This window comes from Streptomyces albiaxialis (genome assembly GCF_039530985.1).
In the GTDB taxonomy this organism is placed as follows: domain Bacteria; phylum Actinomycetota; class Actinomycetes; order Streptomycetales; family Streptomycetaceae; genus Streptomyces; species Streptomyces albiaxialis.
On sequence record NZ_BAAAPE010000001.1, the window covers coordinates 246,870 to 302,656 of the forward strand.

At 72.2% G+C, this 55,787-nt stretch carries 51 protein-coding genes and 2 tRNA genes (2 of these 53 cut by a window edge); 27 read left to right on the plus strand and 26 right to left on the minus strand.

The window, feature by feature from the left end:
• The 3 genes from ABD343_RS01110 to ABD343_RS01120 form a co-directional block, all read right to left on the minus strand.
• On the minus strand, positions 1-417 hold the 5' portion of the coding sequence (locus ABD343_RS01110) for an NUDIX domain-containing protein (protein WP_344522961.1). Its footprint begins 81 nt before the window's first position; the window shows 417 of its 498 coding nt (coding positions 1-417); the start codon lies at positions 415-417; its stop codon lies beyond the left edge, outside the window.
• Positions 414-839 (minus strand): NUDIX domain-containing protein, encoded by a 426-nt coding sequence (locus ABD343_RS01115; RefSeq protein WP_344522962.1) that lies wholly within the window; start codon positions 837-839, stop codon positions 414-416. Before ABD343_RS01115 ends, ABD343_RS01110 begins: the two co-directional genes overlap by 4 nt.
• A gap of 180 nt (positions 840-1,019) precedes the next feature.
• Positions 1,020-1,802, minus strand: coding sequence for a TetR/AcrR family transcriptional regulator (locus ABD343_RS01120; protein ID WP_344522963.1), 783 nt, complete (start codon positions 1,800-1,802; stop codon positions 1,020-1,022).
• Positions 1,803-1,948: 146 nt separating this feature from the next.
• Here ABD343_RS01120 and ABD343_RS01125 point away from each other — a divergent pair, with 146 nt between their 5' ends.
• The gene (locus tag ABD343_RS01125; protein ID WP_344522965.1) at positions 1,949-2,407 is read left to right on the plus strand and encodes a cupin domain-containing protein; all 459 of its coding nucleotides are present in this window, start codon (positions 1,949-1,951) and stop codon (positions 2,405-2,407) included.
• 69 nt (positions 2,408-2,476) lie between these two features.
• Here ABD343_RS01125 and ABD343_RS01130 read toward each other — a convergent pair whose 3' ends face one another.
• Positions 2,477-2,992 carry a lytic polysaccharide monooxygenase auxiliary activity family 9 protein gene (locus tag ABD343_RS01130; protein WP_344522967.1) on the minus strand — a complete coding sequence of 172 codons (516 nt, stop codon included), beginning with the start codon at positions 2,990-2,992 and terminating at the stop codon, positions 2,477-2,479.
• A 169-nt stretch (positions 2,993-3,161) separates the two neighbouring features.
• Complete coding sequence (locus ABD343_RS01135; protein ID WP_344522969.1) at positions 3,162-4,106, minus strand: helix-turn-helix domain-containing protein; 945 nt, start codon at positions 4,104-4,106, stop codon at positions 3,162-3,164.
• A gap of 255 nt (positions 4,107-4,361) precedes the next feature.
• Between ABD343_RS01135 and ABD343_RS01140 the strand changes: the two genes are divergently transcribed.
• The 3 genes from ABD343_RS01140 to rpmF all read left to right on the plus strand — a co-directional run bounded on the left by ABD343_RS01140 (position 4,362) and on the right by rpmF (position 6,163).
• Positions 4,362-5,672: an SGNH/GDSL hydrolase family protein gene (locus ABD343_RS01140; RefSeq protein ID WP_344522971.1), complete on the plus strand. Its 1,311-nt coding sequence runs from the start codon at positions 4,362-4,364 to the stop codon at positions 5,670-5,672.
• Positions 5,673-5,756: 84 nt separating this feature from the next.
• Complete coding sequence (gene rpmB / locus ABD343_RS01145) at positions 5,757-5,993, plus strand: 50S ribosomal protein L28 (RefSeq protein WP_344522973.1); 237 nt, start codon at positions 5,757-5,759, stop codon at positions 5,991-5,993.
• Positions 5,993-6,163, plus strand: a complete 171-nt coding sequence (gene rpmF / locus ABD343_RS01150) for a 50S ribosomal protein L32 (RefSeq protein WP_344522975.1) — start codon at positions 5,993-5,995, stop codon at positions 6,161-6,163. Before rpmB ends, rpmF begins: the two co-directional genes overlap by 1 nt.
• 23 nt (positions 6,164-6,186) lie before the next feature.
• Here rpmF and ABD343_RS01155 read toward each other — a convergent pair whose 3' ends face one another.
• A complete protein-coding gene (locus ABD343_RS01155; RefSeq protein WP_344522977.1) occupies positions 6,187-6,957 on the minus strand; it encodes an SDR family oxidoreductase in 771 nt (256 codons plus the stop codon).
• A gap of 132 nt (positions 6,958-7,089) precedes the next feature.
• Between ABD343_RS01155 and ABD343_RS01160 the strand changes: the two genes are divergently transcribed.
• Positions 7,090-7,977: a sigma-70 family RNA polymerase sigma factor gene (locus ABD343_RS01160; protein WP_344522979.1), complete on the plus strand. Its 888-nt coding sequence runs from the start codon at positions 7,090-7,092 to the stop codon at positions 7,975-7,977.
• 59 nt (positions 7,978-8,036) lie between these two features.
• Here the strand turns inward: ABD343_RS01160 and ABD343_RS01165 are convergent.
• The 7 genes from ABD343_RS01165 to galU form a co-directional block, all read right to left on the minus strand.
• Positions 8,037-8,110: transfer RNA gene (locus ABD343_RS01165), tRNA-Ala, on the minus strand.
• 102 nt (positions 8,111-8,212) lie between these two features.
• Positions 8,213-9,583, minus strand: coding sequence for a divisome protein SepX/GlpR (gene sepX / locus ABD343_RS01170; RefSeq protein WP_344522981.1), 1,371 nt, complete (start codon positions 9,581-9,583; stop codon positions 8,213-8,215).
• A 166-nt stretch (positions 9,584-9,749) separates the two neighbouring features.
• On the minus strand, positions 9,750-10,379 hold the full coding sequence (locus tag ABD343_RS01175; RefSeq protein ID WP_344524320.1) for a GNAT family N-acetyltransferase: 630 nt from the start codon (positions 10,377-10,379) through the stop codon (positions 9,750-9,752).
• Positions 10,376-10,909 (minus strand): MogA/MoaB family molybdenum cofactor biosynthesis protein, encoded by a 534-nt coding sequence (locus ABD343_RS01180; protein ID WP_344522983.1) that lies wholly within the window; start codon positions 10,907-10,909, stop codon positions 10,376-10,378. Before ABD343_RS01180 ends, ABD343_RS01175 begins: the two co-directional genes overlap by 4 nt.
• Positions 10,906-11,415 carry a cyclic pyranopterin monophosphate synthase MoaC gene (gene moaC, locus ABD343_RS01185; RefSeq protein ID WP_344522986.1) on the minus strand — a complete coding sequence of 170 codons (510 nt, stop codon included), beginning with the start codon at positions 11,413-11,415 and terminating at the stop codon, positions 10,906-10,908. Before moaC ends, ABD343_RS01180 begins: the two co-directional genes overlap by 4 nt.
• 84 nt (positions 11,416-11,499) lie before the next feature.
• Complete coding sequence (gene glp, locus ABD343_RS01190; protein WP_344522988.1) at positions 11,500-12,810, minus strand: molybdotransferase-like divisome protein Glp; 1,311 nt, start codon at positions 12,808-12,810, stop codon at positions 11,500-11,502.
• A 3-nt stretch (positions 12,811-12,813) separates the two neighbouring features.
• A complete protein-coding gene (gene galU / locus ABD343_RS01195; RefSeq protein ID WP_344522990.1) occupies positions 12,814-13,716 on the minus strand; it encodes a UTP--glucose-1-phosphate uridylyltransferase GalU in 903 nt (300 codons plus the stop codon).
• Between the two features lie 92 nt (positions 13,717-13,808).
• On the opposite strand from galU, the gene ABD343_RS01200 reads away from it, so the two are divergent.
• Positions 13,809-14,399 (plus strand): 5-formyltetrahydrofolate cyclo-ligase, encoded by a 591-nt coding sequence (locus tag ABD343_RS01200; RefSeq protein ID WP_344522992.1) that lies wholly within the window; start codon positions 13,809-13,811, stop codon positions 14,397-14,399.
• Positions 14,400-14,451: 52 nt separating this feature from the next.
• On the opposite strand, the gene ABD343_RS01205 is transcribed toward ABD343_RS01200, so the two are convergent.
• Positions 14,452-17,301, minus strand: a complete 2,850-nt coding sequence (locus tag ABD343_RS01205; protein ID WP_344522994.1) for a penicillin acylase family protein — start codon at positions 17,299-17,301, stop codon at positions 14,452-14,454.
• A 384-nt stretch (positions 17,302-17,685) separates the two neighbouring features.
• Here ABD343_RS01205 and ABD343_RS01210 point away from each other — a divergent pair, with 384 nt between their 5' ends.
• From ABD343_RS01210 to mscL, 5 genes are all read left to right on the plus strand, one after another.
• Entirely contained in the window at positions 17,686-19,197 is a 1,512-nt protein-coding gene (locus ABD343_RS01210) for a potassium/proton antiporter (protein ID WP_344524322.1), read from the plus strand.
• Between the two features lie 283 nt (positions 19,198-19,480).
• A complete protein-coding gene (locus ABD343_RS01215) occupies positions 19,481-20,776 on the plus strand; it encodes an MFS transporter (RefSeq protein ID WP_344522996.1) in 1,296 nt (431 codons plus the stop codon).
• 67 nt (positions 20,777-20,843) lie between these two features.
• Entirely contained in the window at positions 20,844-21,227 is a 384-nt protein-coding gene (locus ABD343_RS01220) for an FmdB family zinc ribbon protein (RefSeq protein ID WP_344522998.1), read from the plus strand.
• 48 nt (positions 21,228-21,275) lie between these two features.
• Positions 21,276-22,121, plus strand: a complete 846-nt coding sequence (locus ABD343_RS01225) for an S-methyl-5'-thioadenosine phosphorylase (RefSeq protein WP_344523000.1) — start codon at positions 21,276-21,278, stop codon at positions 22,119-22,121.
• An 829-nt stretch (positions 22,122-22,950) separates the two neighbouring features.
• The gene (gene mscL, locus ABD343_RS01230) at positions 22,951-23,490 is read left to right on the plus strand and encodes a large conductance mechanosensitive channel protein MscL (protein WP_344523001.1); all 540 of its coding nucleotides are present in this window, start codon (positions 22,951-22,953) and stop codon (positions 23,488-23,490) included.
• Positions 23,491-23,629: 139 nt separating this feature from the next.
• On the opposite strand, the gene ABD343_RS01235 is transcribed toward mscL, so the two are convergent.
• On the minus strand, positions 23,630-23,839 hold the full coding sequence (locus tag ABD343_RS01235; RefSeq protein ID WP_344523003.1) for a hypothetical protein: 210 nt from the start codon (positions 23,837-23,839) through the stop codon (positions 23,630-23,632).
• A gap of 47 nt (positions 23,840-23,886) precedes the next feature.
• Here ABD343_RS01235 and ABD343_RS01240 point away from each other — a divergent pair, with 47 nt between their 5' ends.
• From ABD343_RS01240 to ABD343_RS01255, 4 genes are all read left to right on the plus strand, one after another.
• Positions 23,887-24,960 (plus strand): P1 family peptidase, encoded by a 1,074-nt coding sequence (locus ABD343_RS01240; RefSeq protein WP_344523005.1) that lies wholly within the window; start codon positions 23,887-23,889, stop codon positions 24,958-24,960.
• Positions 24,961-25,241: 281 nt separating this feature from the next.
• Entirely contained in the window at positions 25,242-26,003 is a 762-nt protein-coding gene (locus ABD343_RS01245; RefSeq protein ID WP_344523007.1) for a DeoR/GlpR family DNA-binding transcription regulator, read from the plus strand.
• A 170-nt stretch (positions 26,004-26,173) separates the two neighbouring features.
• On the plus strand, positions 26,174-27,232 hold the full coding sequence (gene pfkB, locus ABD343_RS01250) for a 1-phosphofructokinase (protein ID WP_344523009.1): 1,059 nt from the start codon (positions 26,174-26,176) through the stop codon (positions 27,230-27,232).
• Complete coding sequence (locus ABD343_RS01255) at positions 27,232-29,466, plus strand: PTS fructose transporter subunit IIABC (protein WP_344523011.1); 2,235 nt, start codon at positions 27,232-27,234, stop codon at positions 29,464-29,466. Before pfkB ends, ABD343_RS01255 begins: the two co-directional genes overlap by 1 nt.
• A gap of 307 nt (positions 29,467-29,773) precedes the next feature.
• On the opposite strand, the gene ABD343_RS01260 is transcribed toward ABD343_RS01255, so the two are convergent.
• From ABD343_RS01260 to ABD343_RS01270, 3 genes are all read right to left on the minus strand, one after another.
• Entirely contained in the window at positions 29,774-30,790 is a 1,017-nt protein-coding gene (locus tag ABD343_RS01260) for a sigma-70 family RNA polymerase sigma factor (protein WP_344523013.1), read from the minus strand.
• A gap of 420 nt (positions 30,791-31,210) precedes the next feature.
• Complete coding sequence (locus tag ABD343_RS01265; protein ID WP_344523015.1) at positions 31,211-32,764, minus strand: MFS transporter; 1,554 nt, start codon at positions 32,762-32,764, stop codon at positions 31,211-31,213.
• Between the two features lie 325 nt (positions 32,765-33,089).
• Complete coding sequence (locus tag ABD343_RS01270; RefSeq protein WP_344523017.1) at positions 33,090-33,758, minus strand: TetR/AcrR family transcriptional regulator; 669 nt, start codon at positions 33,756-33,758, stop codon at positions 33,090-33,092.
• A 348-nt stretch (positions 33,759-34,106) separates the two neighbouring features.
• Here ABD343_RS01270 and ABD343_RS01275 point away from each other — a divergent pair, with 348 nt between their 5' ends.
• Positions 34,107-35,948, plus strand: a complete 1,842-nt coding sequence (locus ABD343_RS01275; protein WP_344523019.1) for a glycoside hydrolase family 3 protein — start codon at positions 34,107-34,109, stop codon at positions 35,946-35,948.
• Between the two features lie 21 nt (positions 35,949-35,969).
• On the opposite strand, the gene ABD343_RS01280 is transcribed toward ABD343_RS01275, so the two are convergent.
• From ABD343_RS01280 to ABD343_RS01290, 3 genes are all read right to left on the minus strand, one after another.
• On the minus strand, positions 35,970-36,680 hold the full coding sequence (locus tag ABD343_RS01280) for a protein tyrosine phosphatase family protein (protein ID WP_344523021.1): 711 nt from the start codon (positions 36,678-36,680) through the stop codon (positions 35,970-35,972).
• Between the two features lie 108 nt (positions 36,681-36,788).
• Complete coding sequence (locus tag ABD343_RS01285; RefSeq protein WP_344523023.1) at positions 36,789-37,826, minus strand: hypothetical protein; 1,038 nt, start codon at positions 37,824-37,826, stop codon at positions 36,789-36,791.
• Entirely contained in the window at positions 37,823-40,024 is a 2,202-nt protein-coding gene (locus ABD343_RS01290; protein WP_344523025.1) for a PEP/pyruvate-binding domain-containing protein, read from the minus strand. The genes ABD343_RS01285 and ABD343_RS01290 overlap by 4 nt, the downstream gene beginning before the upstream one ends.
• Before the next feature lie 306 nt (positions 40,025-40,330).
• Between ABD343_RS01290 and ABD343_RS01295 the strand changes: the two genes are divergently transcribed.
• The 8 genes from ABD343_RS01295 (at position 40,331) to ABD343_RS01330 (ending at position 47,909) form a co-directional block, all read left to right on the plus strand.
• Positions 40,331-40,813 carry a TIGR02611 family protein gene (locus tag ABD343_RS01295; protein ID WP_344523027.1) on the plus strand — a complete coding sequence of 161 codons (483 nt, stop codon included), beginning with the start codon at positions 40,331-40,333 and terminating at the stop codon, positions 40,811-40,813.
• A 275-nt stretch (positions 40,814-41,088) separates the two neighbouring features.
• A complete protein-coding gene (locus ABD343_RS01300; protein ID WP_344523029.1) occupies positions 41,089-41,823 on the plus strand; it encodes a DUF3159 domain-containing protein in 735 nt (244 codons plus the stop codon).
• Positions 41,824-41,851: 28 nt separating this feature from the next.
• Positions 41,852-43,360 (plus strand): MDR family MFS transporter, encoded by a 1,509-nt coding sequence (locus tag ABD343_RS01305; RefSeq protein ID WP_344524324.1) that lies wholly within the window; start codon positions 41,852-41,854, stop codon positions 43,358-43,360.
• Between the two features lie 38 nt (positions 43,361-43,398).
• Complete coding sequence (locus tag ABD343_RS01310) at positions 43,399-44,055, plus strand: TetR/AcrR family transcriptional regulator (protein ID WP_344523031.1); 657 nt, start codon at positions 43,399-43,401, stop codon at positions 44,053-44,055.
• Between the two features lie 63 nt (positions 44,056-44,118).
• A tRNA-Arg gene (locus ABD343_RS01315) sits at positions 44,119-44,191 on the plus strand.
• A gap of 1,048 nt (positions 44,192-45,239) precedes the next feature.
• Positions 45,240-45,611 carry a peptidase inhibitor family I36 protein gene (locus tag ABD343_RS01320; protein WP_344523033.1) on the plus strand — a complete coding sequence of 124 codons (372 nt, stop codon included), beginning with the start codon at positions 45,240-45,242 and terminating at the stop codon, positions 45,609-45,611.
• Between the two features lie 143 nt (positions 45,612-45,754).
• Positions 45,755-46,657, plus strand: coding sequence for an AraC family transcriptional regulator (locus ABD343_RS01325; protein ID WP_344523035.1), 903 nt, complete (start codon positions 45,755-45,757; stop codon positions 46,655-46,657).
• Between the two features lie 70 nt (positions 46,658-46,727).
• Complete coding sequence (locus tag ABD343_RS01330) at positions 46,728-47,909, plus strand: Bcr/CflA family efflux MFS transporter (protein ID WP_344523037.1); 1,182 nt, start codon at positions 46,728-46,730, stop codon at positions 47,907-47,909.
• Here the strand turns inward: ABD343_RS01330 and ABD343_RS01335 are convergent.
• On the minus strand, positions 47,900-48,478 hold the full coding sequence (locus ABD343_RS01335; protein ID WP_344523039.1) for a helix-turn-helix domain-containing protein: 579 nt from the start codon (positions 48,476-48,478) through the stop codon (positions 47,900-47,902). The two genes, ABD343_RS01330 and ABD343_RS01335, sit on opposite strands and share 10 nt — an antisense overlap.
• Before the next feature lie 128 nt (positions 48,479-48,606).
• Between ABD343_RS01335 and ABD343_RS01340 the strand changes: the two genes are divergently transcribed.
• Both ABD343_RS01340 and ABD343_RS01345 read left to right on the plus strand, forming a co-directional pair.
• Positions 48,607-49,404 carry an aldolase gene (locus ABD343_RS01340; protein ID WP_344523041.1) on the plus strand — a complete coding sequence of 266 codons (798 nt, stop codon included), beginning with the start codon at positions 48,607-48,609 and terminating at the stop codon, positions 49,402-49,404.
• A complete protein-coding gene (locus tag ABD343_RS01345) occupies positions 49,401-50,309 on the plus strand; it encodes a dihydrodipicolinate synthase family protein (RefSeq protein WP_344523043.1) in 909 nt (302 codons plus the stop codon). The genes ABD343_RS01340 and ABD343_RS01345 overlap by 4 nt, the downstream gene beginning before the upstream one ends.
• Positions 50,310-50,466: 157 nt before the next feature.
• Here the strand turns inward: ABD343_RS01345 and ABD343_RS01350 are convergent, their stop codons facing one another.
• Together ABD343_RS01350 and ABD343_RS01355 are read right to left on the minus strand one after the other, a co-directional pair.
• Positions 50,467-51,213, minus strand: a complete 747-nt coding sequence (locus ABD343_RS01350; protein WP_344523045.1) for a hypothetical protein — start codon at positions 51,211-51,213, stop codon at positions 50,467-50,469.
• A gap of 22 nt (positions 51,214-51,235) precedes the next feature.
• Complete coding sequence (locus tag ABD343_RS01355) at positions 51,236-52,111, minus strand: hypothetical protein (RefSeq protein ID WP_344523047.1); 876 nt, start codon at positions 52,109-52,111, stop codon at positions 51,236-51,238.
• A 142-nt stretch (positions 52,112-52,253) separates the two neighbouring features.
• Between ABD343_RS01355 and ABD343_RS01360 the strand changes: the two genes are divergently transcribed.
• Positions 52,254-53,510 carry a TolB family protein gene (locus tag ABD343_RS01360; protein ID WP_344523049.1) on the plus strand — a complete coding sequence of 419 codons (1,257 nt, stop codon included), beginning with the start codon at positions 52,254-52,256 and terminating at the stop codon, positions 53,508-53,510.
• Positions 53,511-53,516: 6 nt separating this feature from the next.
• On the opposite strand, the gene ABD343_RS01365 is transcribed toward ABD343_RS01360, so the two are convergent.
• The gene (locus ABD343_RS01365) at positions 53,517-54,182 is read right to left on the minus strand and encodes a response regulator transcription factor (RefSeq protein WP_344523051.1); all 666 of its coding nucleotides are present in this window, start codon (positions 54,180-54,182) and stop codon (positions 53,517-53,519) included.
• A gap of 39 nt (positions 54,183-54,221) precedes the next feature.
• On the minus strand, positions 54,222-55,787 hold the 3' portion of the coding sequence (locus tag ABD343_RS01370; protein WP_344523053.1) for a histidine kinase. Its footprint extends 231 nt past the window's final position; only the last 1,566 of its 1,797 coding nucleotides appear in the window; its start codon lies beyond the right edge, outside the window; its stop codon occupies positions 54,222-54,224.

Below are 55,787 nucleotides of genomic sequence, written 5' to 3' on the forward strand. Positions count from 1 at the left end.
GAACTGCCCCAGCAGCGCGCGGGCATAGGGCACGCAGTCGGCAGGCGGGCGGGCGGGGTCGGCCCACACCAGTTGGGAGTGCTTGTGCGGCTCCTTGTTGTACGGCTCGCCCTGCCAGCGTTCAGCGCGGAAGGCCACCCCGAGCCGCTGCTGTCCCTCGGGGCTGCGGTGGTCGATCACGTGGCAGAACTCCAAGTGGCGCTCCTGCACGGCGACTCCGACCTCCTCGTACGTCTCGCGCAGCGCCCCTTCGACCACGGTCTCCCCCGCCTCCAGGTGCCCCGAGGGCGGCGCGAGCAGCCCGCTCGCGTACACGCCGCCGCACCGGCGCAGCAGCAATACCCTCCCGTCGTCCCTGTGCAGCAGCACGAAGAGATCGACGACCCTGCTGTGCCGCTTCCTCTCCCCCGCGCTCATGCCGCCCGCCCCACGCTCGTGTACGGCCAGCCCTGCGTGATGGCCTCCAGCGCGGTACGGGCGTATCCGGCGAGCGGCTCGGGGAGCGCCGTACGGCTCCACCACGACCATCCGGCGCACAAATGGGGTCCCCTCAGGGCCGGTTCGCCCGTCCAGTGGTGCACACGGAAGAAGAGCTGGATGTGGGAGACGGCGTCGACGGTGTGCACGAGCTGCAGATCGGCCTCGCGCAGGGTGACGCCGAGTTCCTCGTACGCCTCCCTTACGGCACAGGCACGCACGGACTCGTCCTCCACCTGACCCGCCGGCAGATGCCAGGTGTCGGGCGCGAAGGAGACGCCGGGGCCGCGCTTGCCGAGGAGGAGATGGCCGTCGCGTTCGAATACGAGATGGGCGCCGAGGGCGGTCAGGCGTGAGGGCACAACTCCTCCAGTGTTGACGCGAGTTCGGACGGATGCTCGGTTCAACGCCCCTCGTGCGGGGGAGGTGACGGCCCGCGCGGAGCGATTTCTCGCGCACATGTACGGCAACGCGGCGCCCGCCCCGTGACGCCCGGCATCGCGGCGCGTGCCGCGCTGTGCGATTCACACCCCCGTGGTGCGTCACCCTTGCCGGGGATTGCGCGGTGCTCCGCGCGCGTTACGCGCCGCCCCGCGGGCGTGCGACAGCAGGCCGTCCACGAACGCCCTCAGCCCCTCGGGGTAGGTCTCCCGGGTGACGAGCCGGGGCCAGCGGTCGGCGAGCCCGGACAGGTGCGGCAGCCCCGACCCGGCGAGCCTGCGCCGCACGCTCTCGTCGTACGCCGAGAAGCCGGACGAGGCGGCATCGCCCTCGTTCCCCTCCCGGCCCTCGTTCCCCTCCCGGCCCTCGCGCTCTTCCCGTTCGGCCCGACGGCGCGCGGTCCCGGCCCGTACGAGGATCTCGCCCGCCGTGTAGTACCAGAGGCTCCGGTAGAGGTCGACGGCCTGCTCGGGCGTGCAGCCGCAGTCCACGGCGCCCTGCACGATCGACTCGACCATCCACAGCGCGGAGTCGCCCATGAAGTCGCCCGCCGTGAGCACCTCGACGATCCAGGGCCAGGCGGCCAGGGAGTCGTGCATGGCGGTCGCCGCGGCGACGATGCGCTCCTGGGGGTCCTCGGGCAGCTCGGGGCGCGGCACGCGGGCCGCGTAGTCGTCCAGGAGCTGCGTGAGGAGGTCGTCCCTGTCGCGCACGTGGTGGTAGAGGGTCGTCGGCGCGGCGCCCGCCTCCGCGGCGAGCCTGCGCATCGTCAGCTTCTGCCAGCCGTCGCGGTCGATCAGCCGCCAGGCCGCCTCCAGGATCTGCGCACGCGAGGTGCGCGGCGGTCGGCCCGTCCGGCCGCGGGAGGGAGTGGGTCCTGGCATCGCCCCATCATGACGCGGCCGTCCCGCCCGGGCGACTCCCGGCCCCCGCCCCCGGCCCCGCTCGACATCCCGAGCGCTGCGGTGTTACTTTTCGAACGCGTTCGGAAAGTCTCCGGACGCCGTCTCACCTCTGTGGGAGGCCACTCATGACCACGCGTTCCCCCTCCCCCGTCGAAGCCCTCGACCTCTTCGGCTCACTGCTCCAGCTCCAGGAGGGCGGCGCGGTCGACGTGACCGCGCGCCCGGGGCCGCGCGACCCCGGCCTGTGGACGGTGGGGGCGTTCCACGCCGACAGCGACCGCGCGGTGCACGCGGACGTGTGGGAGCGCCATCCGGAGGCGGACGAGGTCCTGTGCCTCCTGTCCGGGCGCATGCGCGTCTATCTGCGGGACAGCGAACGGCCGGAAGAACCCGTCGCCGTCCTGACCCCCGGCACCTGCCTGGTCGTCCCCGCGGGCCACTGGCACCGGCTCTCCGTCGAGGAACCGGGCGACCTGCTGACCATCAGCCCCCGTGCGGGCTCGGAGCACACCCGCGCAACCCTCGCCCCGGCGAGAGGGGAAGAGCCGGGGCGAGGGGATCTCTCACGTGCGGAGGTGGAGTGAACGCCGCACCGTCGCACCGCGCGGGGCGTTGAGCGAGCGCTCAAATGACCGTGGCGAACGTGCGGCCTGTCAGCCGATGTTGACGTCGATGCAGGCGTAGAACGCGTTCGCCGTGTCGGCGATGTTCCAGACGGCGAGGACCTTGTGCTTGCCGGTGAAACTGCCGAAATTGACGTTGTGCGAGAGGGTCTCGGGGGGCCGCTGGCCGTGGTCGTTGAACTCGGCGACCTTCTGGCCGTCCACGAAGTACTGCCAGGTGGTCGTCGCGTGCCTCGCGGTGATCCTCCAGTTGAACGTGGTCGTACGGCCGACGTTCGAGACCTTCCAGCCCTTGCTGTCGTCGTTCAGGTCGGAGAACCGCGCGTTCCCGCCGGCGCAGTCCTTCAGCCCCTTGGGACCCTCGACACTCTGGGGCTCCCACTTGATCTCGCCGCACTTGACGACGCCCCTCGCGCACTGCTCCTGGCGGCTCGCGGGGTTGGTGACCCAGCCGTGCGCGCTTGCCGGGGACGGGGCCAGGCCGATGACGAGGACGGGCGCGAGCCCGGCTCCGAGCAGCGCGGCCAGCTTCCTTCTCTTGTGCATGTCAGCTCCTTCAGGGGGGAGGCCGATCACACCTTGAAATTGGTCTAGACTTTAATGGCTGAATGCGCGCGGTCAAGAGGTGCGGCGGCCATCGATCCGCCGCACCCCGGATTCCGCAACGGGCCCCGGAAGCCCCACAGGCGCCCGCGAGAAGCCGTGCGGACGCCGCTCAGACCCATTCCTGATGCCGCGCGTGCCAGCCCAGTTGGATGCGGGTCGTCACTCCGGCCTGCCGCATCAGCGCCTGGATACGGCGCTGCACGGTGCGCGCCGAGAGGTCCAGCTTCCCCGCGACGGCGGCGTCGGTGTGCCCCGCGAGCAGCAGCCGCAGGATGCGCGCGTCGAGCGCGCCGATCTCGAAGTGCGGCTCCACGTAAGGACGTGCGCGTTCCCAGGTCGCCTCGAACAGCGCCCGCGCCACGTTCACCAGGCCCCCGCGCAGCACCACACAGGGGTCCACCTCGTCGCCCACGCCGCCGAGCGGCAGCATCGCCCGCTCGTCGTCGCAGATCATGAGCCGCAGCGGGATCTCCTCGACGAAGCGCACCTCGCCCCCGCCCCCGCCCTCGCCGCCCAGCGACTCCGCCAGCCTCTCCGGCGCCCCGGGTTCGTTCAGGAAGCCCCGGTCGACGACGCCCCGGGTGTGCACGCCCCGCACGGCCACGGTCCGCTCCCGTGCCTCCTCGCCGACGCCGGTGCCCCGCGGGCCACCGGTGACCAGAAGGTCGATGCTCTTCTCCGCGGCGAGCCGGACCTGGAGGAAGCGCCGCCGTATCAGCTCGCGTCCCTCCAGGACCTCCACCAGCTCGCGCTGCGCCCTCGCCAGCCCGCCTGTGCGGTACGCGTCGGCCAGTTCGGCGACGGCCGCCTCGGCGCGCCCGAGACGGGCGCGGTGCGCGGCCAGTTCGGCGCCGAGCGCGAGGGCGGGCGGCGCCGGCGCGTACCGCTCGCCGCCGTCCGTCTCCCTGCTGGCGAGCCCGCGTTCGACCAGCGCCTCCAGCACGGCCCGCGTCCCGGCGCCGCCCAGCTCCTCCGCCGTGACGAACGGCCGTGCCACCAACGCCCGGTAGACGGCCTCCTCCTGGGCGTCCAGCCCCAGCTCCTCCAGCCCCACGCGCGGACCCCTCCCCTCCGTTCCGAGCGAGGGATTGTCGCAGCCCGCCTCCCGAACCGGTAACGCCCCAGGCCAGGCTCCGGCGACACCTCGCACGTACGTACGCGCACGCGTCGGGCCGGGCCGGGCCGGGCCGCGCCGCACACATCGCGATCACCCGAGTGCCCCGTCCGCAATGACGCTCCGTCACATCCCCGGCCGCGAACATGACATCGACTCCCCCGCCACCCCGTCACCCACCCCCCGGAGGGCCACATGCCCCAGCGAAGCCGCCGCCACGGCCGTATCCGTACGACCGCGATCACCTCCGCCACTCTCGCCGCACTCGCCGCGACCACCGCCCTGACCGCGCCCACGAGCCAGGCGGCCGCGTCGGCCCCGGAGGCCCCGTCGGCCCCGGAGGCCCGCACCGTGCCCTCCGCGCCCCCGGAGGGCAAGGACTGGGTCGTCTCCCTGGGCGACTCCTTCATCTCCGGCGAGGCGGGCCGCTGGGCCGGCAACACGGACGCCAACCCCGCCAACTTCCCCCGCGTCGACGCCCTCGGCCCCAGCGCCTATCACGACGCTCCGGGACGCGGCGGCGAGCGCGTCGAGGGCTGTCACCGCGCCCGTTCCGCCGAGATCCACCTGGGTCTCGACGGCGTGGGCAGCGAGAACCTGGCCTGCTCCGGCGCCCGTACGTACTCGTTCAAGAACGGCAAGGGCCGCTCGAAACCGGGTCTGGACTTCTCCGACGCGGCCGGCACGCCCGGACAGGCCCGCCAGTTGGCCGACTTCGCCCGGAAGCACAAGGTCCGCATGGTCACCGTCTCGATCGGGGGCAACGACTTCGGCTTCGCCCCCGTGATCAAGTCCTGCGTCCTCGCCTACCTCAGCCCCCTCCCCAAGTCGTGCAGCAGGGAGCCCGCGAACATCGCCCGCTTCTCCGCGGAGAGCACCCGCGCCCGCGCCGCCGACATCGCGGGCGGCCTGCGGAACATCCGGAAGGCCATGCGCCAGGCCGGATACGAGGACGGCCAGTACGAGGTGGTCGTCCAGAACTACCCCTCGCCCATCCCGCCCGCCTCCGGGTTCCGCTATCCGTCACCCATGGGCGCACGCCAGGCCCTGGGCGGATGCGCGTTCACCGACAGGGACGCCGACTGGGCGGTGAACACCGTGATGCCCACCGTCAGCAGGGCCGTACGCAAGGGCCTCGCGGACAGCGGCCTGCCCAACGCCCACTTCCTCGACCTCAGCGGCGCCCTCGACGGGCACCGCCTGTGCGAGAAGGGCGTGGGCCTGGTCGAGCCCCTGCGCGGCACCGTCGGCACCTGGAAGGCACCGGACGCGGCCGACCGGACGGAGTGGGTCAACTGGGTACGGACGATCACCGCCGTCCTGCCCCCGTTCCAGGCCCAGGAAGGGTTGCACCCCAACTACTGGGGCCAGCTCGCCATGCGCAACTGCCTGCGGCAGACCTTCGCGGCCCTGGACGCCGCTCGCCCGGCGCCCGACAGCCTGACGTGCGTCGGCGGCGGCAAGGGCCTCACCGAGCGGGGCGAGCCCCGTATGCGCCTGACCTGACCGGGGCGGCGGTGGGACGGTACGGCCAGGGGAGGTACTCTTTATGGAAACGGTTCCCATTTCCATGACGTGAGAGGTCCTCCCTTGTCCGCCCACTGCCAGCTCACCGGACGACAGCCGGCCTTCGGCAACAACATCTCGCACTCCCACCGCCGCACCCGCCGCCGCTTCGACCCCAACATCCAGACGAAGCGCTACTGGCTGCCCAGCGAGGGCCGCCACGTGAAGCTCACCCTCAGCACCAAGGGCATCCGTACGGTCGACACGATCGGCATCGAGCAGGCCGTCGCCCGTATCCGCGCACGAGGAGGTCGCGTCTGATGGCTGTCCCGAAGCGGAAGAAGTCCCGCAGCAACACCCGCCACCGCCGCGCCCAGTGGAAGGCGGCCCCGACGCCCCTGGTGACCGTCACGATCGACGGCCGTCCGTACCGCGTCCCCCAGAACCTGGCCCCGGCCTACCGTCGCGGTCTCCTCACCCCGGAGGAGTAGGCCGTGTCCGTACCGGGCGTTCCTCAGACCTGAACGTGCTCCTGTACGGCCAGGAACTCGGCCCAGGTCCGCGTCCCGCGCGTCACCCCGTCCACCGAAAGGTTCTCCCCCGCGCGGTACGACCGTCCGGCCCTTCCCGGTATCCGTACGGGCATCAACGGCCGCCGCTTGCCGTGCGCCCTCAGGTATGTACGGAGGACATCGGCCAGTCCGTACTCCTCCGGGCCGACCAGTTCCGGCACCAGCCCGGAGGGTTCGCCGCGCGTGAGTCCGACCAGACGGGCCGCCACTTCGCCCGGATCGACCGACTGGAGCCGTAGCCCGCCCGGGACGGGGACCACGGGCAGCTTCGTCATCTTCTCCACCATGGTCAGCACCAGCGTGTGGAACTGCGCCGCACGCAACGTCGTCCAGGGCACGCCCGAGTCGGCCACGGCCCGCTCCGCGTCCCTCTGGGCCCGCAGATAGGCCAGCGGAACCCGGTCGGCGCCGACGACCGAGATATGGACGAAGTGGCGGGTCCCGGCACGTGCGGCGGCCCGCGCCAGGTTCCGCGTCGCCACGTCGTCCCCCTTGGCACCGCCCGCGAGGTGCAGCACGGTCGCCGCCCCGTCGACCGCGGCCTCCGTCCCCTCGTCCTTGAGCAGGTCACCGGTCACGTATTCGACGCCGTCCGCCCGCGCGTGCGCCTTCCTGCTGAGCACCCGCACCGTGAACCCCTCGTCCAGCAGCAGGGGCAGCACGCGCCGCCCCAACGTGCCCGTACCGCCCGTGAGCAGGATGGATGACGTCATGGCTTCTCCCAACTCGAAGGGCCGCGGCCCCGGGTGCCGTCCGTCCGTCACATCGACGGCTTCCGGCGGGTCTACCGGGGTGACACCCGATGACGGGAAGATGTGACACACGCGGACGAAGGAACGGGGCAGATGGACGACGAGCGCGCGGAACTGGTGGAGCGCTTCGAGCGGGACCGTCCCCGGCTGCGCGCGGTGGCCTACCGGATGCTCGGTTCCCTCAGCGAGGCCGAGGACGCCGTCCAGGAGACCTGGCTGCGCCTCAGCCGTACGGACGCCGACGCGATCGAGAACCTGAGCGGCTGGCTGACCACGGTCGTCGCCCGTGTGTGCCTCAACATGCTGCGCTCGCGCGACGCCCGCCGCGAAGAACCGCTCGACACCGGCGCCCCCGACCCACATCTCGCCCCCGACGAAGGGATCGACCCCGAGGAAGAGGCCGTCATGGCCGACTCCGTCGGCCTGGCGCTCCTGGTCGTCCTCGACACCCTCGCCCCGGCCGAACGGCTCGCCTTCGTCCTGCACGACATGTTCGCCGTCCCGTTCGACGACATCGCCGCGATGCTCGACCGTACGTCCGCCGCCGCGCGGCAGCTCGCGAGCCGCGCCCGCCGCCGCGTCCGGGGCGGCTCCCCGCTCCCGGCGTCCGACCTGGCCCGTCAACGCGAGGTCGTGGACGCCTTCCTGGCCGCCGCGCGCGGCGGGGACTTCGACGCGCTGGTCGCCCTCCTCGACCCCGACGTGGCGCTGCACGCCGACCGCGCCGCGGGCCCGACACCGCGGCCTCTCGCCCTGCGCGGCCGCGACGTGGTCACCAAGGGCGCCTTCGCCGCCGCGGCCCGCACCCGCGTCTCCCGCCCGGCCCTGGTCAACGGCTCCGTCGGCCTCGTCATGGCCCCTCGCGGCCGCCTCACGATCGCCCTGGCCTTCACCTTCGCCCACGGCCGCATCGCCACCATCGACGTCATCGCCGACAGGCCCCGCCTCGACACCCTCGACATCGCGGTCCTGGACGCCTGAGCCACCGACACACGCGAAGAGCCCCTGCCGGATGACTCCGACAGGGGCTCTGACGTCTGTGGACCTGAGGGGATTTGAACCCCTGACCCTCTCGTTGCGAACGAGATGCGCTACCGGACTGCGCCACAGGCCCTTGCGACGTGTGAAACCTTAGCATCACCCCGGCCCCGTGAGGAAATCCGTTCCTGTGCTGGTCACAGCAGCCGCGCGGCGGCGGCCGACGGGGCCGCCCCGGTCACTCGTTGGCGGCGCGGGGGCGGTCCTCGTCCTCGAACTGGTCGAAGAGCGGCGTCCGGTTCCGGTCCCGCGGGCGGCGGGGGCGGGAGGACGTCTCCTGGGGCGCCGGAGCGGCGTCCTGCGGGGGCGGCTCCGCCGCGCTGGAGCGGGCCGAGCTCCACGCGTCCGGCGCCTCCAGGTCCACGTCGCGGGTCCGGCGCGGCGCGACCGGCGCGCTCACGTACGTCGGGAGCGGCACGGGCACGGGCTCCCAGCCCTCGCCCTCGGGGTGCTCGCGGTCGCGGGCACGCTGCTGGTCGACCCACTCGGCGTGGTCGGTCTGCTCGACGAGCGCCCGGCGGTCGGCTGCCACCTCGGGGTCCGCGTCGCTTTCGGGTGCCGCCGGCCGGGGGCGGCGGCCGCGGCCGCCCCGCTCCGGAGCGGGCGCGCGGCGCTCACGCTCGCCCTCGCCTGCCGCCCCGCGCCGCTCGCCGCTCTCGGAGGCGGCATGCCGCTGCCCCTGCGCCCGCGCCTGAGCCTGCGCGCGAGGCTGGGCGTGGGACCGGGCCGGGGCCTGCTCGTGGCCGTGGCCGTGGCCGTGGTCCTGGGCCGGGGACCGGTGGCGCGTCCCCGTGCCGGACGGCGCCGCGGAGGCGCGCGGACGGCGCTCGTGGAGGCTGCGGGCCGCGGCCTCGGCGCGGCGGCGGTCCATGGTGAACGCGAAGCGGCGGCGCTCCTGGGAGCGCAGATGGACGATGTACGCGCTCAGCAGCACGCCCGGGACCGCGGGGACCCAGAGGAAGGCCAGGCCGAGGACAGCCGCGACGATCGCGCCGAAGGTGAAGGCGAGGAAGAGCAGCATGGTGGTGCGCCGACGGCGGGCCAGCAGCTTGGCTCTCTTGGCGCGCTTCGCGTCCCGGCTGGCCTTGCTCGCGGACGGGGACAGCGAAGGAGCCGGGGGAGGCGACGGGGACGGCGCCGGACGGTTGTCCTGTATTTCGGTGACAGCCTCCGGGCTGTGCCCGCTGACCATGGTCTTGGGGTCGGCGAAGGCCCGGACGTCGACCGCTTCCTCCGCGGTGCCGTCGTCCGGGTCGGTCCCGTACGCGTCATCGGCGTAGTCATCGTCGAAGTCGCCGTGGTCGCTCTCCGGCTCGGCCGTCGCCAGGGCGGCGTCCGTCTCCGGCGCCTCGCGCGCTTCGCGCCGTTCCGCGTCCTTCGCGTAGCGGCGCTCCATCGCGGCCTTGCCGGACAGCAGCCGGATCGCGGTGCTGAAGCGTTCCGTCGGACGGGCTTCGTTCAGCTCGTCCTGCCTACGGAGCCACATCGGCACCAGATAGGCGGCCCAGGCCCCGACGATGACTGCGTAGATGAGGCCACTGCTGCTCACCCTCACACGGTAGAGGGCATTGCATGAGCCCATCTGCCAAATACGACGGTGTGTCGCACGATCTGGCTGATCTCTCGAACTTTTTTTGTGATTGCCGCGCCGCGCAACACCAAATGTGGCCGATTAATGGCCGGACTGCGGCTGCTCCGTGCTCGATATCGAACGTTTATTTTATTTCCGTGGAGTGACCAGGGCTTGCCCTGTGCCAGCGGGTCAGCAGCCCCTCCGGCACTTCCTCCGTCGTCAGCGCGAACACCAGATGGTCGCGCCACGCGCCGTCGATATGGAGATAGCGGGGACGGGTGCCCTCCTCGCGGAATCCCAGTTTCTCCACCACGCGACGGCTGGGGGCGTTCTCCGGCCGGATGCACACCTCGATACGGTGCAGCCCGACCGTACGGAAACAGTGGTCCACGGCGAGCGCGACGGCCGTGGGCATCACGCCGCGGCCCGCGACGGCACGGTCGATCCAGTATCCGATATGGCCGGAACACATCGACCCCCAGGTGATGCCCGCCACGGTGAGCTGTCCGACCAGACGGCCCTCGTACTCGATGACAAAGGGCAGCATGCGGCCCGCGTGTGCCTCCCCGCGCAAATGGCGGACCATTTGGCGATAGGTGGGACGGCGGGGAGGGAGGTGTCCCGGCGGGGCCGGAGGGATGGTCGCTTCCCAGGGACGCAGCCAGTCCCTGTTGCGCTGATTGACCTCGCGCCAGGCTCGCTGGTCGCGCAGCCTTATGGGACGGAGGGCGGTGGCGCCGTCCGCCAGCTCAGCGGGCCACGGTGCGTTCAGCGGGGGTCTTCCCCTCTGGACTCGGGACGAGGGTCTGCGGCGGGGTGGTCCCCGCCGTGGATCTGGTCGACGGCATGGGGGAGCAGTCGGGCGAGGACGGCCAGGCCGTCCTTGACCCCTCCGGAGGATCCCGGAAGGTTCACGACCAGGGTGCGCCCGGCGACGCCCGCCGTGCCACGGGAGAGCGCCGCCGTGGGGACCTTCGCCAGCCCTTCCGCGCGGATGGCCTCGGGGATGCCGGGGATCTCGTAGTCCAGGACGCGGCGCGTCATCTCGGGCGTCCGGTCGGTCGGGGAAATACCGGTGCCCCCTGTGGTGAGGACGACGTCGTAGCCGTCGGCGACCGCGTCGCGCAGGGCCTTCTCCACGGGCTCGCCGTCCGGCACGACCGTCGGGCCGTCCGCGGCGAAACCCATGTCCGTCAGGCCCGCGACGAGAAGGGGGCCGCCCTTGTCCTCGTAGACACCGGCGGAGGCGCGGTTGGAGGCCGTGACGGCGAGTGCGCGGTGACGCCCTGGCTGCTGGCTCATGCGTTCCCCTCGTTCCCCTGGCGCTCGCGTGTCCAGTCGCCGGATTTCCCGCCCGACTTCTCCTCCACACGGACGTCCGAGATGGCCGCCGACTTGTCCACGGCCTTCACCATGTCGATGACCGTCAGAGCGGCGACCGTAACCGCCGTGAGCGCCTCCATTTCGACGCCCGTACGGTCCGTCGTCTTCACCCGGGCCGCGATGTCCACCGCGTCGTCCGCCACGGACAGATCGACGGTGACGCCCGAGACGGCCAGGGGGTGGCACAGAGGAATGAGTTCCGGCGTCTTCTTGGCGCCCATGATCCCGGCGATACGGGCGACGGAAAGGGCGTCCCCCTTGGGAACGCCCTCTCCCCGCAGCAGTTCGACAACCCGGGGCGAGACGAGCACGCGTCCGGTGGCACGCGCGGTCCGCGCGGTGACGTCCTTGGCGGAGACGTCGACCATACGGGCGGCACCCGACGCGTCGACATGGGTGAGGTGCTGCTGCTCGGCGCTGCTCATCGTTCTCCCGGTCGTCTGCTGTGCCCAGATACGGTACCGGCAGTCATGAGGGCACGGCCGTGCGGCCGTACGTCAGTCCATCGGTCAGTCAAGCGGGATGACGGTGACGTCCTCGCCCGGGGAGGCCTCGGTCGTCTTCTCGGGGATCTCGATCAGCGCGTTGGCCTGCGCGAGCGAGGCGACCAGATGGGAGCCGGGACCGCCGACAGGGGTGACCGTCCCCAGTGCCTCCTGGCCGGTCTTCTCCGGGGGCGTGTAGTCGCCGCGCAGGAACTGCCGCTTGCCGTCCGGGGAGGAGAGCGGCGCCTCGGCCTCCAGCCGCGCCCGTACGGCCCGGCGGCGCACCGGCTCCAGGCCCATCAGGGTGCGCAGGGCGGGACGGACGAACAGCTCGAAGGACACGTAGGCGCTGACCGGGTTGCCGGGGAGGGTGAGGATCGGCGTGCGGTCCGGGCCGATCAGGCCGAAGCCCTGCGGCTTGCCGGGCTGCATGGCCAGACGGCGGAACTCGACGGTGCCCTCGTCCAGGTCCCCCTGGGAGAGCGCCTCCTTCACCACGTCGTACGCCCCCACGCTGACGCCTCCGCTGGTGACAACCAGGTCGGCGCGGATGAGCTGGTCCTCGATCGTGGAGCGCAGCGTCTCGGGGTCGTCGGTGACGGATCCCACCCGGTACGGGATGGCGCCGGCCTCGCGGGCGGCGGCGGTCAGCACGTAACTGTTCGAGTCGTGGATCTGGCCGGGGCCCAACGGTTCGTCCGGCGGGACCAGTTCGCTGCCGGTGGAGAGCACCACGACGCGGGGGCGCGGGCGCACGGTGACCGTGCCGCGGCCGATGGCGGCCAGCAGGCCGATCTGGGCCGGGCCCAGGACCATCCCCGAGGTCAGGGCGACGCTGCCCGCCTTCACGTCGCTCCCCTTGGCGCGGACGTGCTCCCTGGGCGCGGCGGAACGGTGCACGCGCACCTCGCCCGAGGCGGCCTGCGGGGCCGCGCCGCGGGCCTGCATCGACTCGGCGGGCCCCCCGCCCGTGCCGCCGTCGGTCCACTCGACAGGGACGACGGCCTCGGCTCCGGGCGGGAGCGGGGCGCCGGTCATGATGCGTGCCGCCTGGCCGGAGGCGACGGTGGGAAGGTCACCGCTGCCCGCGGCGACGTCCCCGATGACGTCGAGCACCGCGGGGAACTCCTCGCTGGCACCCTCGACATCGGCGACCCGGACGGCATAGCCGTCCATGGAGCTGTTGTCGAAGGGCGGGAGTGCCGCGGGCACGGTGACGTCCTCGACGAGCACACAGCCCTGTGCCTCCAGGAGCCTCAGCTCGATGGGCTCCAGGGGACGGATGGCGCGGAGGATGTCCTCCAGGTGCTCGTCGACCGACCAGGTCTCGCTCAAGACTTACATCTCCTCGCTGACGTAACTGCGCAGCCAGGTCCGGAAGTCCGGGCCCAGGTCATCACGTTCGCACGCGAGCCTGACGATGGCACGCAGATAGTCGGCGCGGTCGCCGGTGTCATAACGACGGCCCCGGAAGACGACGCCGTGGACCGGGCCGCCGAGGGACGGGTCGGCCGCGAGCGCCTGGAGGGCGTCGGTGAGCTGGATCTCGCCGCCGCGGCCGGGCTCGGTCTTGCGCAGCACCTCGAAGACGCCCGGGTCGAGCACGTAACGGCCGATGATCGCCAGGTTGCTGGGGGCATCGGCGGCGGCGGGCTTCTCGACCAGATCGGCGACGCGGACCACGTCGTCCTCGCCGGTGGGCTGGGCGGCCGCGGCACCGTAGAGGTGGATGCTGGAGGGCTCGACCTCCATCAGCGCGATCACGCTGCCGCCGTGCTCCTGCTGGACCTCGATCATGCGGGCGAGCAGCGGGTCGCGGGGGTCGATCAGGTCGTCACCGAGGAGCACCGCGAAGGGCTGGTCGCCGACGTGCGGCTCGGCGCACAGGACGGCGTGACCGAGGCCCTTGGGGTCGCCCTGGCGGACGTAGTGCATGGTGGCGAGGGCGCTGGACTCCTCGACCTTGGCGAGCTTGGCCTCGTCCCCCTTGTCGCGGAGGACCTGCTCCAGCTCGTAGTTACGGTCGAAGTGGTCCTCCAGGGGGCGCTTGTTGCGGCCCGTGACCATCAGGACATCCGGGAGACCGGCCGTCACGGCCTCCTCGACCACATACTGGATCGCGGGCTTGTCGACGACGGGGAGCATCTCCTTGGGCGTCGCCTTGGTGGCGGGCAGGAAGCGGGTGCCCAGGCCCGCTGCGGGGATGACAGCCTTGCTGATCCGAGTAGGGGTGTTAGTCATGTCCTGAACGATAACCGTTCTCTTGATAGGGAAGATAAGCGTCCGCTGACTTTGTTGCGGTATGGGGACATTGAAAGGGTTTATGGGCAACGATGAGTGAACTTGCCGCGAAACGCGCGCTTCGGCGGGATGTCCTCGCGGCGCGCGCCCGCCTCACCACGGAGGACGTGGCGAAGGCCGCCGACGCTCTCGGCGAACACGCCCTGGAGCTGCCCGAGCTGGCGGAGGCCGCCTCGGTCGCCGCCTACGTCTCCATCGGCGCCGAGCCCGGCACGGGTCCCCTGCTGCGCGCCCTGAGCGCCCGCGGCACGCGCGTGCTGCTCCCGGTCCTGCTGCCCGACAACGACCTCGACTGGTGCGCGTACGAGGGCCACGACGCGCTCGTACGGGCGGGACGCGGCCTGTGGGAGCCGTCCGGGACCAGGGAGGGCCGGGACGCGGTGACGCGGGTGGACGCTGTTCTCCTTCCGGGGCTGGCCGTGGACGGGCGGGGGCTGCGGCTGGGGCGCGGCGGCGGTTCGTACGACCGTGCGCTGGCCCGGATAGCGCTGTCCGGGGCGAGTCCCGCTCGTGTCGTCCTGTTGTATGACGGCGAAATCGTGCCGAGGGTTCCGGACGAGGAGCACGACTGGGCGGTGGACGCCGCGATCACGCCGCACGGAGTGCGGCGGTTCGGGGGCTGACCCCCGAACCGCCGCGTCGGTCTCCTCCTGCGCTCATGCCCTAAGGCGTGCCCTAGGGCGTGAGCGCCATCTGGTCGTCGGTCGCCTTGGAGACGGCCTTCTCGTTGTACGCCCAGGGCAGCAGCTCGCCCTTGGCCCACTTGTCCGTCTGGTCGGTGTAGTTCTTGTGGTACGCGTGGCCGGACGCGCCGGTGAGGTTGATCCACCGGGACTTGTCGAAGTCCTCCAGGTTCACGACCATCCGCATCGACGGCACCCAGGTCACGTCATAGCCGCCGGCCGCGTTCCATCCGGTCGCGTTGACGGCCGCCTCGCCGCCGCCGATGTCCCAGGGGCCGCGGTTGAGCGCCCACTGGATGAAGCCGGGGCCCTCGGTACCAAGGGTCTGGTTCTTCAGCATGAGGCGGTGCAGCCGGCCCCAGCTCCAGGTGTTGATGTCCTTGCCGAGCTTGGACGTCAGCTCCCAGCGGGCGTCCCTCATGGCGTGCCGCAGCAGCTCGTCACGGTTCCTGTCGCCCTTGCGGTACGACGTGCCCTGGGTCTTCCACCACTCGCTCTTCGGCTCCTTGAGCAGGCGGCGGACGACCTCGAACCAGCGGTCCCCTCCGTCCGGCTGCGCCGAGTCGGGCGACCTCTTGCCGCACTCGCGCACCGTACGGTCGTTGCCGTCCAGGTCGTCGATCGGGCCGGACTCGTCCACCGGGCGGACGGTCAGACACTCGCCCTCGACCCGCAGCTCCTTGGGGAGCTTGTTGCCGAAGGCGAGCTTCAGCAGGTTGCGCCAGACGGCGTTGAAGTAGGCGGCGGGGGCGGAGTCGGAGTCCTGGGTGTAGTCCCAGCCCTCCAGCAGCTCCTGTGCCTCCCGTACGTACGGGTCGTCGATGTCGATCTTCAGCAGGTAGGGCACCAGCAGCTTGGCGATCTCGCTGCTGTTGTCCATCTGCATGGTCTCCATGTCGCCCATGGAGATCTTCCCGCCGTCCTCGATCTTCGACTGGATGAGGTCGTTGATGCGCTGGCTGCGCGCGCCGTAGCCCCAGTCGTCGGTCAGCATGTACGGGTACTTGTCCTTGTCGACGACCGCCTGGTTGGCGGTGACGATGTAGCCGCGCGAGGGGTTGTACTCCCAGGGGAGCGCGCGCTGCGGGATGTATCCCTTCCAGCGGTAGCGCGGGTCCCAGCCGGGCGCCGGGTAGCGTCCGTCGCCCTCGCCCCGTACGGGGATGCGGCCGGGCGCCTGGTAGCCGATGTTGCCCTCGGTGTCGGCGTAGATCAGGTTCTGCGAGGGGACGGCGAAGTCGCGGGCCGCCTTGCGGAACTCCTTGAAGTCCGAGGCCTTGTTCAGCTCGAAGACCGCGTCCATCGTGCGCGAGGGTTCGAGGGCGGTCCAGCGGAGCGACACCGCGTAGCCGTCGCCGCGGTCTGGGGCGGCGTTGCCCACGGGGGACTCGTCGCCGACCTTGCGCAGCTCCTTGTCCCGGTCGGAGATGATCGGGCCGTTGTTGGTCTCGCGCACCGTGATCTTGCGGCTCTTGCCGCCCGCGACCTTGATGGTCTCCGGCCGGGTCCGGTACGCGACCTCCTTGCCGTCGTAGAGGTACTTCCCGTCCCGGACCTTCTGGAGGTACAGGTCGGTGACATCGGCGCCCAGGTTGGTCATGCCCCAGGAGATGTCCTGGTTGTGGCCGATGACGACGCCCGGCATGCCGGAGAAGGTGAAGCCGGACACGTCGAAGGGGCAGGACTTGTCGACGCTGCGGCAGTGGAGGCCCATCTGGTACCAGACGGACGGCAATTGCGGGGCGAGGTGCGGGTCATTGGCGAGCAGGGGCTTGCCGGTCGTCGTGTACTTGCCGGAGACCACCCACGAGTTGGAGCCGATGCCGCTGCCGTTGGGGCCGAGGAGGCCGGGGACCTTCTCCAGCTTCTTGGCGACCTTGCCGAGCTGCGTGCTGGCTCCCTGAGCGGCCTCTCCGGGGCTGTTGGACGCCGAGCCGCCCCCGGTGCCCGTTCCGGCCTCTGAGCCCGCTTCCTGGCCCGTCCCGGCGCCTGTGCCCGTGCCCGCGCCGGTCCCGGTGCCCGTTCCCGTGCCTGCCCCGGTCCCGGTCCCGGTCCCGACGCCCGTGGCGGGCGCGTTGGCGCTGCCGCCGGAAGAGCCCTGCTTGAACTCCTTGGTGACCGGGTTGACCAACCCGCCCTCGACGATGGGCTTGTTCCGGGAGTACGGGTACTTCGGGTACAGGTCCTCGATCTCGTCCTTGGTCAGGCGGCTCGACATGAGCGCCCTGTCGATCTCGTCGGACATGTTGCCGCGCAGATCCCAGGCCATCGCCTTCAGCCAGGCGACCGAGTCGACCGGCGACCAGGGCTCCGGGGAGTAGTCCTTGCCCGCGAGGTCGAGGGCCGCGTACTCCACGGAGGCCGAGGAGCCCTTGTGCTCCTTCAGATACGCGTTGACCCCGGCCGAGTAGGACTTGAGGTACTCCTTGGTGCGCGGGGAGAGCTTGGCGTACTCCTTCTTGGCCACCTCGCGCCAGCCGAGAGTCCTCAGGAACGCGTCGGTCTCGACCTGCCCGTCGCCGAACATCTCGGACAGCCGCCCGGAGGTCATGTGGCGGCGGACGTCCATCTCCCAGAAGCGGTCCTGCGCCTGGACGTATCCCTGCGCAAGGAAGAGATCCTGGGCATTGTCGGCGTAAAGCTGCGGAATGCCACTTCCATCCCTTTTGACCGTTACGGGATCTCCCAGCCCCTTGACCTTGAGGGAGCCCGTGGTCTGCGGGAACGACTCGCGGACGGTGCTGATGCCCCAGTACGAGCCGCCGCCGATCCCGGCCAGGAGCAGCAGCACGACTGCGATCACGATCAGACGGGCGCGTCGCGAGGTCTTCTTGGCGGGCATCGCTGTCCTTCGAGGGGCAGGGTGAACCTTGAGCTTCCGTGGCCGGACAGCACCGACGGGGCCGATCCGTGCTGGAGCAACCATAGGCGGAGCCCCGGCGCGCCCGGACAGCGAGTCACCGACTCCACCCCTCCCCCAGGGATTCCGGCGGGTTTCTCCAGCGATCCACGGGACTCCTGAGGCGCCAAATTCAAGCGATGGTAAATTATTAGCTATCCAAACGAATTAGCGAACCGATGGCACCCGGCCAGAGGTTGGGCAGAGTCGGCCCCAGGGCGTTAAGAAACCGTTAGGAAGACATCAGGAGGCCGTCAGGAGAGTGCAGGACCGAAGGCATCGCAGGCCGACCCAAGGAGAGAAGCCCCCGGGAGAGAGGACCGTCCCCTGACCGTCGACAGCCTCAACCAACTACTGCTATTCAGCGCGCTCGTCCTGCTCGTCGCCGTCGCCGCCGTCCGGCTGTCCTCGCGCACCGGCCTGCCCAGCCTTCTCGTCTATCTGGGTATAGGCATCGCCATAGGGCAGGACGGCATCGGGTTCGGCTTCAGCGACGCGGAGCTGACCCAAGTTCTCGGATACGCCGCGCTCGTGGTCATCCTCGCCGAGGGTGGCCTGGGTACGAAGTGGCGTGACATCCGCCCGTCCGTCCCCGCGGCGGCCGTCCTGTCGACCTTCGGTGTCGGCGTGAGCGTCGCGGTCACGGCACTGGCCGCGCATTTCCTCGTAGGGCTCGACTGGCAGGCCGCGCTGCTGATGGGCGCCGTGGTCTCCTCGACGGACGCGGCGGCCGTCTTCTCCGTCCTGCGCAAGGTGCCCCTGCCCAGGCGCCTGTCCGGCGTCCTGGAGGCCGAGTCGGGGTTCAACGACGCCCCGGTCGTCCTCCTGGTCGTCACGTTCTCCGAGATGGGAAACGGCGGCCACGGGCCCTGGTACCTGCTGCTCGGAAAGATCGTGCTGGAGCTGGCCATCGGCCTGCTGGCCGGACTGGCCGTCGGCAAGCTCGGCGAGCTGGGCCTGCGGCACGTGGCGCTGCCCGCCTCCGGGCTGTACCCCATCGCCGTACTGGCACTGTGCGTCCTGGCGTACGCCGGAGGCGCACTGGCGCACGGCTCCGGATTCCTCGCCGTCTATGTCGCCGCGCTGATCCTGGGCAACGGGAAACTGCCCCACCGCCCCGCGGTCCGCGGTTTCGCGGACGGGATGGCGTGGATCGCCCAGATCGGCCTGTTCGTCCTCCTCGGCCTGTTGGTCACCCCGCACGAGCTGTGGAACGACGTCTGGCCCGGCATCGTGATCGGCCTGGCCCTCACCCTGCTGGCACGTCCCCTGTCCGTACTGCTGTGCCTTCAGCCGTTCAAGCTCCGCTGGCAGGAAAAGACGCTCCTGTCGTGGGCGGGGCTGCGCGGAGCGGTGCCCATCGTGCTGGCCACCATCCCGATGGTGGCCGACGTCGAGGGCAGCCAGCGGATCTTCAACATCGTCTTCGTCCTGGTCGTCATCTTCACCGTCGTCCAGGGACCGACCCTTCCCTGGCTGGCCCGCACCCTGCGGCTGGCCGACCCGGACGAGGCGGAGGACCTCGACATCGAATCGGCACCCCTGGAGCGGCTGCGCGGACATCTGCTGTCCGTCTCCATCCCGGGGTCCTCGAAGATGCACGGGGTCGAGGTGACCGAGCTGCGGCTGCCCACGGGCGCCGCGGTCACCCTCGTCGTACGGGGCGGCTCCAGCTTCGTCCCACTGCCCTCGACCGTGCTGCGCCGCGGGGACGAGCTGCTGGTCGTGGCGACCGACGAGGTACGGGACGCCGCCGAGCGGCGCCTGCTGGCCGTCGGAAGGGGCGGCAAGCTCGCCGGCTGGCTGGGCACCGGGGGCAGCACGGCGGTGTGGCACTGAGGGACGGGAAACGGAAGAGGAACGCGGCGACAAGGGAGGGAGAAAAGGGGAAGGAGGGGACGAGAGGGCTGGACGGCCGGTATCCTCGATGCGGAATACATCGCATCACCCCCAACTCTGCCTGAAGCAGAGCTGGCGCGACCGCACGGCGGCCACGGTCCGGCCCTCATCTCCTTTCCGGACCGGGTATCTACCCCGGTCCTGCGCGAGAGGACAGCTCTCGGCGCGCGCGTACCTCTCCCGTACGCCGACGCGTCACCAGGCGGCAGAAAGGCCCGCGGCCGTGACATCCCCGGCCACCTCGGCACCCCAGCGTGCCGGTTACGGACAACTGCTGCGCACGGAAGGCGCCTGGTCCTTCCTGCTGCCCGGTTTCCTGGCGCGACAGCCCTACGCGATGCTCACCATCAGCATCGTGCTGCTCGTCGAGCACACCACCGGCTCCTTCGGACTGGCGGGCGCGGTCTCCGCGACGGCCGGCGTCTCCATGGCCCTCCTGTCCCCGCAGGGCGGCAAGCTCGCCGACCGGTTCGGCCAGGCCGCCGTCCTGGTGCCCGGGGTCTTCCTGCACGCGGTGACCGTGGGCGCACTGATCGCCGTCGCGCTGCTGGACGCGCCCCTGTGGGCCCTCTTCGCCGCCGCCGTGCCCGCCGGTGCCACGGCGCCGCAGATCAGCCCCATGGTGCGGGCGCGATGGGCGGCGCGGCTGGAGCAGTCGCCGCTGATGACGACCGCCGCCGCGTTCGAGTCGGTCACGGACGAGTTCACGTTCGTCGTCGGCCCCGTACTGGCCACCGCGCTGTGCACCGGCGTGCACCCGGCCGCCGGGCTGATCGCCGAGGCGTCGGTCTTCCTGCTCGGCGGGCTCGCCTTCGCCGCCCAGCGCCGTACGCAGCCCGTGCCGAACGGCAAGCCGTCGAAGTCCGGCGGAGCCGACGGGCCGCGGACCTCGGCGCTGGCCGTCCCGGGCGTACGGGTGCTGATCGCGGCGATGCTCGGCATCGGCATGGTCTTCGGCGGCCTGCAGATCTCGCTGACCGCGTTCACCGAGTCGATCGGGCACCCGGGCCTCAACGGCCTGATGTACGGCGCGTTCGCCGGGGGCAACATGATCGCCGCCGTGATCGTGGGCGCCGTCCAGTGGAAGCGCGGACCGCAGAGCCGCCTGCTGACCAGCTACCCCGTGCTCGTCCTGGCCGCCGCCTCGCTCGCCGTGGCCGCGCAACTGGGACCGTGGGCGATACTCCTGGGCGCGCTCGGCACGCTGACCGGGCTGTGCGTCGCGCCCTGCATGATCACCTGCTTCACCCTGGTCGAGACGCTGGTCCCCGCGGGCGCCCGTACGGAGGCCTTCACCTGGCTGACCGGGGCTATCGCCCTGGGCCAGGCGGCGGGCTCGACGGTGGCCGGACAGCTCGCCGACCAGGTGGGCGCGGAGTCGGGATTCCTGGCGCCGGCGCTCGGCACGGGCCTCGCCCTGGCCGTCCTGCTGACCTTCAGAAGGGCGCTCTCGCGCCCGGCCGGGGGCCGGGTCGCGGCGCGTGGGGTCGGTCACCGGACGGCCGTCACGGTGGACTGAGGCGCGGGAATACTGCACTATGGAGCGTCGTTAGCACTCATCGAGTGAGAGTGCCAGGAGGAAGAACGTGCCGACGTATCAGTACCAGTGCACCGAGTGCGGCGAGGGCCTCGAAGTGGTGCAGAAGTTCACGGACGACTCTCTGACCGTGTGCCCGAACTGCGAGGGCCGTCTGAAGAAGGTCTTCTCCGCCGTCGGCATCGTCTTCAAGGGCTCCGGCTTCTACCGCAACGACAGCCGCAGCTCCTCGTCGAGCAGCACCCCGGCGGCGAAGAACGGGAGCGGTGACGGTTCGTCGTCCTCCTCGTCTTCCTCGTCCTCGGACTCCTCCTCGTCGTCCGGCTCCTCCTCGGACTCCAAGTCGTCCTCCTCGGACACGAAGTCCTCCGGCTCGTCCGGCAAGAGCGAGAAGAGCAAGTCCCCCTCGAAGGCGAGCACTTCCGCCGCCTGACGACGGCCGCCGTGTACCCCTGCGGCGCTCGCGCCGTAGGGTGACCGCATGAGCGAACAGGTCGCACAGGCAGAGATCGGCGTCATCGGCGGATCCGGCTTCTACTCCTTCCTGGACGATGTGGCCGAGGTCACCGTGGAAACGCCTTACGGGCAACCGAGCGACTCGCTCTTCCTCGGTGAGATCGCCGGCCGGCGGATCGCCTTCCTGCCCCGTCACGGCCGCCGCCACCACCTGTCGCCGCACCGCATCAACTACCGCGCCAACCTGTGGGCGCTGCGCTCCGTCGGGGTCCGGCAGGTCATCGCGCCCTGCGCCGTCGGCGGCCTCCAGCCGAAGTACGGCCCCGGGACGCTGCTCGTGCCGGACCAGCTCGTGGACCGCACCAAGTCGCGGCAGCAGACGTACTTCGACGGCGAGCCCCGTCCCGACGGAGCCGTGCCGAACATCGTCCACGTGACCTTCGCCGACCCGTACTGCGAGACGGGACGGCAGGCCTCGCTCAAGGCCGCGCGGGAGTACGGCTGGGAGCCCGTGGACGGCGGCACGATGTGCGTCGTCGAAGGGCCGCGCTTCTCCACCCGCGCCGAGTCCCGCTGGCACGCGGCGCAGGGCTGGGCCGTCGTCGGCATGACGGGCCACCCCGAGGCGATTCTCGCCCGCGAGCTTGAGCTGTGCTATTCGTCACTCGCGCTCGTGACGGACCTGGACGCGGGCGCCGAGACCGGCGAGGGCGTCTCCCACGAGGAGGTGCTGCGGGTCTTCGGCGAGAACGTGGGACGGCTGCGCGAGGTCCTCTTCGACGCGGTCACCAAGCTGCCGTCGAACGACGAGCGGCACTGTGCGTGTCCTGACGCGCTGGGCGGCCAGGAGCCAGGGCTCACGCTGCCGTAACGGCTCGCCCCCTCACCCTCCTCTCGCTCCCTCGCCCTCCTCTCGCTCCCTCCCTCTTCCCTTTTCCTCCCTTCCGCTCCTCGCGTCGCCCACACGGGTGACGGAGTTATCCACAACCACCGGGTAGTCCACCGTTTTCCGGCGAGATCAGCGGGATGTGGCGGCAGCGCGCACATTTGCCATGGCAGGCCGCGGTGAGCGGCAGTTGTGCGTGTGCTGAGGGCTGGTGGTGAGCGTCATGTCCCGAACTTCCCCGCGTTTCCGCGCGTCCGGGCCCGTTCCGGACTTCGTTCCGGTGCGTGCCGGGCGCGGAGGGATCCGGCTGCGGCGGCTGATGCGCAGACGGCGCCGGCTGGTCGCGCTGGGTCTGGCAGTCGCCGCAGCGGCCATGGCCGCCTCTCCCCCGACGCGTGGCGCGCCGCGGAGCGACGAGCAGGAGCCGCCGGAGCGAGCCCGGGGCCCACGCGTGACAAAGGTCACCGCGCCCGTGCGTATCGCGGACGCGGAGACAGTCCGCCTGCTGCGCCCCGGAGACCGTATTGATGTGCTGGCGAGCGGATCGGCGAGCGGCCCTGCACGTGTTGTGGCCAGAAGTGTCCGAGTGGCCGATGTGCCGAAGTCCGGCGACACTGTCTCGGGCGACGGAGCCGAGGGAGCGCTGATCGTGGTCACTGTGCCACGGCGCACGGCGTCGGCCCTCGCGGGCGCTGCCGCGGCATCCAGGCTGGCGGTGACGCTGTGCTGAGCCTTCGCGATCCCCTCATCCCTCGCCTCCTCCGGCGCGACCGGAGCGTCAGCAGAGTCAAGTGGTCCTGGAAGAGGCAATTCGGTGAGCAACCAGACAAGTGCCGAGAGCGAGCAGAAGGGCGTTCTGGCAGGGTTCAGAGAGTTCCTGATGCGGGGCAACGTGGTCGAACTGGCCGTTGCCGTCGTTGTCGGAACGGCGTTCAGCAAGATCGTCGACGCGATCGTCAAGGGATTCATCAACCCGCTCGTGGGCGCGATCGGCACCCAGGACCTGGACCAGTACCGTTCGTGCCTCAAGGGGCCCTGCGAGATCGATGCCGACGGCGAGGTGGCGAAGGGCGTCGCCCTCAACTGGGGCCCGGTGCTCAGCGCCACCCTGACGTTCGTGATCACGGCGGCGGTCGTCTACTTCCTCATGATCCTGCCGATGAACAAGTACAAGGAGCGGCAGGCCGCGAAGGCCGGCCCCGCGGAGGTCCCGAAGACCGAGGTCGAGCTGCTCGGCGAGATCCGCGACGCGCTCGTCGCGCAGCGCACGGACTCGGACGGCGCCGCCGAGGTGGTGGGTGCCGACGCCTCCGTGACGGCGCAGCGCAACGGTGGAGTGAGCACCGAGAAGTAGCGCGAGCGAGGCGGGGGAGGCGGGCACGGTGCGGGCGGGCACGTTACGGGCGGGCTGGAGGTCCGTGGTGGCCCCGGGGCTGCCCGTCGTGGCTCCGAGTCGGCCCGTCGTGGGCGCGGGTGTGCGGCCGGGCGTGGGCTCAGATGTGGTGTGGCGGCTTCTCGTCGAGGAAGCGGGCGAGATCCGCCGCCCCGCCCTCCCCGGCACGGCTGCCGGACGCGCCCTCGCCCCAGCCTTGGTCCGAGTCGTCCTCGGACCGTCGGCTCAGCGGATCGTCGAAGACGAGGCCCGTCGCGGGGACGCGCGGCGAGTCTCCCGTGGGGCCGCTGGGCTGCGAGTTGGCGCTCATGTGTCAAGGGTACGACCGCGGCGGTGACCCCCTGGTATCCATGCCCCATGGATACTCACGACGGTTGCGGCGTTCACGACGCCCTCACGGATGTACGCGGCTTGCGTGTGGGCCACGCGCAGCGGACCGACGACGGCTGGCTGACGGGGACGACGGTCGTGCTCGCCCCGGACGCCGGGGTCGTGGCCGGAGTGGACTCCCGGGGCGGCGCCCCGGGGACGCGGGAGACGGACGCCCTCGACCCGAAGAACGTCGTGGAGCGGATCCACGCGGTCGTCCTCACCGGCGGCAGCGCGTTCGGCCTGGACTCGGCGTCGGGCGTGATGGCCTGGCTGGAGGAGCAGGGGCGGGGCGTTCCGGTGGGCGCGGACCCGTCTCAGGTGGTGCCGGTGGTCCCGGCCGCGGTGATCTTCGACCTGGGGCGGGGTGGGCGCTGGCAGGCCCGGCCGGACGCGGCGCTGGGCAGGAAGGCCGTGGAGGACGCGGCGGGTACGGAACCGGGCGCACCTGTGGCGGAGGGCTGTGTGGGCGCGGGGACGGGTGCTGTCGTCGGCGGGCTCAAGGGCGGGATCGGCACGGCGAGCACCCGGCTGGCCTCGGGCGCGGTCGTGGCGGCGCTGGTGGCGGTGAACGCGGCGGGTTCGGCCACGGACCCGGAGACCGGGGTGCTCTACGGAGAGCTGACGGGCGGACGCCCGCACTACCCCTCGGAGGACGAGCACACCGAAGCGCGGATGCTGCTCTCGGAGGCCAAGGAGGAGACCGCCAGGCGCAGGGCTGGCACGCTGCGGCCCACGCTGAACACGACTCTCGCGGTGCTCGCGACCGACGCCGAGCTGACCCGCCCCCAGGCGCAGCGCCTGGCGGGGAGCGGGCACGACGGGCTGGCGCGGGCGATCCGACCCATCCATCTGATGCACGACGGGGACACGATCTTCGCGTTGTCGACGGCGGAACGGCCGCTGGAGGGCGCGGAGTTCAACGACCTGCTGGCGGCGGGGGCGGACGTGCTGACCCGGTCCGTGGTGAAGGCCGTGCGGGCGGCGGAGGGCGTGGACGGGCCGGGCGGGGTCTTCCCGGCGTACCGGGATCTGTACGACAGCCCGTCGCCTCAGGACTGACGGTCTGCCCGGGACTGACGGTCCGCCCAGGGCTAACGGTCCGCCCAGGGCTGACTTTCCGTACGGGAGCCGTGCGGCAGCCTGGCCTCTCGCGGCTGGGAGCTCGCTCACAGATGGCCCCTGGGAGGTCGCGGGACCGGTCTCCCGTGTCACGGGCCACACCTCGTGGCGGATGTCTGTTTGTGCCCATCTCGGCGCCCGAACATGTTTACATACCCGGTTTCGAGTCGTAGCCTGCCGGAGGAACCACAGGATCGGGCATAGAACGGACCTGAAACCACATGTACGCACCGGAGCGTCAGCAAGCGATCCTCCGCCTCGCACGCGCGGAGGGCCGGGTGGACGTGCTCTCCCTGGCGGGAGAGTTCGACGTCACGGCCGAGACCGTGCGGCGTGACCTCAAGGCCCTCGACCGGGCGGGGCTCGTGCGCCGGGTGCACGGCGGGGCCATCCCGGCCGGGAAGCTCGACTTCGAGCCCGACCTGAGCGCGCGGGAGGCCGCCGCCAGCGACGAGAAGGACCGCATCGCCCGCGCCGCCATCGACGAGGTGCCGGCAGAGGGCAGCGTCCTGCTGGACGCGGGCTCCACCACCTCGCGGCTCGCCGCGGACCTGCCGGTGGACGCCACGCTGACGGTCGTCACGCACGCGCTGCCCACGGCCGCGCGGCTGGCCGACCATCCGGGGATCGAGCTGCACATCGTGGGCGGCCGGGTCCGGCACCGGACGAGGGCGGCCGTGGACGCGTGGGCGCTGCGGGCGTACGGGGAGGTCAACGCGGATGTCGTGTTCCTGGCCACCAACGGCTTCTCACTGGAGGGCGGGCTCACCACGCCCGACCTGGCGGAGGCCGCCGTCAAGCGCGCGCAGGTCGCCGCGGCACGCAGGGTCGTGCTGCTGGCGGACTCGACGAAGTTCGGGCAGGAGCACTTCGCGCGGTTCGGCGATCTGACGCACGTCGATCTGCTCATCACCGACACCGGGCTCGACGCGGAGGACGCGCGGGCCATCGAAGCCCTGGGGACCGAGGTCAAGCGCGTCTGACCGCCGCCGCATGTCCGATGCGCGCGGCTCGGTCCAGCCCGCTCCCCTCCCCTCCCCGCTCCCTCTCCCCCGTCCCTCCGTCCCTTGCTCCCGCTCCCCTGCTTCCCCCGTCCCCTCCCACGTTTCCGCTCCCGTTCCCCCTCCCCCGCACGTCTGGAACAGCACGCCGTATGACAGTCCTCACGCTCACTCCCAACCCCAGCCTCGACCGTACGTACGAGATTCCAGGGCTCGGCCGGGGCGCGGTGCTTCGGGCCGCCGGTGACCGGGTCGATCCCGGCGGCAAGGGCGTCAACGTCTCGCGGGCGGTGGCGGCCGCCGGGCACCGGACCGTGGCCGTGCTGCCGCTCGGCGGGCCGGAGGGCGCGTCGCTCTCCCGCCTGCTCGGCGAACTGGGAATCGCCGTGGCCGGTGTGCCGGTGCGGGGCTCGACGCGGGTCAATGTCGCCCTCGCGGAGCCCGACGGCACACTCACCAAGGTCAACGCGGCGGGCCCCGAGGTGAGCGAGCACGAGTCGCGGGCGCTGCTGGAGACCGTCGCCGTCGAGGCCGCCAGGGCGCGGTCCGGGGAGCGGGGAGCGACCTGGCTCGCCTGCTGCGGGAGCCTGCCGCGCGGTCTGGCCGACGAGTGGTACGCGGCGCTGGTGGCGCGGGCGCGGGAGGCCGGGGTGCGGGTGGCGCTCGACAGTTCGGGGCCCGCGCTGGCCGCGGCGCTGGCCGAACGGCCCGACGTGGTGAAGCCGAACGCGGAGGAGCTGGCGGAGGTCGTCGGCCGTCCGCTGGACACCGTGGGCGACGCGGTCAAGGCCGCGGAGGAGGTGCGCGCGGCGGGTGCGGGCGCGGTGCTGGCCAGCCTCGGTGCGACGGGACAGTTGCTGGTGAACGCCGACGGGGCGCGGTTCGCCAGCGCCCCCGTCGAGGTCGTGCGCAGCGATGTCGGCGCGGGCGATGCCTCGCTCGCGGGCTTTCTCACGGTGCTGGCCTCGGGCGGGACCGGTTCCGAGGCGTTGGCGTCGGCCGTCGCGCACGGGGCCGCCGCCGTGCAGCTCCCTGGCAGTCAGATGCCGGTGCCCGGGGATCTGCGGCCCGAGGCGGTGACCGTGACCACGGACGTTCCCGTCGATCTTCCGCTCGCGCTTCCTCCGGCACCTGCCTCGGCCCCCGTCCCCTCCGGGCCGACCCCCGCTCTCCCCCACCCCCTGTCCCACAACGCCAACGGAGTCGTGTGATGAGCCAGTTGATCACGGCGGACCTGGTCGATCTCGGCCTGAGAGCCGCTACGAAGGACGAGGCGGCGCGTTCGCTCGCCGAGCGGATGGTCGCGTCGGGCCGGGTCACCGACCTGGAGGGGTTCCTCTCCGACGTGGCCGCGCGCGAGGCGCAGATGCCGACTGGGCTGGAGGGCGGGATCGGCATTCCGCACTGCCGCAGCGCCCATGTCACGGAGCCGACGCTGGCGTTCGGGCGCGCGGCCGAGCCGGTGGACTTCGGCGCCCCCGACGGTCCGGCCGACCTCGTCTTCCTGATCGCCGCGCCGGACGGCGCCGACAGCGACCATCTGACCATCCTGTCCTCGCTGGCACGGCACCTGATGGACGAGACGTTCACGGGAGAGCTGCGCGCGGCCGGGGACGCGGAGCACGTCGCGGCCCTGCTGCGGGGCGATGTCCGGGCCGGGGACCGGCCGGGCGACGCCACTCCGGATTCCGGCCCCGATTCCGGATCCGGATCCAACTCTGGCTCCGGACCCGTCTCCGACTCCGGCCCCGGCCCCGATTCCGAATCCGGATCCGATTCCGAGGGGGACGGTGGGGAGGGCGCGCGGGCCTTTCGGATTGTCGCCGTCACCTCCTGTCCGACCGGGATCGCGCACACCTATATGGCGGCTGAGTCCCTGGAGCGCGCGGCAGGGGAGGAAGAGCTGTCCGTGGAGATCGCGGTGGAGACGCAGGGCTCCGCCGGGTTCACCCGGATCGACCCCGCCGTGATCGCGGCGGCCGACGCCGTGGTGCTCGCCCATGACGTGGAGGTCAGGGAGAAGGAGCGGTTCGCGGGCAAGCCCACCGTCGACGTCGGCGTGAAGGCGGCGATCAACCGGCCGGCGGAACTGATCGCCGAGGCGCGGGACAAGGCCGAGCGCGGCGAGGTCTCCGACCCCGCGGGGGCGTCCGGCGCGTCAGGCGGTTCCGGTGGGTCCGGCGGGTCCCGTGGGTCCTCCCCCATGAGCAGGGCGGGTGAGGCCGGTGACGGGTTCGGGACGCGGCTGCGCACGTGGCTGATGACCGGCGTGAGCTACATGGTCCCGTTCGTCGCCGCGGGCGGTCTGCTCATCGCGCTCTCCTTCGCGCTCGGGGGCTACGAGATCGCCGACGCGAAGCCCGTAGCCGACCACTTCGTGTGGGGCGAGCTGGAGAGCTGGGCCGCGTTGCTGAACCAGATCGGGGGGCTCGCGTTCAGCTTCCTCGTCCCCGTTCTCGCCGGGTACATCGCCTACGGCATGGCCGACCGCCCCGGCCTCGTGCCCGGGTTCGTGGGCGGGGCCATCGCCGTGAAGATCGAGGCGGGCTTCCTCGGCGGCCTCGCCGCGGGACTTCTCGCGGGTGCGGTCGTGATGGCGATTCAGCGGGTGCGGATACCGCCGGTGCTGCGCGGCATCATGCCGGTGGTCGTCATTCCGTTGATCTCTTCGGCGGTGGTCGGCGCGCTGATGTTCGTCGTGATCGGCAAGCCGATCGCCACCGCGCAGAAGGCCATGACCGACTGGCTCGGCGGTCTGTCGGGGACCAACGCCGTGCTGCTGGGCCTGCTCATCGGCCTGATGATGTGCTTCGACCTCGGCGGCCCGGTCAACAAGGTGGCGTACGCCTTCGCCACCGGCGGCATCGCCAGTGCCGACCCCGGCAACGGGAGCCTGATGGTGATGGCCGCCGCGATGGGCGCGGGCATGGTCCCGCCGCTCGGCATGGCGCTGGCCACGACCGTGCGCGGCAGGCTCTTCGACAGGACGGAGCGGGAGAACGGAAAGGCGGCCTGGGTGCTGGGCGCCTCGTTCATCACGGAGGGCGCGATCCCCTTCGCCGCCGCCGACCCGCTGCGCGTCATACCCGCCTCGATGGCGGGCGGCGCCGTCACCGGTTCCCTGACGATGGCCTTCGGCAGCACGCTGCGGGCCCCGCACGGCGGCGTCTTCGTGGTGCCGCTGATCGGTTCGCCGCTGCTGTACCTGGTCGCCGTCGCGGCCGGGACGGTGGTCACGGCCGCCCTCACGGTGCTGCTGAAGAGTGCGCGGAAGGCGCCCGGGCGGCCGGGATCGGGCCCCGGGCCGGGCTCCGGGTCGGAGTCCGGAGCCGAGCCCGGGGCGGATTCGGCCGCCGGTGCGGTCGAGGGCTCGGGCGGCGGCCGTTCCGCCAAGGGCGCCGGGGCGGCACCGGGCGACGGCTCCCGGGTTCCGGCCGCGACGTAGGCGGCGCCCGCTCCCGCCCCTCCCCCGCCGCTCCCGCGGCACGACCACCGCGTCGACGCCCGTACGGGACGCGTACGGGCGCCGACGCATGGGCCCGCACCGCATGTCTCCGTACGCACACGCCCGTACGCCACAGGCCCGTAGACACACATCCGTACGCACACGCCCGTACACACACATCCGTACGCACACGCCCGTACGCACACGCCCGTACGTGCGCTCGCGGACGGAAAGAGCCCCGGTGCTCGGGGGAGGGCACCGGGGCTCGTCTGTGGGGGCGGGTGGGGTCCCGCCCGGGGAAGGGCGGTTACGCCGCCTCGTCGAAGCCCGTGTCGTGGGCCATCTTCTTCAGCTCCAGCAGGGCGTGCTTCTCGATCTGGCGGATCCGCTCGCGGGTGAGGCCGTGCTGCTTGCCGACCTCGGTGAGGGTGCGCTCGCGGCCGTCCACCATCCCGTACCGCGCCTTGATGATGGAGGCGGTGCGGGGGTCCAGCCTGCCGATGAGGTCGTCCAGCTCCTCGCGGCGCAGCACGGTGAGCACCGACTGCTCCGGCGAGGCGGCCGAGGTGTCCTCCAGCAGGTCGCCGAACTGGGTCTCACCCTCGTCGTCCACCGACATGTTCAGGCTGACCGGGTCGCGGGCCCAGTCCAGGACGTCGGTGACGCGCTCCGGCGTGGAGCTCAGCTCGGCGGCGATCTCCTCGGGCTCGGGCTCGCGCCCGTTCTCCCGGTTGAACTCGCGCTGGACGCGGCGGATGCGGCCCAGCTCCTCCACGAGGTGGACGGGGAGCCGGATCGTGCGCGACTGGTCCGCGATGGAGCGGGTGATGGCCTGACGGATCCACCACGTCGCGTACGTGGAGAACTTGAAGCCCTTGGTGTAGTCGAACTTCTCCACCGCGCGGACCAGGCCCGCGTTGCCCTCCTGGATCAGGTCGAGCAGCGGCAGGCCGCTTCGGGGATAGCGCCTGGCGACGGCGACCACGAGACGCAGGTTGGACCTGATGAAGACGTCCTTGGCGCGCTCGCCCTCGGCGACGACCGCCTCCAGCTCCTCGCGGCTGGCGGTGGCGCTGGGCGAGTCCTCCGCCACGGGCTCCTCCAGCCCGTCGAGTATCCGCCGGGCGTAGACGCCTGCCTCTATCGCGAGCGAGAGCTCGACTTCCTTCGCCGCGTCGAGCAGCGGGGTGCGGGCGATCTCATCGAGATACATGCCGACCAGGTCGCGGTCCGCGACTTCGCTGCCTGCGGCGCGAACACTGCTTGCCGTGTCAGAGACACCGGTCGTGGTCTCATGACGACGGGCGACGGCACGGGTTGCCATGCGTGCTCCCTTGCGAGTGGTCTACAAAACTGGCCTGGTGGCTAGCCGGACACTCCCCGAGTGCCCTTCTTGCATAGATGTCAACGGCCGGAATCCGGACAGAATTCCCAACTCGTTCATCATTTTTCGGATCATGCAGTACCCTGTGCGACCACCCGAGTGGGAAGACGGTGACAGACCGCGCTAAGACGCTGGTCGGAGCGGCATCAAGCCCGTCATGGGCGCCTCACAGCCGTCGGCTGCCCCCCTTGGCCGCCTTTCACCTTTGTAGACGGTTCATGCCCCGCGTTGGTTGCGCGAGCAAGAGAACGACCCCTGCCGGGGCAGGGGTCGTTCTCTTGTGCGTTACCGCGCCATCACCGTGAGTGGATCACCGCGAGTGGAACCCGGCGGAGATCACGGCGGGTGGATCAGTACGGATCAGTGCATCGCCACCAGCACCGGCTCGGCGTCCTCGACGCCGTCGCCCTCTTCGCCGTCGGCGCGGGCCGGGGCCTCGCCGCCCTGCGCCTTCGCGCTGATGAAGACGCCCGCGATCGCCGCGGAGACCAGCAGGATGCCGACCGCCCACCAGATCGCGGAGGTGTAGCCGTGCACCATCGCCTCCAGCTTCAGGAGCTGGCCGGCGGGCTTCGAGGTGACCTCGGCGATGTGGTCCTTCGCGTACGCCGTGGTGGCGCTCGCCGCGATGGTGTTCAGCAGCGCGGTGCCGATGGCGCCGCCGACCTGCTGCGAGGTGTTGACCATCGCGGAGGCCACGCCCGCGTCGCTGGGCCGCACGCCGTGCGTGGCCAGGGACATCGCGGGCATGAACGCCGTGCCCATACCCAGGCCGAGCAGCAGCAGCGCGGGCAGGATCAGCGCCGGGTAGGAGCTGTCGATCTCCAGCCGGGTGAGCAGCAGCATGCCCGCCGCGGCGACCACGAAGCCGGGCACCATCAGCATCCGCGGCGGCACGCGGGTCATCAGCCGGGCGCCGATCTGGGTCGAGCCGGTGATCATGCCCGCGATCATCGGAAGGAAGGCGAGACCGGTCTTGACCGGCGAGAAGTCCTTCACGATCTGGAGGTAGTACGTCAGGAAGAGGAACAGCCCGAACATCGCGATGACCGCGAGGCCCAGCGAGAGGTAGGCACCGCCCCTGTTCCGGTCGGTGACGACGCGCAGCGGCAGCAGCGGGGCCTTCACCTTGGCCTCGGTGAGCGCGAACGCGGCGAGCAGCACGACGGCCGCGACGAACATCGCGATGGTGCCGCCCTCGGACCAGCCCTCGCTCTCCGCGCGGGTGAAGCCGTAGACGAGCGCGACCAGGCCCAGGGTCGAGAGGACGACGCCGGGGATGTCGAGCGAGGAACGGTTCTTCGTGGCGGCGGGCTCGCGGATGACGAGGACGGCGCCGATCGCCGCGACCACGGCGAAGGGGATGTTCACGAAGAAGGTCCAGCGCCAGTCCATGTACTCGGTGAGCACGCCGCCGAGGATCAGGCCGACGGCGCCGCCGCCGCCCGCGATGGCGCCGTAGATACCGAAGGCCTTGGCGCGCTCCTTGCCGTCGGTGAACATCACCGCCAGCAGCGAGAGGGCCGCCGGGGCGAGCAGCGCGCCGAACGCGCCCTGGAGGGCACGGGCGCCGAGCAGCATCGCCTCGTTGGCCGCGGCGCCACCGAGCGCGGAGGCCGCGGCGAAGCCGACGAGTCCCGTGGTGAACGCGCGCTTGCGTCCCCACAGGTCGGATATGCGTCCGCCGAAGAGCAGCAGACCACCGAAGGCCAGGGCGTAAGCGGTGATCACCCACTGCCTGTTGGCGTCGGAGATGCCCAGGTCGGACTGGGCCGAGGGCAGCGCGATGTTCACGATGGTCGCGTCGAGCACGACCATGAGCTGGGCGATCGCGATGAAGGCGAGCGCCTTCCATCGTCTGGGGTCGAGTCCGGAGGCCGTACCGGCGGCCGCCGTGGCGGTGGATTCAGGCATGGGTGGGTCTACCTCACGGTGCGGTTCGGTAAAAAGTTGGTTATGTCCGCGCAAGAGGGGCGTCGTTGCCCCGGCGGTGGTCGGTAGGGATCAATGGGAGGTCTCGCGAGCCCGGTCGGCCTCGGCAGCAACACCAGAAACACCGGAAGCCGAGGTCGGCGCAACTGATATTCGAGGGGCATCACAGGCGCCGTCGGCGTCGGACGCCCCGGAGGTCATGGGGCTCGGAAGTGAAGACTCGGCGAAGAGCCGGGATTCATCGGTCGGCGCCGCCCGATCGGCGCCGGGCCCGCCATCTCACGTCACGTCGCATCACGTCACTGGGTCACGATCGGCAGTGCTGCTGCCGCAGATCCTCCAAGGTCGCGGGCTGACCGGGCAGTTCGGACTTCGCCGGGGCGCGCAGCCCGTCCAGATAGAGCCGCACATGGCGCTCGGCGAAGGGGGCGAGCCCCTGGGTGGCCACTCCCGGCAGCGGCCTGGTGAGCTGGCTGAGCGCGACGGTCACGTCGCCGACGCCGATGTCGGTACGGACCTCGCCCGCCTCCTGCGCCCGCTCCAGCAGCAGCCGCGTAAGGTCCTCGACGCGGGTGGCTGCCGCGTCGAGCGCCGGGTCGGCGCGGTCGAAGCGCTCGGAGATCATCGGGCAGAGCGCCCCGATGCGCTCCTCCGCTGCCCCGCGCACGTATCGACGGAGCGCCTCGAAGGGCGACTCCTCCTCTTCCATCGCCTCCCGGGCCCGCTCGGCGATCCGCTCGGTCACGGAGAGCACGACTCCGTGGACCAGGGCGTCGCGGTCGGGAAAGTGCCGGTAGACGGTCGCGTTCCCCACGCCGGCCGAGCGGGCTATCTCGTCCAGCGGGGCCTCGGGGCCGTGGACGACGAACGCCTCGCGCGCCGCGGCGAGGATCCGCTCGCGGTTACGGGCGGCATCGGCGCGCGACCTGGGCACGCTCGCGCCCGTCGCGTTCGCCGTACGTGTCGCGCTGCCCATGTCCCGCTCCTCAGGTCGCCTTCGTGGGTCTCGCTGCCAATCGGGGAATCACTCCCCGCTTCGTGGAGACGCCTTCGTAAACGGGGACGCGCTCCCCGGTTATTTCCCCTGAGCGATGTGACTCGCCTCACAGGCGCCTCACAGACGCCCACAGGCGCCTCACGGGCACGAACCGGTGCCCGCGCGCGTCCGGACCGCCACTGGACCAGACCGATGAAGGCCCGCGTGGCATCTGGCCCGGCACGGACCTCGCTGCGAGCATGTGCTGTCTTCCTACTGTCTTCTCCTACGCTTCGCCCACCCGTTGAGCCCTGTGAGACCAGCGAGCCCTGTGAGGAGCGCGTTCTGATGCAGCAGCACACCTCTCGTAGACGTGTCATCGCCACCGTGGCGGGAGCCGCGGCCGCGATGGGCGTCCCGGCCGCCGCCTCGGCCGGGACGCCGGGGTCCGGAAGCCCCGCGTCCGGCGACCGCGCGAGCCGGGCCTCCTACCGCCGCGCGACGAAGCTGGCCCGCTCCATGTCGCTGGAGGAAAAGGTCGGCCAGCTCTTCGTCGTCGAGATCTACGGGCAGGCCGCCGACACCGAGCACGCGAAGAACCGCGAGCTGTACGGGGTCGGCACGCCGGCCGAGATCGTCGCCAAGTACCGTCCGGGCGGCGTCATCTACTTCGACGCGCGCCGCGGCCCCGACAACGTGCGCGAGCCCCGGCAGATCGCCCGCCTCTCCAACGGCCTTCAGCGCGCCGCCCTGCACCCGCGCGGCGGCGGGGCCCGTATCCCGCTCCTGGTCTCCATCGACCAGGAGGGCGGCAGCGTCGTCTACCGGATGCTGGAGCCCGCCACCCAGCTCCCCGGCAACATGGCGCTCGCGGCCTCCCGTTCCGCGCACGACGTGCGCCGCTCCGCCGAGATCATCGGCACGGAGCTGGACGCCGTCGGCATCAACCAGAACTACGCGCCGTGCGCCGACGTGAACATCAACCCGGGCAACCCCGTCATCGGCGTGCGCTCCTTCGGCTCGGACACCCAGCTCTGCTCCGAACTGGTGTCCACGGCCGTACGCGGCTACCACCGGGGCGACGTCGCGAGCGCGGCCAAGCACTTCCCGGGCCACGGCGACACGGACGTCGACAGCCACACCGGGCTCCCCGAGATCACGCACACGCGGGAGGAGCTGGACCGCATCGACCTGCCGCCGTTCCGGGCGGCGATCAAGAACGGCGTCGACACGATCATGACCGCGCACATCGTGGTCCCCGCGCTCGACGCGACCAAGGTCCCGGCGACCATGTCGCGCCCGATCGTCACCGGACTGCTGCGCGAGGAGCTGGGCTTCGACGGGGTCATCGCGACGGACGCGCTGGACATGGGCGGCGCGACGGGCGACTTCCCGCCGGACGTCGCGCCCGTACGCGCGCTGCAGGCGGGCTGCGACCAGCTCGTCCTCGCGCCGAAGCTGGACACGGCGTTCGCAGCGGTGCTGAAGGCCGTCCGTTCGGGCGCGATCTCCGAGGACCGGCTGAACGCCTCCGTCGTCCGCGTCCTCGAACACAAGCTGCGCCGCGGCATCTTCACCTCCCCGTACGTGAACGAGGAGCGCGCCGTCCGCACGGTCGGCAACCGGCGCCATCTCGCGGACGCCCGGGCGATCACCGAGCGTACGGTCACCCTGATCCGGAACGAGGGCGGCGTCCTCCCGCTCGCCGACGGCGCGCACAAGGTGCTGGTCACCGGCTGGGGCCCGGCCCCCGTCGCCGCGCTCGCGAAGGCCGTGGCCGAACGTCCGGGCCAGCAGAGCACCGCGCTCGAAACGGGCGCCGTGCCGACCGCCGCCAAGATCGAGGCGGCCGCGGCGGCGGCCCGCGAGCACGACGTCGTCCTCGTCCTCGCCAACGCCGCCGCGGCGGCCAAGGAGGACGGCGCCGCGCAGGCCAAGCTCGTCGAGGCGCTGCGGGCCACCGGCACGAAGGTCGTCGCCGTCGCGGTCCGCAACCCGTACGACATCCGGCGCTTCCCCGGGATCCCGGCGTATCTGACGACGTACTCCTACGGCGCCCCGTCCATGGCCGCCGTCGCCCGCGCCGTCTACGGCGACGTCAACCCGTCCGGCAAGCTCCCCGTCGCCATCCCCAACCTGGAGGACCCGAACCGCGCGCTCTACCCGTACGGGCACGGGCTGCGCTACTGAGGACCGGGGCGGCCGCCGCGCTCAGTTCGCCGCCGCGCGGATCCTGCGCGGGGCGTCCAGGGCGCGGCTCGTCCATTCGACGAGGGCCGGGGGCTGGCCCGCGTCGTGGGGCGTGAGCCGGAGGGCGTAGTACACCTGCTCGACCGAGGGCGGGCCGACCGCGAGCATCCGCAGCGCCGCCTGCCGCCCGTCGGTCTGCCCGGTGCGGACGAGATACGCGGCGGCCATCGAGCCCGTACGCCCGACGCCCGCGCCGCAGTGCACGAACACCGGCCCGTCCGACTCCAGGACAACTCTCAGGAACGCGTTCGACTGGTCCGCCGTCGGCGTCTGGCCGTCCCGGACAGGGATACGGACCGTGCGCAGCCCCGCCTCCTCGGGCCCGGCGAGCTGGCGGGGCGTCAGGTCCTCGGCGCGCAGGTCGACCACGGTGACGACGCCGCGCGCGGCGAGTTCGCGGTATCCGGAGGGGCCGGGCGCCGAGCCGCGCCACAGGCCGTCGTCGACGCGCTGGAAGTGCCGGATCCCGGCGACCGTCTCGCCGTCCGTACGGCCGTCGTGCCGGGCCCAGAGGGAGAGCCCGAGCATCCCGAGCGCACCGGCGCCCCACAGCAGGGCGTAGCCGAGCACGCAGAAGCCGAGCACCTTGAGGGGCCTGCGGACGCGCGGCGGGAGGGGAGGGAGGCGGGGGAAGTGAGGGAAGCGGGATAAGGAGCGATGCGCTGGGGGCATGTCGCGGCGCCTCAGGAGAGGGAGCGGATACTGCCAGGGTAGGCGGACGGGCGCGCCGCGTCCCGGGTACGCCCGCGAATCCGCTCCCCCGTACGGGAGTTCGCGGCGTCAGCGGACCGCCTGGCCCTCCCCCAGCACGCGGGCCGTCGCCCGGTCCTGGCGTACGTCCGTCAGACAGCCGCGCAGCCGCATCAGATTGTGCGGGGAGAGTCCGGGGCGTACGACGCCGGCGTAGACGTTCCGTTCGAGACGGCTCAGCGGCGCGTGCTCCAGGCGGGCCGAGGTGGAGCCGCGGCACTGCTCCCACAGTCCCTGCGCGGCAAGGCGGACGGCGCTTGCGGCACCTCCACCTCCACCTCCACCTCCACCACCGCCTCCGCCTCCTCCGGCTTCCCCGGGGCGTGAGTCGTCTCCGCGCCGTACGTCGACGCGGAAGACCACCGTCGTGGCGGCCGTGCGCGCCGGGCGGTCCTCGTCGCGGGTCTGGGTGGCGTCCGCGAGCCGGTCGTACCCGAACGGCAGCAGCACGGCCGCGAGCGCGACCGCGAGCACGCCGCCCACGAACCGCCGGGGGTTCCGCGGGGCGACGGCGGGACGGTCCTCCAGCCGTACGGCCTGCGCGTCGGCGGGCAGCGGCGGCGCCGTCAGGCCCACCAGCCGCCCGGCGAGGCGGCGGTCGGCGCCGCGTCCCGTCGCGTGGGCGATCTTCTGGACGACCCAGGCGATGCCGGACAGCGCCGCCCCCGCGACGACGAGCACGGGCACGAACACGTACGTACGCTCCCCCGTACGCTCCCCCTTGCCGCCTCCGTCCTCCGGCCCGGCGAGCGCGTTCAGCCAGGCGAAGGGGCCCGTGGGGCGGCCGTCGGGCACGCCGGACTCCGATTCCCTGGCGCCGTCGAGGCGGTGCCGGACGTCGGCGTACGGGTCGTGACCGGCCCGGCCCTCCCTCAGCTCCGCGACGTGCCGCTCCAGCCGGTCGAGGCGCAGCAGCAGGACCGTGCAGACGAGCACGCCCTCGATGGCGAGCAGCAGCGTCCCGGAGAGCAGGGCGCGCTGCCACTCCCAGCGATAGAGGTAGACGACGAGATAGACGGCCGCGCCCGCGGCGGCGGCGAAGCCGAGGAGGAGGCTGAGGTACTTCACGGCACGCCCACCGTCTCGGCCGGGGGCGGGTTCTGGGCCGGTGGCGGGGTCTCCTTCGTGGCCCCGGGGGCGGGGGGCGTCGGGGCCACGACAGCGGGCTCCGCGACCGTGTTCGTGTCCGTGTCCGTGTTCGTGTCCGCCCTCGGGGCAAGGATCTCGACCGTGCCCGCGCTCCCGTCCACGGATACCCGTGTGCCGGGCAGGAACCGTTCCCTCGCGCCGGGCACGCCGACGACGGTCGGTACGCCGTGCTCCCGGGCGAGCACCGCGAGATGCGAGAGCGGGCTGCCCGTCTCGGCGACCAGCCCGGCGAGCCGGGGCAGCACGGCGGCGAGCGCGGGGTCGAGCGTTCGTACGACGAGCACGGCACGCTCCGGCGGTTCCCCTCCCGCTCCGTCCCATACGGCTCCCGCTCCGTCCCATACGGTCCCGACGCCGGTGCCCCCGCCCGCTCCCTCGCCCGCGCTCTCGGCGCCGCCCACGCCGTCGCCCCCGGCCGTACGGACGCGCTCCGCGACCGGCCGCCCCTCCGCCAGCCGGAACGCGGCGGGCAGCGGCGGCGTCCACGGGCGCGGCGCGCGGGCCTCGAAACCGTCGGGGAGTGTGCCCGTACGGGCACACTCCAGCAGTTCGTCCCAGCGCAGCAGCGCGAGCCGCGCGGGGTCGTCGAGCACGCCGTCCGCGTACAGCCGCGCGGCCAGCTCCCGTGCCATGACGGCCTGCATCTCCTGCACCCACCGCACGCGCAGCCGCAGCGCCTCCCGCGCGGGCAGCGCGCCGACCCCGCGCGGCACGCCGGTCCACCGGGACGGCCCGCCGGTCCCGAGGGGAAGTCCGGCCGCCACCGCCCCGTCGTCCCCCAGCGACGGCGGTACGAGCGAGAGGAGCACCGGGTTCCGTACGAGCAGCGTGCGGTCGTCGAGGCCGCGCCGCCGTCCCTCCGCGAGCACGGCGAGGGCCTCGGAGGCGCCGGTCACGCCGTTGCCGGGGCCGAGCAGGGCGCCCGCGAGGGACTCCTGCGCGTGCAGCGCGGACAGCGCGGACCGGCCCCAGGCGAGCGCCGTCAGGAGCAGGCCGCCGGGCATCCGCGCGGGCGGCGCGAACGCGGCGAGCTGCCGGTCGGTGTCGGCGGTCAGGTCCGTCGCGAGCCCGGGCAGCGCGGCGCGCAGCCGTCCGACCCGCCAGGCGGCGCGGGCACGGCGGAAGCCGGGCGCGGGGTTCACGAGGTCGAGGACGGGGTGCGGGTGCGGCGCGACGCCGAGCAGCCGCAGGTCGGCGGCGGCCCGCCCGTCGACGGTCGTGACCGGCGGCACCGTGCGCAGCGTACGGCGGGGCGCGGCACCGGCGATGTCGAGCGCGAGCGTGAGCCCGTGCGCCATGGGCGCGACCCACAGGTCCTCCTCCAGCGGCTGGAGGGGCTGCGGGAACGTCTCCGCGACGGGCCCCGGCCCCCGCAGCCGCGCGCCGCGCGGCACCGGGGGTGCCGCGGCGGTGACGGGCCGGGACTGGAGGAGCCACAGCGTGCCGTCCCGGCCGAACCCGAATTCCATGTCCTGCGGCCCGTCGAACAGCTCCCGGGTGCGCCGCGCGAGCCGCGCCAGCCGCCAGAGCTGGGCTCGCCGCAGGGGGCCAGGCTCGTCCTTCGGGCACGCGACGACGCGTCCGCGCGGGGTGAGTTTGTAGAGCGCCCCGCGTACGCTCCCGGCGACGAGCCGGTCGGGGCCGCCCCGTACGGCGCTCACCAGCACCCGGTCGGTCCGGCCGCCGACGGGGTCCACGCCGAACACGACGCCGCCCGCCGCCGCGCGCAGCATGGGCTGCACGAGCACGGCGCCCTCGCGCCCCTCCCCGGAGGCGAAGACGGTCCCGACGGCGCGGAGGAACTCCTCCCACCCCCGCACGTCCAGCACGGTCTCGAACTGCCCCGCCATCGACGAGGCGGCCGTGTCCTCCCCCGCGAACGACGACCGTACGACCACGGGCCGCGTCCCGCCCCGGCTCACCTCGCGCCAGGCCGCGCGCAGCACGCCCCCGCCCTCAGCGCGGGGCAGCCGCCGCGGCAGCACGGCGAACCCCGGCAGCACGGGCAGCCCGGCCGCGGCCGAGCGCGCGAGCGCGGCGGCCTTCGCCCCGGTCAGCCCCGGATCCACCGCGCGCCGGTCCCTGAGCGACACGACGGACAACAGGTCAGGTTCCACGCCGGCCCCCTTCCGCCCGTACGGCGGCACAGGGGACACATCACCCCCTACGCGGCCCTACCCGGACGTCTCCAGCATCGAGGACGCTCCGCGTACCCTCCGGGTTGACCGCCGGGCTACCCTCCGGGGCGACGGCCGGGCACCCTCCGGGGCGGCCGCCGCGCGTATCGGAGCGACCACCCCGCGCATTCCCTCGCTCATACGCAACCTGTGACCCTGTCGGCGGCGTCACGAAGTGACAAGTGCGACAGCAACCCAGCGCAGCACGCGCAGCCAGCAAGGGATTGATCCGACGTGGTGAACCAGATGGAAAGCGACAGTGACGAGCGAGCCCCCAAGCCTCCGGAGCCCATAGAGCCCAAGGAGCTGTCGGAGGGCGCCAAGCCCGCCGACCCCGAGGACCAGGGGGAGGACGAGAAGCCGCTGGGGTCGAAGGCGCCGGAGTTCATCAAGCGCTCCCGGACGCTGCACCTCGGCTGGCAGGCCGGGGTCTTCCTGGTCGGCCTCGCCATCGTCGTCGCCGGGATCATCATGCTGCCGCTGCCGGGGCCCGGCTGGCTGGTGATCTTCGCGGGCATGGCGGTCTGGGCCACCGAGTTCATCTGGGCCCAGCTCGTCCTGCGCTGGACGAAGCGCAAGGTCACCGAGGCCGCCCAGCGCGCCCTGGACCCGCGCGTACGCCGCCGGAACATCGCTCTGACCACGGTCGGCCTCGTGATCTGCGGCGCACTGCTGTCGGCGTACCTGTGGAAGTACGGCCTCGTCATGCCCTGGGGCATCGACCGCTGAGCCGCCGCGTCCACGGGGACTCCCCCAACTCCCCCAGATCCCCCTTAAGCACCGCAACCGGCCGCCACCACACCGCACTTGAGAGCCGCGACGGGCACCCACCGCCCGTCGCGGCACTTTTGTGCCCAATTCGGGCCGCGAGCACAGGAGTTGTGATCCACCTCACACGATCCGGGGTAGCCGAGCTTCGTCACTAAATGACACGCTGTCATTTAGTGACGCATCGACATCAGTGTCGGCACCACCGCACGGCAATCCCGAAGGAGCTGATCACCATGAACTCCACGCACCCCCAGCAGACGGCGGACGACGGGCAGCAGGCCCCGGCGGCAGGCGGGCGCCCGAAGCGGCCGACGACCCTCGAACAGATCGGCGGCACCAAGGGGCTCGTCTACTCCGCGATCCCCGTCGTCGCGTTCGTCCTCGTCAACAACGCCCGCGGGCTGAGGTCCGCGGTCATCGCCGCCTTCGCCGTCGCGCTGGGCATCGGCGTGGAGCGGCTGTGGCGCAAGGAGTCGCTCCAGCCCGCGCTCGGCGGCGTGTTCGGCGTCGCGGTCGCCGCCGGCGTCTCCTGGTACACGGGTTCCGCCAAGGACTACTTCCTCATCGGCATCTGGGCGAGCCTGGGCGGCGCCGTCCTCTTCCTCCTCTCCGTGGCCGCCCGTTGGCCCCTCGCGGGGGTGATCTGGAACTCGGCCACGGGCAAGGGCACCCTCTGGCGCGCGGACAAGCGCTCGCGCTTCTACTACGACGTCGCCACCCTGACCCTGGCCGCGGTCTTCGGCGCCCGCTTCGTCGTCCAGTACGCGCTCTACGAGTCCGACGACGTCAACTCGCTCGGCATGGCCAAGATCCTGATGGGCTACCCGCTGCTGGGCCTCGCGCTCCTGGTCGTCGCCTGGGCCGCCCGCTGCTCGAACAGGCGCCTGAAGGCCGTAGGCCTGCTGCCCACCGGCCCCGCCACCGGGACCGCCACCGGGACCGGCGCCGGTCCCGCTGCCCGCTCCTGACGGGCCGGACGTCATGACCGAGGGAACGATGTCCCGCCGCCAGGTGCTCCAGACGGTCTCCGGACTGGTGCTCGGCCTCTTCGTCGCCGTCCTCGCCGGAACGGTCGTCTCCAACGCACTCCCCCGCATCACCGCCGACCTCGGCGCCGGTCAGTCCGCCTACACCTGGGTCATCACCGCGGAACTGCTGGCCATGACCGCGACGGTGCCGCTGTGGGGCAAGCTCGCCGACCTCTTCGACAAGAAGCCGCTCGTCCAGCTCTCCCTCGTCCTGTACGTCGTCGGCTCGCTCCTGGCCGGTTTCTCGCAGAACGTGGAGACGCTGATCTCCAGTCGCGTCGTACAGGGCGTGGGGGCGGGCGGGCTGACGGCGCTGGCCCAGGTCGTGATGGCGGCCGTCATCCCGCCGCGCGAACTGGGCCGGTACAACGGCGTCTTCGGTGCCGTCTTCACCAGCGCCACCGTCGCCGGGCCGCTGATCGGCGGCGTCCTGGTGGACACCCCGTGGCTCGGCTGGCGCTGGTGCTTCTTCCTCGGCGTCCCGTTCGCCCTGCTGGCCATCGCGCTGCTCCAGCGCACCCTCGACCTGCCGCACGTACGGCGCCGCGACGTGCGGATCGACTACCTCGGCGCGTTCCTGATCGTGGGCGGCGTGAGCGCGCTGCTCATCTGGGTCTCGCTGGCGGGCAAGCACTTCCCCTGGGCGTCCTGGCAGACCGCCGCCCTCACCGGCTCCGGCACGCTGCTGCTGGCGGCGGCCCTCCGCGTCGAGGCCAGGGTGCCGGAGCCGGTCGTACCGCTGGACGTCTTCCGTCACCGCACCGTGGCACTCACGACCGTCGCCTCGCTGCTCGTGGGCGTGGCCCTCTTCGGCGGCACCGTCTTCCTCTCCCAGTTCTTCCAGGTGGCCCTGGGCAAGTCCCCCACCGTCGCGGGCCTGATGAGCCTGCCCCTGGTCCTGGGCTCGCTCCTCGCCTCCACCGTCACGGGGCGGCTCGTCAGCGCGACGGGCCGGTGGAAGCGGTACCTCGTCGCGGGCGCCGCGCTCATGACCACCGGTCTCGCCCTGCTGGCCACCATCGACGCCGACACGTCCGTCGTCCCGCTGAGCCTCTTCATGGCGGTCCTCGGCACGGGCGTCGGCATGCTCGCCCAGAACCTGGTCCTCGCCGCCCAGAACGACGTACGCGCCGCCGACCTCGGCAGCGCGACCTCCGTCCTCTCCTTCTCCCGCAGCATGGGCGGCACGATCGGCACGAGCGTCCTCGGCGCGCTCCTGGCCCACCGCGTCACCGCCGAGCCGGCGGCACCCGGCGGCGGCGACACGGCTCAGGCGTACGGAACGGCAACCGCCGACCTCTTCCTCTGGGCCACGCCCTTCGCGCTGCTGGCGCTGCTCGCGGTGCTGTTCCTCCGGGAGACGCCGCTCAAGACGACGACGAGCACGGAACGGCTGGCGGCGGAGGAGGGGGAGAAGGGGGCGGAGGCCGACCAAGGGGCCCGAGATGACTCGGCGCGTCACTTACTGCCACTATGACACTTGATGTGCTGACCTGACACGAGCGGGGAGTGGAGATGGCGGGCGCGGCCTCGACCAAGCGCAGCGGAATGAGCGACGAACGCCGCCGCCGCCTGCGGCTGGAGATCTCACGGGAAGCCGCCCGCCTGTTCTGGCAGCAGGGCGTGGACGGCACCAGCGGCGACCAGATCGCCGAGGCGGTCGGCCTGTCCACCCGCACCATCTGGCGCCACTTCCGCAGCAAGGAGAGCTGCGCCGAGCCCATCGTGACCAAGGGCGTGGAGTGGGAGATGTCCATGCTCCGCAACTGGCCCCCGGAGCTCTCCCTCGAAGATCACCTCATCGAGGAGACGCGGCGGTACGCCCGCGAGGCCACCGACGCCGACCGGGCCGACGACGGCCTCGCCATAAAGATGATCAACCTCGCCGACCGCGAACCGGCCATCCGCACCGCCTGGCTCATGGCCTGCGACCAGGTAGAACGCGAACTGGCCGGATACCTCTCCGCCCGCCTCAAGCTCCCCGCCGACGACCTCCAGGTCCGCCTCCACGCCGCGGCCGCCTCGGCCGCGCTGCGGGTCATCAACGAGGACATCGGCACCGCCCTCCTGAACGGCACCGACCCCCGCGAATTCGCCGACGCCCCCCACCGCGTGGCCCAGGCCATCCGCAACGCCACCGGCAACACCATCGGAGACCCCATCACCCCCTGACCGGCACCGTCCCCCTCCCCCATCCGCTAACCTGTCCTGAGTCACCCTTCGGGGCCGACCCCCGCCTCCGTAGCTCAGGGGATAGAGCACCGCTCTCCTAAAGCGGGTGTCGCAGGTTCGAATCCTGCCGGGGGCACGTACGGCATCTGTACGTCGGTAAGGGCCCGCGGCCATTCTGGCCGCGGGCCCTTCCGCATGTTCGGCATGCCTGCGCCGCGTCGGCGATCTCGGACAAGATGACCGGGTCAACGGTGCGGTCGCAGTACAAGCTGCCGTGGAGTCCGACGCACTGCCGCCCGCCGACGTCATGCCGGTGGCGCCCATGCGCTCACACCTAGCGCTTGGGGCCATGGGCACCGCACTGACATCGTGTACCCGCCGGAGAGCGACGGCGGGGCCTGCGCGTGGGGGCGCGGCTCCGGGAACGGAGCCTGACCGCCGAGCTGCGAGTCGGGGCGGCAGGTGCCGCACCCCCAGGGTGGCCCCGAGCACCCTTGTGGTTGCGTTCGTGGTGGTCGGCGTCCACGACGGGCTTGGCCATGGAACGGCCCCCTTCGGGCATGAGGAGCCCTCGTTCGGTGGCAGACTGCCTTCGGGGGTACGGGACTTGGGGGTGATTCGTGTCGCGCACGGTGCGCGGATGGGCGTGGATCGGCGGAGTGTGGCTGGCGATGTGCGTCGCGGGTGGGGGTGCCACGCTCGCGCTTCAGCCCGATGATCCCTCGTCCGGCGAATCCCGCGACGGGGCGCCCTCGCGGCCCCCGGCACCGCGGCTTGCCGAAGAAGACGACGAGTGCGCCGATGAAGAGGCCGCCGCCCGGCGTGAGGCGCAGCGGAAGGGCCATGAGAAGTACGCGGTGCTCTGCGTCATGGGCCCGGAGGGCAGCTTGCGCCCGATGCCCCCCAGGGCCAGCGACGGTGCCCGGGTGGGGTGATCGGGTGGCGGCTCGATGAGGGTGCCCCGCGCGGAGAGAAGGGAACGCGGTGCCAGCGGTTGGCGCTCATCGGTGCCTCCCGCTGCGACATCAGCTCTGAGCGCCGTTCCGGGTGTCACATATCGCCGGGCTGTCTCGTCACGCAGGAGTACGGGAGCCGAGCCGTCCGCTGCGGATCCGTGGTGCGGCCCCGGCTCTCCTTCATCGGACTGAGAGCGAGGAAGCGAAGCTATGGGACGTCAACTCGGAATGGCCGTCCTGGTCGTCGCGGCGTCGGGGCTTCTCGCCGCCCCCGGCGCGGCGTCGGCGCAAGCGGAGCCGGTGCGGGTGACGGATCCCGTGTCGGAGGGGGCGCTTGCGGCTCCCTCCTGCACCTCCAACATCTGTACGTGGACGGGGTACAACTACACGGGGAGGAAGCTCACGTCGGGGCTCAACCCGGGGGTCTGTTACCACTCGCTCACCGTGAAGTCGGTGGTCAACAGGCACCGCGTCCCTGTCCGGTACTACTCCGACAGCAGGTGCCGTTCGACCGGCAGGTTCACCTTCAAGTCCCGCAAGACGCTGAGCAACATTCCGATCCTGACCGGCTTCATACCGCACAGCTACAAGAGGGCATAGCGTGCCGGGCCCCGGCATCGGTTCCTGTGGCCCCCGTTAGCCTGAGCCCCGTGGAGTTCGGGCATCAGGTGGACGGGGGCGTGGCGGAGGGGCGGACTGTCCGGTATGGGGTTCGGGCGGGGGTGGGGTACGGGAGTATCGAGGTGACCTCGCTGGGGAGCGGGTTCGAGGTCGTGCGGTACGACGTCGAGTTCCGGGCCGGGAGCGAAGTCGAATTCGCCCTCCCCGCCGGTCATTTCGAGCTGGAGTGCTGTCTCGACGGGCGGTTGCGGGTCCGTGAGGCCGACGGGGGCGAGGGCGAGCTGCGGGCCGGGGACGTGGCGTTGAGCCCGCGCGGGGCCGTGCGGGGCGTCGTCTCGTACGGGGAACGCGAGCGGTATCGGGCCGTCTCCGTCACCGGGACCTGGGCGGGGGTCGAGGCCCATCTCGCCGGGTTCGGCGTGGGGGCCTGGCGGGACACCCGGCCGGAGTGCCTCGCCCGGGCCCAGTACGCGGGGCGGGCCTCCGGGGTGCGTAACGCCGCGGGACCGCTCGAAGAGATCTTCCTTCACCGGCGGTCCTCCACCGGGCGGCCCCTCTTCCTGGAGTCCCGCGTCCTCGCCGCACTGGGTGCCGTCGTCGACGCGATGGACGCGCCCGTGAGAGCTGTGGATTCCGGGATCCGCCTCGCGCCGTACGAGATCGACGTCCTGCGGCGCGTGCCCGACGTGCTCTGGGCCGCGCGGCACGCGCCGCCGACGCTCGCCGCGCTCGCCCGCGCGTCCTCGATGTCGGTGCGCCGGCTCACCACCGGCTTCCGGGCGCTCCACGGCACGTCCGTCATGGAGCACCACCGGCGGCGCTGTCTCGAACGGGCCGCCGTGCTGCTCGTCGAGACCGAATGGACCGTGGAACGGATCGCGCACGAGGTCGGGTACGCCTCGGCCAGCAACTTCGGGTACGCCTTCCGGCGCGAGCGGGGCGTCTCCCCCGCGCGCTTCCGGCGGGAACGGGAACGCGAGCGGGAGCGGGAGCGGAGGCAGGGGCGTTCCCCTCGGGGGCGCTGAGATCCGGCCTCCACAGCTCTCGGAGTCCCGCTCCACAGCCGCGCGCCCGGCCCGCTCCGAGGATGCCGGGATGAATTCCCGTTCCCTCGTTCTCGTTCTCGCCGGGCTCTCGGCCGTATCGCCGTTCGCCACCGACATGTACGCCCCCGGATTCCCGCGCATCGCCGACTCGTTCGGGGTCTCGGGGGCGGCCGTCCAGTTCTCGCTGACTGCCTGTCTCGTCGGGCTCGCGGCCGGGCAGGTGGTGCTCGGGCCCGTGAGCGATGTGCGGGGGCGGCGGGGGCTGCTGCTGGGCGGGTCCGGGGCGTTCGCCGTGCTGTCGCTGGTGTGCGCGTGCGCGCCGTCGGTCGCCGTGTTCGACGTGGCCCGGCTGTTGCAGGGGGTGGCGGGCGGGGCGGGCATCGTGGTCGGGCGGGCCGTCATCAGCGATCTGTTCAGCGGCGTGCACGCCGCGCGGCGGCTCGCGACGCTCAGCGTGATCGGGTCGGTCGCGCCGGTGGTGGCGCCGGTCTCCGGGGGGCTCGTGCTCGGGCTCGGCTCGTGGCGGCTGGTGTTCGTGGCGCTGGCCGCCGCGGGGCTGGCGCTGCTGGGGGCGGTGTGGCGGTGGGTGCCCGAGTCGCTGCCCGCCGGGCGGCGCGGGGCCGGTGGGCCACGGGCCGCGCTCCGCGCGACGGCGGGGCTGCTGCGGCGCCGCGCGCTGGTCGGGTATCTGCTGGTCATGGGCTGCGGACTGGGCGCCCTGTTCGCGTACATCAGCGGGTCGCCGTTCGTCTTCCAGGAGGGGTACGGGCTGTCGCCCGCCGCGTTCGGACTCGTGTTCGCCGTCAACGCCCTCGGGACCGTCGCCGCCGGGGCGGCGTTCGGGCGGCTGGCCGGGCGCGTACGCCTGCACGTCCTGCTCGGCGTGGGCGTCGCCGTCACCGCGGGGTCCATGGGGACGCTCGTGGCGCTCCTCGCTGCCGGGGTGGACACGCTGCTCCTCACATGGGCCTGCCTTTTCGGGCTGACCTCCGGGTTCGGGGTCCTGCTGCCCGCCGCGACCGCGCTGGCCCTCGCGGCCGGTGACGACGCCCCGGGAGCCGCCTCCGGGCTGCTCGGCGGCGCCCAGTTCGCGCTCGGGGCCGCGGCGGCGCCGCTTCCGGGGATGCTGGGCGGCGGCCCCGCGCTGTCCACGGCCGTGGTGGTGCTGGGCTTCACGCTGCTGTCGGCCGCCGCGTTCGCCGGTCTCGTACGGTCCTGGCCCTACGGTTGAGGCCGGTGCGGGGAAGGGCCGTCCGGTGTCGTGCGGTCGTCGCACACGAGCAGCAGGAGCGCCGCCCGTTCCTCGCTCACGGAGCGGACCTTGTGCGGGGTGGTGGCCCGGAAGTACGCGGAGTCGCCGGGGCCCAGTTCGATGGTGCGGGAGGGGATGAGCAGCTCGGCCCGGCCGCTGTGGACGAAGACGAACTCCTCGCCGGGGTGGTCGCGGAAGGGGACGGGGCCCGCGTCGTGCGGGGGGTAGAGCATGAAGGGCGTCATCCGCTTGGTGCCCGCCTCCAGGGCGATGCCCTCGTAACGGGACCCGGGCTCGCCGTCGTCGGTGAGCGGCCGGCGGGCGTCGGCGCGGGTGACGGTGACCTCGGTCAGCTCCTCGGCGTCGGCGAACAGATTGTCCAGCGGGACGTCCAGGGCCTTGGCGAGGGAGGCGCTGACGGCGATCGACGGGACGCTCTGGCCGCGTTCGACCTTGGAGAGATAGCTCTTCGTGACGCCCGCGCGACCGGCCAGCGCCTCCAGGGTCATCAGCCGCTCCTTGCGGAGCTGCCGTACGCGATTGATCACCCGTGTCTTCCCTTCGCCGTCCCGGGAGCCAGGGACAGTATCGGCCAGTTTTCGCCCCTTGCCGCATGACACAAGGTTTCCTATCGTGAAACTCGTTTCCTGAAACCCCGTCCGGAAACGGAGCGCGGATGGCCACGACCCTGCACGACACGAAGGACACCCTCGTCAGCCGCGCCGAGCGGCAGATGGACACCCACTTCGCCGACCCGAAGCTGACCACACGTCAGAAGATCGCGCTGACCTGCCGTATCGCCTACGACGGCGGGCACGACTCGGGGCTCGCGGGGCAGATCAGCGCCCGCGGCGAGGAGCCCGGGACGTACTGGACCCAGCGGCTCGGGCTCGGCTTCGACGAGATCACCGAGGACAACCTCCTGCTCGTGGACGAGGACCTCCAGGTCCTCGAAGGGGAGGGCATGCCCAACCCCGCGAACCGGTTCCACTCCTGGATCTACCGGGAACGCGAGGACGTCAACTGCATCATCCACACCCACCCGCTCCACGCGGCGGCGCTCGCGATGCTCGAAGTGCCGCTCGTCGTCTCCCACATGGACACCACGCCGCTGTACGAGGACTGCGCGTTCCTCCGCGACTGGCCGGGCGTGCCGGTCGGCAACGAGGAGGGCGAGATCATCTCCGCGGCCCTCGGCGACAAGCGCGCGATCCTGCTGGCGCACCACGGCCAGCTCGTCACCGGCGCCACGGTGGAGGAGGCGTGCGCCCTCGCGGTGCTCATCGAGCGGGCAGCGCGCCTCCAGCTCCTGGCCATGGCGGCGGGGACGATCCAGCCCCTGGACCCGGCGCTCGCCCGCGAGGCCCACGACTGGACCTCCACCGACCGCCGCAACAAGGCGAGCTTCGCGTACTACGCGCGCCGCGCGCTGCGGAACCATCCCGACTGCGTCACGGGCGAGGTGGAGCTGTGAGGAGCGACGTACCGCCGATCCACGGCATCATCTCCTACCCCGTCACCCCCTTCGCGCCCGGCACCGGAGCACCCGGCACCGGAGCGCCCGACCTGGCCGCGCTGCGTACGCTCACCGGGGACCTGGTGGAGGCCGGGAGCCACGCCGTGGCGCCGTTGGGGAGCACCGGGGAGAGCGCGTACTTATCGGACGCGGAGTGGGACGCCGTCTGCGAGACGTCCCTGGACGCCGTCGCGGGGCGCGTCCCCACCGTCGTCGGGATCGGGCACTGGAGCACGGAGGGCACGGTGCGCCGCGCGCGGGTGGCCGCCCGGCACGGGGCCACGGCGGTCATGGTGCTCCCGCTCGTGTACTGGAAGCTGACCGAGGCCGAGCTGGCCCGGCACTTCGCGACGGTCGCGGACGCCGCGGGCCTGCCCGTGATGCTCTACAACAACCCGGCCACCAGCGGCGTCGATCTCCTCCCCGAGACCGTGGCCGGACTCGCGCGGGACATACCGAACCTCACGATGGTCAAGGAGAGTTCGGGCGACGTCGCCCGCTTCCGGGCCCTGCGCGAGCTGTCCGACGGGGCGCTGTCCGTCTACAACGGGAGCAATCCCGTCGCCCTGGACGCCTTCCGCTCGGGCGCCGCGGGCTGGTGCACCGCGGCGCCCTGCCTGGTCCCCCGCCCGTGCCTGGCGCTCTACGAGGCGGCCATGCGGAAGGACGCGGAAGCCGACGCGATCCTCGCCGAACTGCTCCCCTTCCTGAGGTTCATCGTCCAGCAGGGGCTGCCGAGGGCCGTCAAGGCGGGCCTCGAACTCCAGGGGCGGGGCGTCGGACACCCGCGCCCGCCCCTGCTGCCGCTGCCGGAGAAGGAGACGGAGCAGCTCCGGGGGATGCTGCGGCGCCTCTCCGCCTGAGGGGGCGGCGCTTCCGGCGGATCGCGGAGGCCGTCGAACTGCCGCTGCTCGCCTACGACGTGCCGATGCGCGCCCACACCGGCGCCGAGACCGCCCGCGTCCGTGCGCTCCTGGAGGAGGCGGGCCTGCCCTGACTCCCGCCGGGCGCCGCGGGCCCCTACCCCGCGCGGCCCAGGGCCGGGCCGAACTGGTCGTAGTAGGCCGTCTTCAGGGCGAGGGCCCGCTCCTCGGACTCCTTGAAGGCGGCCACGGCGGCGGCGTCGGTGAGCATCTCGCTCAGGCGCGTCGCCAGCCGGTCGGCGTGGGTACCGGAGAGGAGGGAGACCGTCGCGAGCGGGTGGGACTTGGCGTCGTGGACGAGGTGCGGGTGGTAGAAGCGGGAGACGTTGCGGCCGTTCTCCGTGAAGCGCTCCTCCAGGCGCTGCCAGAGCCGCTCGTACTCGACGGAGACGAGGATCTCGCCCCAGAAGCGGAGGATCGTCAGCAGCCGCAGGTCCGCGTCCTCGTGGGCGCCCGCCTCGGCGATCAGCTCGAACGTCCCCTGGATCGCGCGGCTCGTGGCGGGCGTCGGGCGCGAGGCGACCAGCTCCGCGCGGGAGATCCCGAGCCGGTAGAGGTCCTCCTTCACGTCCTCCCGGTGCGAGGGGGTCTGCCCGTGGGCGTCCGGGTACTCCTCGCGCAGGATGACCCGCGCGATGCGCAGTCCCTCCTCGTCGCGGAGCAGGTCGATCGCCAGGTCGTAGGCGGGGGTGAAGGCGAGGGAGAGGAAGCGCCGCTGGAGCATCACCTCCGCGAAGTCGGGCTCGGTGAGCCGGGTGATCCGCGCGAGGACCGGATGGCCGTGATAGCGCTCGATCAACGCGTCCTCGAACTGGTCCAGTTCGTGCAGGTGCTGGTGCTGCATGGTCCTCACAGCCTCTTCCGGTTCACAGGTGCGGCGAGTCGCGCCAGTCGGGCAGTTGTACGGGCAGGCCGATGTCCCACAGGGTGTTCAGCTCCTCCTGCACCTGGCGGCCCATCGCGGTGTCGCGGCCCTCGATCTCGGTCTGGCTGGAGTGGATGGCGAGCCGCCCGTGCAGGAAGGAGCTGACCAGATAGCGTTCATCGGCCTTGTAGACGGCCAGGGACGGCAGGGAGTTGTAGACCCGCACCTCGACGCGGGGGCAGCAGCTCTCGGGCAGCCGCCTCACCAGCGCGGCGAAGGTCGCGAGGCAGTGCTCGACGTTGGCCCGTACGTCCTCGCTCAGGGCCGGGTCGCGGGCGAGCGCCCGGTAGCGCAGGTCGGCCACCGGGGACGAGGGCTTGAGGAGCAGCACGCGCAGCCGCACCTCGCGCTGGACGAGGGCCTGCGCGAGCTTCTCCTGGAACAGGTCGAGGTTGGGGATCCAGGTCTGGAGGATCGTCACCTCCTCGCGCGCCGCGTCCAGGAACTCGGCGAACCGGTCGTCGGGGAAGCGCGGATACGCCCGCACCACGCCGCCGAAATGCTCCTCCCGCAGCTCGCGTGCGAGGGCGTCCATGTCCAGCTTGGACAGTTGCTGATTGACGCTGGCGTCGAGCCGGGTCACCTGGTCCTTGACGTCGTCCAGCGCCTTGAGCCCGTGGATCTCGACGACGAGGAAGAGGGTGACGCCGCCGAGGATCAGCAGGGTCACCTTCGACAGGGTGCGGGTGTCCATGCCGTCGACCAGGCCCAGGATGTCGGCCACGGACACGCAGATCCCGGCCCCGGCGAGGGAGCACAGGACCCCCTGCTCGATCCGGTGCCGCACACTTCCGGCGCTGCTGCCCGAGCGGCTCACACCCTCAACTCCCCCGCGCGTAGGCCTCGTTGCCGGATCACAGCTTGCCCGATCCGGCCGGATCGGGCAGGGGCATTGACCGCTTCAGGGGCGCGCGCTTGTATCTGGGACGTCCTTTGCGCGAGATACGAGGGGGCTTGTCATGAGACGTAGGAGAACGCGGGGCTTACGGGCCTGCGCGGGCATGGTCCTGGCGGCGGCGTTCGCGGCACCGGCGCTTCCGGCCACCGCGGCGCCGGGCGGGGAGCCGGGTGGGGCGCCGGGCGAGGTGCCGCGGACCGAGTGGGTGAGCGTGAGCCCCGAGGGGGCCGGGGGGAACGGGCACTCGACGGACCCGGCGATCAGCGACGACGGACGTGTCCTGGCCTTCGAGTCGCAGGCCACCAACCTGCTGCCCGGCGGCGCCCCTCCGGGCAACGTGCACTACCGCACCTCCCCCGACGGCCCCCTGCGCCGCGTGACGGTGCCCGGCGAGACGACCTCCTCACCCGCCCTCTCCGGGAACGGGCGCCACCTCAGCTTCGGCTCGTACTCGACGGAGACCGCGCGCAGTTCCCTCCACCTCATGGACCTGCGCACCGGCCGTACGGAGCGGCTCGACCCGGACCTGCCCGGCACCTGGACCGCCTCGTACGGCACGGCGCCGCTCAGCGCGGACGGGCGGTACCTCGCCTTCGCCGCCCGGCCCGCAGCGCAGCCCCAGGGCACCTGCCGGATCTACGTCCTGGACCGGCGCACCGGGCGGTCCCAGCGGGTGAGCCGTCCCGAGGGCGAGGCGCGGAACACGCTGCGGTGCGAGCAGATGTCCATGAGCGCGGACGGGCGGAAGATCGCCTACCAGGAGGGGTACACGGGCCCCGCCGACGACGACCGGAGCGACATCCTCGTCCACGACCGCACGACGGGGCGGACCGTCCAGGCCGACGTCACCCGCGACGGCTCACCGGTCGCCGACAGGTCGGCCGTAGGGCCCGCGATCAGCGACGACGGCTCGGCCGTACTCTTCAACTCCATGGCGGAGAACCTCGTCGACGAGGAGGACACGAACGGCTGGTGGAACGTCTTCGTCCGCGACCTGTCCTCGGGCGAGACGCGGCGGCTGGACGGGCACGAGCCCACCGACACCGTCGTGTCCGACGACCTCACCGCGGACGGCTCGAAGGTCCTGCTCAACATGGCGACCACCCCGGGCCTGTCGCCCAAGGGCCTCTACCTGCACGACGTGCGCACCGGCGAGGAGACCCTGCTGTCGCCCGGCGCCGACGGCAAGGGGGTCGGCGTCGGCACGGCGCTGATCAGCGGGGACGGCGCGACGGTGGCGTTCTCCTCCTACTACCCGGGGCTGGTGCCGGAGGACACCAACCTCATCGGCGACGTCTTCGTCCGCCCCGTGGCGTGAGCCCGGTCAGGCGCCCTCCGGCTTGAGGCCCGCGTCGCGGGCGAGCAGGGCGGCCTGGACGCGGTTGTCGCAGTTCAGCTTGGTCAGGACACGGCTCACGTAGTTCTTGACCGTGCCCTCGCTCATGTGGAGGCGCTGGGCCGTGTCCGCGTTGGAGAGGCCCTCGCCGAGGAGGGCGAGGATCTCTCGCTCGCGGCCGGAGAGGGTGGCCAGGAGGCGCCGGGCCTCCTCCGTGCGGTGCGCGAGGGTGCCGCCGGTGGTCAGTGAGTCGACGACATGGCGGGTGGCGCCCGGGGAGAGATAGGCGTCACCGGCCGCCGCCGCACGCACCGCGCGGATCAGCTCGGCGGGCGCCGAGTCCTTGAGGAGGAAGCCCACGCTGCCGCCGGAGAGCGCGCGCAGCACGTTCTCCTGCTCCCCGAACGTCGTCAGGATCAGCACCCGCGTGCCGGGCGCCGCGCGGCGCAGCTCCGGGAGGGCGGCCAGGCCGTCCATCACCGGCATCTGGATGTCGAGGAGGACGACGTCCGCGCGGTGCGCGCGGACGGCCTCCACCGCCTCACGGCCGTTCGCCGCCTCCGCGACGACGTCGATGTCGTCGGCGGAGGTGAGGATGACCTTGATGCCCGCCCGGATGAGCGGCTCGTCGTCCGCGATGAGGACCCTGATCACGTCTCTCCGTTCCCACACGCGCTCCACGGGTTCCGCGCGCTACTGCGCGACCCTGTACGTCTTCTTCTCGATCAACTTGCCGTCCTTGAAGCAGAAGCGGAATACGGTCTCCGAATCCATCTCCGTATTGTCCAGGTCCACCAGAGTCAGGCACTCGGCGCCCTCCGGCTCGGGCGGTGCGCCCTTGTCCATGTCCTGGGTGAAGATCGAGTCGCCGTCCGGCAGCTTCCCCCGCACGTACTTCTCGGACTGGCCCACCTTGACCGCGTCGTACTGGCCGCGCTCGATCGAGCCGCTGCTGACGCTCTCGAGGAGGAAGTACCCGCCGACGCCGAGCCCCACGAGGACCACCAGGGCCACGATCCCGCAGCCCAGCTTCAGTCCCCCGCGTCCCGTGCTCTTCCTGCTCATGGCCTTCACCAGTTCCTTCGGCAATCCGGTCCCGTCGTTGACCGGAACACCGTCGCCGGGCCGGGCGCCCGGTGGCGGCTGCCGAAGGTCGTCGCCCGGGGCCACGAAGGTCACGGATCCGGCCGCCCGGTCCGGCGCGCTCCCCGCCTCGCTCCCGACCTCGTACGGCAGGACGCCCGCCAGCCGGAAGCCGCCGTCGGCCGTGGGGCCCGCGTGCACCATGCCGCCGACGAGGCGCGTCCGCTCGCCGAGCCCCGTCAGGCCCTGGCCGCCGCTGACGACCTCGCGCGGGGGTTCCCCGGGTGCGGGCGCGGGCGGCGGGCCGTTGACGATCTCGACGGTGAGCGCGTCGTCCTCGTAGCTGAGGGTGACGGTGAGGGGGGCGCCGGGGGCGTGCTTGTGCGCGTTGGTGAGGCCCTCCTGCGCGATGCGGTACGCCGCGTGGTCGGCGGCCGGGGCCAGCGGCCGGGGCTCGCCCGTACGCCGCAGCTCCACGGCCGCGCCCGCGTTCCTGGACGTCTCCGCCAGCCCCTCGATGCCGTCGGCCACGCGCGAGGCGGGACGGGCCTCGGGGGCGTCCCGGCCGTCGTCGGGGACGCCAGGAGCGCTGGGGACGTCCCGGGGGTCGCCGGGTTCGCGCAGCAGGCCGACGACCTCGCGCAGCTCGCGCATCGCGGCGACCGACGCCTCGCGCAGCACGGAGACGGCCTCGCGCTGCCGCCCGGTCAGCTCGCGGTCGACCTCCAGCGCGCCGGTGTGCACCGAGATCAGCGCGAGCTGGTGGCCGAGGCTGTCGTGCATGTCCTGCGCGATGCGCTGCCGCTCGCGCAGCCGCGCCTGCCCCGCGATCATGTGCCGCTCGCGCAGCGACTGGGCGTGGTACTCGCGCAGGATGTCGGCCAGCGTGCGGCGCTGCGAGCGGTACCGGCCGACGAGGGCGGGCACCGCCATGAGGACCAGCATCAGCAGCCCCCCGAAGACGAAGGCCGAGGGCGCGAACCTGGGCAGCTCGGTGACGACGGTGAGCCCGAGACCGGCCGCGTATGCGACGGCGAAGACGGTCACCGCGCGGGAGGGCGGCTCGATGCGGCGCCCGGCGGACCAGGCCGCCACGACGACCGCAGGGAAGAGACCCCCGAGCCAGACCATGCCGACGGAGATCGCCAGCAGCACGGTCCCGGGCAGTGTGCGGCG

What these genes read in the sequence shown, in the direction of transcription:
- ABD343_RS01120 (WP_344522963.1), bottom strand. Translation starts at nt 1,802, where the DNA reads ATGCCAGGACCCACTCCCTCCCGCGGCCGGACGGGCCGACCGCCGCGC.
- ABD343_RS01125 (WP_344522965.1), top strand. Translation starts at nt 1,949, where the DNA reads ATGACCACGCGTTCCCCCTCCCCCGTCGAAGCCCTCGACCTCTTCGGC.
- ABD343_RS01130 (WP_344522967.1), bottom strand. Translation starts at nt 2,992, where the DNA reads ATGCACAAGAGAAGGAAGCTGGCCGCGCTGCTCGGAGCCGGGCTCGCG.
- ABD343_RS01140 (WP_344522971.1), top strand. Translation starts at nt 4,362, where the DNA reads ATGCCCCAGCGAAGCCGCCGCCACGGCCGTATCCGTACGACCGCGATC.
- rpmF (WP_344522975.1), top strand. Translation starts at nt 5,993, where the DNA reads ATGGCTGTCCCGAAGCGGAAGAAGTCCCGCAGCAACACCCGCCACCGC.
- ABD343_RS01155 (WP_344522977.1), bottom strand. Translation starts at nt 6,957, where the DNA reads ATGACGTCATCCATCCTGCTCACGGGCGGTACGGGCACGTTGGGGCGG.
- ABD343_RS01160 (WP_344522979.1), top strand. Translation starts at nt 7,090, where the DNA reads ATGGACGACGAGCGCGCGGAACTGGTGGAGCGCTTCGAGCGGGACCGT.
- ABD343_RS01180 (WP_344522983.1), bottom strand. Translation starts at nt 10,909, where the DNA reads ATGAGCCAGCAGCCAGGGCGTCACCGCGCACTCGCCGTCACGGCCTCC.
- moaC (WP_344522986.1), bottom strand. Translation starts at nt 11,415, where the DNA reads ATGAGCAGCGCCGAGCAGCAGCACCTCACCCATGTCGACGCGTCGGGT.
- galU (WP_344522990.1), bottom strand. Translation starts at nt 13,716, where the DNA reads ATGACTAACACCCCTACTCGGATCAGCAAGGCTGTCATCCCCGCAGCG.
- ABD343_RS01200 (WP_344522992.1), top strand. Translation starts at nt 13,809, where the DNA reads ATGAGTGAACTTGCCGCGAAACGCGCGCTTCGGCGGGATGTCCTCGCG.
- ABD343_RS01205 (WP_344522994.1), bottom strand. Translation starts at nt 17,301, where the DNA reads ATGCCCGCCAAGAAGACCTCGCGACGCGCCCGTCTGATCGTGATCGCA.
- ABD343_RS01225 (WP_344523000.1), top strand. Translation starts at nt 21,276, where the DNA reads ATGAGCGAACAGGTCGCACAGGCAGAGATCGGCGTCATCGGCGGATCC.
- ABD343_RS01235 (WP_344523003.1), bottom strand. Translation starts at nt 23,839, where the DNA reads ATGAGCGCCAACTCGCAGCCCAGCGGCCCCACGGGAGACTCGCCGCGC.
- ABD343_RS01240 (WP_344523005.1), top strand. Translation starts at nt 23,887, where the DNA reads ATGGATACTCACGACGGTTGCGGCGTTCACGACGCCCTCACGGATGTA.
- ABD343_RS01245 (WP_344523007.1), top strand. Translation starts at nt 25,242, where the DNA reads ATGTACGCACCGGAGCGTCAGCAAGCGATCCTCCGCCTCGCACGCGCG.
- pfkB (WP_344523009.1), top strand. Translation starts at nt 26,174, where the DNA reads ATGACAGTCCTCACGCTCACTCCCAACCCCAGCCTCGACCGTACGTAC.
- ABD343_RS01255 (WP_344523011.1), top strand. Translation starts at nt 27,232, where the DNA reads ATGAGCCAGTTGATCACGGCGGACCTGGTCGATCTCGGCCTGAGAGCC.
- ABD343_RS01260 (WP_344523013.1), bottom strand. Translation starts at nt 30,790, where the DNA reads ATGGCAACCCGTGCCGTCGCCCGTCGTCATGAGACCACGACCGGTGTC.
- ABD343_RS01265 (WP_344523015.1), bottom strand. Translation starts at nt 32,764, where the DNA reads ATGCCTGAATCCACCGCCACGGCGGCCGCCGGTACGGCCTCCGGACTC.
- ABD343_RS01270 (WP_344523017.1), bottom strand. Translation starts at nt 33,758, where the DNA reads ATGGGCAGCGCGACACGTACGGCGAACGCGACGGGCGCGAGCGTGCCC.
- ABD343_RS01275 (WP_344523019.1), top strand. Translation starts at nt 34,107, where the DNA reads ATGCAGCAGCACACCTCTCGTAGACGTGTCATCGCCACCGTGGCGGGA.
- ABD343_RS01280 (WP_344523021.1), bottom strand. Translation starts at nt 36,680, where the DNA reads ATGCCCCCAGCGCATCGCTCCTTATCCCGCTTCCCTCACTTCCCCCGC.
- ABD343_RS01295 (WP_344523027.1), top strand. Translation starts at nt 40,331, where the DNA reads ATGGAAAGCGACAGTGACGAGCGAGCCCCCAAGCCTCCGGAGCCCATA.
- ABD343_RS01300 (WP_344523029.1), top strand. Translation starts at nt 41,089, where the DNA reads ATGAACTCCACGCACCCCCAGCAGACGGCGGACGACGGGCAGCAGGCC.
- ABD343_RS01305 (WP_344524324.1), top strand. Translation starts at nt 41,852, where the DNA reads ATGTCCCGCCGCCAGGTGCTCCAGACGGTCTCCGGACTGGTGCTCGGC.
- ABD343_RS01310 (WP_344523031.1), top strand. Translation starts at nt 43,399, where the DNA reads ATGGCGGGCGCGGCCTCGACCAAGCGCAGCGGAATGAGCGACGAACGC.
- ABD343_RS01320 (WP_344523033.1), top strand. Translation starts at nt 45,240, where the DNA reads ATGGCCGTCCTGGTCGTCGCGGCGTCGGGGCTTCTCGCCGCCCCCGGC.
- ABD343_RS01330 (WP_344523037.1), top strand. Translation starts at nt 46,728, where the DNA reads ATGAATTCCCGTTCCCTCGTTCTCGTTCTCGCCGGGCTCTCGGCCGTA.
- ABD343_RS01340 (WP_344523041.1), top strand. Translation starts at nt 48,607, where the DNA reads ATGGCCACGACCCTGCACGACACGAAGGACACCCTCGTCAGCCGCGCC.
- ABD343_RS01350 (WP_344523045.1), bottom strand. Translation starts at nt 51,213, where the DNA reads ATGCAGCACCAGCACCTGCACGAACTGGACCAGTTCGAGGACGCGTTG.
- ABD343_RS01360 (WP_344523049.1), top strand. Translation starts at nt 52,254, where the DNA reads ATGAGACGTAGGAGAACGCGGGGCTTACGGGCCTGCGCGGGCATGGTC.